The sequence below is a fragment of the Roseateles sp. Mitsp63 genome, assembly GCF_059491535.1.
The window spans coordinates 4463306-4520976 of record NZ_CP168509.1; the positions used below are offsets into that span (position 1 = coordinate 4463306).

The window sequence follows — 57671 nt, forward strand, 5'->3', positions numbered from 1 at the left end:
TGGAGGTGCGCAAGAATCTCTGCGAAAAATATTCAGAACTGAGGGCCAAGGCGCCCGCGAACCATGACACCACGACGCGAGGCCGCCTTCCAACGGCCATCAACCCAGCCGGGCAGCCGCCTCGAAGCAGCGCGCGCGGCGATCCGGGTCGTCGTCCTGCTCCGCCATCTCGGCCAGGCGCAGCCAACTGCGGCGACGCGCGGCGATCGACAGCTCGCGATCGTCGGCCGCCTGCTCCAGCATCAGCCGCGCCTTGCCCCACAACTGGCGCTCAGCCAGCGCATGGCCCAGCGCCAGCGCCATGGTGCCGTCGCGCGGGAAGCGTTGCACCGCGCCCTCCAGCCGCTGCAGCCATTCCGGGCCCAGGCCTGGCGTGCACAGCACCAGCGCCTCGGCCAGCGCCTGGCGCTCGTCGGCGCCCTGCTCCGCGATCGCTTCCCAGAACGGGCGCAGCCAGCCGCGGCCGTCCTCGGGCGCGCCCAGGGCCGCCGCGCACAGGGCCGCCCGCGCCGCCACGAACACGTCGCGCCGGTCCGACGCATCCAGCTGTTGCCAGATGCCGCGCAACTGGTCGATGTCGCGCGCGGTCTCCAGCGCCTCGCACGCCAGCGAGCGCAGCAGCCCCTGCGCCGCCGATTTCGAGAAGCCCTGATGCTTGGCCAGCAGCCGCGCGGTGCGCAGCGCCTCCAGCGGCTGACGGGCCAGCCGGCTGGCCTGCAGCTTCAGGCGCAGCGCCTGCGTGCGGCGCGCGACGCCCGGGGTCAACTCGCCGAGCAGCCCCAGCGCGCGCGGCGCATCGCGATCGTCGAGCGCCCATTCCGCGGCCAGCAGCCGCGCGCCCTCTTCCTGCACCCGCGCGCCGGCCGAGGTCGACGCCATCTGCAGCGCCTGGCGCAGGTGCTCGTCGCGGTTGCGGCGGTCCTGCAGCTTGTGGGCGCTCTGCGCGGCGACCAGATGGGCCAGCGCCATGAACGCGCCATCCTGGGCCAGGTCCGGCGTCTGCGCCTGGATGGTCAGCGCGCGCTGCGCCGCCTTCTGGGCGCGGCTGTAGCGCGCGCCGAAGTACTCGGCCCAGGCTTCGCGCAGCGCGACCTGGGCGCTGCGCTCGCGCTGGGCCATGCGCCACAGCCGCGCGCGCTTGGGCAGCGTCAGCAGCGCGTCCAGCGACTGCATCAGCGTCATCAGCGCGAAGCAGCCCGCCACCAGCAGCAGCAGGAACAGGTTGAGCGACAGGTCCATCCGCCAGCCGCGCCAGTAGAAGCTGGCGAGACCGTCGTTGTTGCCCAGCGTCAGCGCCGCGACGACCGCCGCGACGAACAGCAGCACCAGCCAGATCACCATGCGCATGGCGATCTCCTCAGCGGGCCACCGCGCTCAGCGCGGCGAGCGTGTCGTCGGGGCGCGGCACGCTCACCTGCCGGGCCTGGCCCTGCACCTGGCGCAGCAGCTCCACGGTCAGCGACAGCTTGCGCGAGCGCGCGTCGAAGTAGCGGTCCAGCATCGCCTGCGCCTCGCGCAGGTCGACCTGCGCGGTGTCGAACTGGCGGCTCAGCAGCGCCAGCCGCGCGTTGAGCAGGCGCAGCTTGAGGTTCTCGCGCAGGAAGAAGGCCTGCTCCGGCGCGATCAGCGCCGCTTCGGGATGATCGATGCGCGTGACGCGCAGCAGGCCGCGGGCCTCGCGCCAGACATCGCCGCTGAGCGTGTCCCAGCGCTCGCCGGCCTGGTCCCACAGGCGCTCCCACCAGCCGGGTTCGCCGTCGGAGGCCGCATGGGCGGGCGTCGACGGCGCCGCCTTGCGCGGGCCGGCCGTCTTCGCGGGGACGGTGGCGGGATGTGCGGCGGCGGCCTGTGGCGCGGCCGGCTGGTCCCGGCCGGGCTGGGCGACGGCCAGCAGCGGCAGGTCGTCGATCTGGCGCACGACCTCGTCCAGCTTGATCGTCAGCGTCGAGACATCCACCACGCTGACCGCCTTGATGCGCTCCAGGTCGCGCGTGACGGCGCGGCGCACGCCTTCGAGGCGCGGCTGCTTGTAGCGGGCCAGGCGCTCGTCGGCCTGGCGCAGCGCGGCCACCAGCGGCTCGGCGCTGCCGGTGATCGTGCCCTGCTGCATCGCCACCCGCAGCGAAGCCTCGACATCGCCGACGACGTTCTCGTCGCGCGAGCGGTTCATCGACTGCATCAGCGCCTCGAGCTGCTCGCGCTGCACGGCGACCTCGGCCAGCCGGGCATCCAGCAGCGCGACCTTGGCCGCGGTGTCGCGGCTCAGGTCCTGCGCCTGACGCGCCTGGTCGCGGGCGATGTTGGCCTCGCTCTGGCTGGAATCCTGGCGCCGGACCAGCTCCTGCTCGACCTGCTTGAGCCGCTGCTGGCTCTGCCAGGCCAGGCCAAGGGCCAGCAGGGCCACCAGGCCGACCCCGGCCACGACGGCCTGGGTCAAGGTGGCGCCGGAGTGCCGGGCGGGCTTGTGGGGCGACGGGACGTCGGCCGCTGGGGTGGTGGTCTCGCTCACGTCGGCGATTCTAGGGTGGACCCTGACAGCATCCGGAACCCGGCCGCGACGGCGGCCGCGTCGGGTCGCACCAAAACCACATGCCCGGCCCCGAGGGTTCGCGCCCGCGCCGCGATGCGTTCGTGGGTCGCCAGCGCGCGGACCCGCCCCCAATCGGCGGGAGGTCTGTCCGCGCGCGTCCCCTGTTCGAGCGAGTCGAGATGGCCGATGGCCTCCGAACTGCTGAACAGCCAGACGTGACGCTCCGGCGCCGCCAGCGCCTCGCGCAGCAGCGCGGCGGTCTCGGGCGACGGCACCGGGCAGGTCCGGCGGTAGACGCTGATCGCGCAGACCTCGGCCCCGGCCTCGCGCAACCGGTCGCCCAGCCATTCGCGTCCGCCGTCACCGCGCACCAGCAGCGCGCGGCGGCCGGTCCAGTCCTCGCCGGCGATGCGGACGAGCTCCGGCCACAGGTGTTCGGAATCCAGGCTGTCCGATGCCGCCGGCGGCTGCACGATGCGCGATGCCGGCACCCCATGGCTGATCAGCGCACGGGCGCTGCCGGGGCCGACCGTGGCCGCCCAGGTCCGGTCAGGCCAGCCCGGCAGCCGCGGCGGCGAATCGGCAGCCGCGCGCCCGCCAAAGAAATGCTCGACCGCATTGGGGCTGACGAACATCGCCAGGTCCGTGCCCGGCAACGCAGCCCAGGCGGCGGCGAGCGAAGCCGGATCGCCCGCCGGCGCGATGTCGATCAACGGGAGCGACACCGTCGGCACGCCGAGCGCCGCCATCCGCTTCGCCCAGTCGTCCGCCTGCGCGCGGGGACGGGTCAGCAGCAGTCTGGCCGGCAGGTCCGGGGCGGCGGTGGCCGCCATCAGACGTCCTTCAGGTACTCGGCGGCGCCTTGCTCCCGCAGCGCGCGCGCGGCGGCGATGCCCAGCGCCTCGGCCGCCGCCAGGTCGGCCACCGCCGCCTGCGCGCTCGAGCGCAGCAGCGCCCGGTCCGTCTCGACCGGATGCCCCAATGCGGCGGACAGCGTCAGCCGGCCGTCAGCCGCCCACGCCGCATGCGCGGCCAGCGGCATCGAGCAACTGCCGCCGAGCTCGCGTGATACCGCGCGCTCCGCGGCCACGGCCAGCCAGGTCGGACGGTGGGCGAGCGCCTCCAGATGCGCCGCGAGCGGCCCTTGCCCGGCACGGATCTCGATGCCCAGCGCGCCCTGCCCCGCGCAGGGGATCATCGCGTCGACCGCGAAGTACTGCCGGATGCGTCCCTCGAGCGCCAGGCGCTTCAGGCCCGCGGCGGCCAGCACGATCGCGTCGTACTGGCCCTCGTCGAGCTTGCGCAGCCGCGTGTCGAGGTTGCCCCGCACCGGCTCGATGCGCAGGTCCGGGCGCAGGTTCTTCAACTGCGTGACGCGGCGCAGGCTGGAAGTGCCGACGCAGGCGCCACGCGGCAACTCGTCCAGGCTGGCGTGCTTGGGCGACACCAGCGCATCGCGCGGGTCCTCGCGCTCCAGCACCGCGCCGAGGATGAAGCCCTCGGGCAGTTCCATCGGCACGTCCTTCAGCGAATGCACCGCGAGCTGCGCGCGGCCGTCCTCGAGCGCGGTCTCCAGCTCCTTGACGAACAGCCCCTTGCCGCCGACCTTGGACAGCGTGCGGTCCAGGATCTGGTCGCCGCGCGTCGTCATGCCGAGCAGCCGCACGGCCAGCCCGCGCGCGCGCAGCAGCGACTGCACGTGTTCGGCCTGCCACAGCGCGAGACGGCTCTCGCGCGTGGCGATCACGAATTCTTGGTTCATGGGGCGGGATGCTAGCCGAGCATGCGGGCCCCTTCGCCCGCGAAGGATCACCGCTTGCCGCGAAGCGTCGCTTGCGCGATCCCGGAGCATCGCGCGGCCCATGCGCCACGGCGAGGGGCGAGGCGCGCACGGAGAAACTGCTACAGTCAACCGGAGGTAACTCAGTTACATCACCCCTCCCTCTGGTCTCCGACGAACTCCTGACGACACCATGCCCGCCAGTACCGCCGCCCGAACCGCCCGTCCCGCCGCACGCCGTGCCACCAAGCCGGCCTCCAAGTCCGCCGCGAAGCCCTCCGCCCCCCGGTCGATCAAGACCATCAGGACGATCAAGGACAAGAACCAGCCGCTGATGGACGACATCCGCCTGCTGGGCCGCATCCTGGGCGAGGTGATCCGCGAGCAGGAGGGCCGCGAAGCCTACGAACTGGTGGAGCGCGTCCGGCAGCTGTCCGTGGCCTTCCGCCTCAAGCGCGACGCGCAGGCCGGCAAGCAGATGGACAAGCTGCTCAAGGGCCTGTCGGGCGAGCAGACCGTCAGCGTGATCCGCGCGTTCAGCTACTTCTCGCACCTGGCCAACATCGCGGAGGACCGCCATCACGTGCGCCGCCGCGAGGTCCACGAGCGCGAGGGCTCGCTGCAGCCCGGCTCGCTGGCCTACGCGCTGGAGCGGCTCTTCGACGCCGGCGTGCGGCCGGCCGAGGTCGCGCGCACGCTCGAGAACGGCTTCGTGTCGCCGGTGCTGACCGCGCATCCGACCGAGGTGCAGCGCAAGAGCATCCTGGACGCCGAGCGCTCGATCGCCGAGCTGGTCGGCGCGCGCGACCGCCTGCACACCGAGCGCGAGAAGGCCGCCAACGAGAACCTGATCCGCGCCCGCGTCACGCAGCTGTGGCAGACGCGCATGCTGCGCTACTCGAAGTTGACCGTCGCCGACGAGATCGAGAACGCGCTGAGCTACTACCACGCCACGTTCCTGCGCGAGATCCCCAAGCTCTACACCGAGCTCGAGGAGGCGCTGCCCGGCGAGCGGGTCGCGCCCTTCCTGCGCATGGGGCAATGGATTGGCGGCGACCGCGACGGCAATCCCAACGTCACCGCCGACACGATGCGGCTGGCGCTGCGCCGCCAGAGCGAGCTCGCGCTGCGTCACTACCTGACCGAGCTGCACGAGTTGGGCGCGGAGCTGTCGATCTCGCTGCGGCTGGCGGGCGTGACGCCGGACATGCAGGCGCTGGCCGAGCGCAGCCCGGACCGGAACGAGCACCGGATGGACGAGCCCTACCGGCGCGCGCTGACCGGCATGTACGCGCGGCTGGCGGCGACGCTGGAGACGCTGACCGGCACCGAGGCGCTGCGGCACGCGGTCGCGCCGCAGGACCCCTACCTCACGCCCGAGGAGCTGCTGGCCGACCTGCGCGTGATCCAGGAATCGCTCCAGCATCACCACGCGCACGCGCTGATCGCGCCGCGGCTCAAGCCGCTGATCCGCGCGGTGCAGGTCTTCGGCTTCCACCTGGCGACGCTGGACCTGCGCCAGAGCAGCGACCAGCATGAGCTGGTCATCGTCGAGCTGCTCAAGACCGCGCGCGTCTGCGAGGACTATTCGGCGCTGGACGAGAGGGAGCGCCGCGCGCTGCTGGTGGACCTGCTCAACCAGACGCGCCCGCTGCGCGTGCTGGGCGCCCAGTACAGCGAACGCGCCGTCGGCGAGCTCGCGATCTTCGAGACCGCGCGCGAGTCGCTCCAGCGCTTCGGCCGCGAGGCGCTGCGGCACTACATCATTTCGCACACCGAGGATGTCAGCGACCTGCTCGAGGTGCAGCTGCTGCTCAAGGAAGTCGGGCTGCTGCGCGGCACGCTCGATGGCGAGGCGGTCAGCGACCTGATCGTGGTGCCGCTGTTCGAGACCATCGCCGACCTGCGCAACGCGCCCGGCATCATGCGCGGCTTCTACGAGCTGCCGGGCATGGCCGCGCTGGTGCGCCGCTCCGGCGGCGAGCAGGACATCATGCTGGGCTACTCCGACTCCAACAAGGACGGCGGCGTGTTCACCAGCAGCTGGGAGCTGTACCGCGCGGAGATCGCGCTGGTGCAGCTGTTCGACGAGCTGCGCGCCCAGGGCCCGCTGACGCTGCGCCTGTTCCATGGCCGCGGCGGCACGGTGGGCCGCGGCGGCGGCCCGAGCTACCAGGCGATCCTGGCCCAGCCGCCGGGGACGGTGAATGGACAGATCCGCCTGACCGAGCAGGGCGAGGTCATCAACTCCAAGTACGCCAATCCGGAGATCGGCCGGCGCAACCTGGAGACGCTGGTGGCCGCGACGCTGGAGGCGACGCTGCTGCATCCGACCAAGCCCGCGCCGCAGTCCTTCATGGCCGCGGCCCAGGCGCTGTCCGACGCCAGCTTCGCCGCCTACCGCGGGCTGGTCTACGACACGCCCGGCTTCGCCGACTTCTTCTTCGCCGCGACGCCGATCCGCGAGATCGCCGAGCTCAACATCGGCTCGCGTCCGGCCTCGCGCAAGGCCACCCGGGCCATCGAGGACCTGCGCGCCATTCCCTGGGGCTTCAGTTGGGGCCAGTCGCGCATCACGCTGCCGGGCTGGTGCGGGTTCGGCTCGGGCGTCCAGGCCTTCCTCGGCAAAGGGAACGGCGATAAGGGCGATAAGGGCGATAAGGGCGATAAGGGCTATAGGGGCGATAGGGCCGACCGGGCCGGCCGCGACGAGAAGCTCGCGCTGCTCAAGCGCATGTTCAAGCAGTGGCCCTTCTTCCGCACGCTGCTGTCCAACCTCGACATGGTGCTGGCCAAGGCCGACCTGGACATCGCCCGGCGCTACCTGGAGCTGGTGGAGGACAAGCGGCTGGGCAAGAAGATCTTCGCCGCCATCGAGGCCGAGTTCGACCGCACCGAGGAGGCCCTCACGCTGATCACCGGCGAGGACGGCCGCCTGACCGCGAACCCGGCGCTGGCGCGCTCGATCGAGCACCGCTTCCCCTACATCGATCCGCTCAACCACCTGCAGGTCGAGCTGATGCGCCGCTACCGCGCCATCCCGGTGGAGAAGCGCGCCGAGGATCCGCGGCTGGAGCGGGTGCAGCGCGGCATCCACCTGTCCATCAACGGCATCGCCGCCGGCCTGCGCAACACCGGCTGACCCCAGCGGCAAGGCGCGCCGGCGCCGCGCCCGCTCAGCGCTGGCCGGCCAGCGCCTCCCGCACTGCGGCGACCTGCCGCCGCGAGACGGCCAGCCATTCGTTGACATGGGCGATGCGCACGGCCCAGCCCAGCTCGCCGGCCGTGTCGCCGTCGCCCTCGGCGTTGCCGTCGGTCGGCACGTGGCGCTCGAGCTCGCGGACCGCCGACTTGGCCACCAGCGCGTTGCGATGCACGCGCAGGAAGCGGTCGCCCAGCCGCTGCTCCAGATCGCTCAGCGAGCCGTCCATGACGTGACTCTGCGTCGCGGTCCTCAGCGTCAGGTACTTGAGCTCGGCCTTGAAGTACAGGACCTCGCCCAGCGGCACGCGCAGCAGCCGGCCGCGTTCGGTGATGTTGATGACCGGCGTCTCGGCGCCGGGCGCGGCGCCGGCCGGCTGGGCCTCGCCGGCCTCGCGCGCCTTGGCCGCCGAGCGCTCGTCCATCCGCTGCGCGGCCCGCGCCAGGCTGGCCTGCAGCCGCTCGCGCCGCACCGGCTTGGTCAGGTAGTCCAGCGCCTCCAGCTCGAAGGCCTGCAGCGCGTGCTGCGCGTGGGCGGTGACGAACACGATGGCCGGCGCGAACGGCCGTCCCCGCAGCGTCTGCGCCAGCCCCAGCCCATCCAGCCCCGGCATCTGCACGTCCAGCAGCACCAGGTCGCAGGCATGGTCCTTGAGCCAGCTCAGCGCCTGTTCGCCGCTGCCGGCCTCGGCCACGACCTCGGCGCGCGGCTCCTCGTTGGCCTCGACCAGGCCGCGCAGGCGCAGGCGCGCCAGCGGCTCGTCGTCGACGATCAAGACCTTCAGTGGGGGGTGCGTCAGCATGTCCTTCCTTCCCTCTTCCTCTTCCTCTGGCGACTCTCGCGGCGCCCTCAGCGCGGCATCACGATGCGCACGACGAAACGGCCTTCGCCCGGCCCGGCCTCGAGCCGGGCCGCCACGTCGTGCATCAGCCGCAGCCGCTGGCGCACGTTGCGCAGCGCCAGCCCGTGGCCCTGGCCGCGCGACGGCAGCCCGACCGAATTGACGATGCGGATCTCGATCTCGCCGCCGCGCGCGCGGGTGACGATGTCGATGTGGCCGCCCTGGTCGTTGGGCTCGACGCCGTGGCGCACCGCGTTCTCCACCAGCGGCTGCAGCAGCAGCGGCGGCACGCGCGCGTCGGCGGCGTGCGGGTCGAGCTGCCAGCTCACGCGCAGCCGGTCGCCGAAGCGCAGCTGCTCGATCGCGAGGTAGCGCCGCGCCAGCTCGACCTCCTGGTCCAGCCGCACGCCCTCGGCGCCGGGGCCTTCGTCCGCGAGCGCGACGCGGAACAGCTCGGCCAGGTCCTCCAGCACCTCCTCGGCGCGGTTGGGATCGACGCGCACCAGCGCGATCGCCGTGTTCAGCGTGTTGAACAGGAAATGCGGACGGATGCGCGACTGCAGCTCGACCAGCCGCGCGAGCGCGTCGGCCGGGGCCTGGGCGCGCTCGCGCAGCTTGAGCCAGCCCAGCAGCACGCCCGCGGCCACCGCGCCGGACAGCGTCGCCGCCACGCGTTGCACCGCGCCCAGCCGGCCGAGTTCGACGGCCTCCAGCAGCAGCGCGCCGCCATGCGCGCAGGCGGCGCCGAGCGCGATCGGCAGCGCCCACTGCGCCCACTCCGGCAGGCGCGCCAGCAGCCGCTTGGCGGCGCAGACGATCAGCAGCCAGGCCAGCACCGCGCTCAGCGACGCGACCGAGGCGGCGCCCATCGACCAGAGCCATTGACCCGGGGTCTCGCTGGCCATCGCCAGCCCAAGCGAGAACGCCAGCTGCACGCCCAGCACCGCGCGCAGCACCAGGCCGACATGGCAGACGTCGAAACGCCGCTGCGCGTCGATCAGGCGCGGGGGCTCGGCCGGCCGCGCATCGAGGCGGGTTTCCTCCCAGGCCGGCTGCGTCGGCAGCGGCCGGGTCTCCGCGGGCTGCGTGCTCATCGGCTGCGTGCTCATCGGTTCCAGCCACGTGGACGCGGCATCGCCAGGCGTGTCCTGCGTCCACCCGTCCGTTGCCCTGGTCGCCATCGGCTCCTCCCGTCCCCGCACTGTCCCGCCCCCTTGCCTTGCGTCCTCGACGCTCTGCCGCTCTGCCGCTCTACCACTCGCAGCCCGCCGGGCGCCCCGATGGCGCCCCTTTAGAATCGGCGGCTCATTCTCACCCAGGCGTCCAGCCGCGACCAATGCGGACACGCCCGGGGCGCCGCGAAGTCGTAACGCCTTGCAAGCCGATGTCCTCCACCCCCACTGATCTCCCGTCCGACGCCGGCCAGCCCGCCGACAACCAGCTCGCCAACAAGTCGCAGGCCTGGTCCGCCCTCTTCTCCGAGCCGATGAGCGAGCTGGTCAAGCGCTACACCGCCAGCGTCGGCTTCGACAAGCGGCTGTGGGCCGCGGACATCCAGGGCTCGCTGGCCCATGCCGACATGCTGGCGGCCCAGGGCATCATCGGCGCCGGCGACCTGGCCGCGATCCAGAACGGCATGGCGCAGATCCGCGAGGAGATCGCGTCCGGCCGCTTCGAATGGAAGCTGGACCTGGAGGACGTCCACCTGAACATCGAGGCCCGCCTGACCGAGCTCGCCGGCATCGCCGGCAAGCGGCTGCACACCGGCCGCAGCCGCAACGACCAGGTCGCCACCGACGTGCGGCTGTGGCTGCGCGGCGAGATCGACACGCTGGTGGGCCTGCTGGCCGAACTGCAGCGCGTGCTGGTCGAGCAGGCCGAGCGCCATGCCGACGTGATCCTGCCCGGCTTCACCCACCTGCAGGTGGCGCAGCCGGTGGCCTTCGGGCATCACCTGCTGGCCTACGTCGAGATGTTCGCGCGCGACGCGGAGCGCCTCGTCGACGCGCGCAAGCGCGTCAACCGCCTGCCGCTGGGCGCCGCCGCGCTGGCCGGCACCAGCTACCCGCTGGACCGCGAGCGCGTCGCGCGCACGCTGGGCATGGAGGGCGTCGCGCAGAACAGCCTGGACGCCGTCAGCGACCGCGACTTCGCGATCGAGTTCAGCGCCGCCGCCGCGCTGATCATGGTGCACATCTCGCGCCTGTCCGAGGAGCTGATCCTGTGGATGAGCCAGGCCTTCGGCTTCATCGCGCTGCCGGACCGCTTCTGCACCGGGTCGAGCATCATGCCGCAGAAGAAGAACCCGGACGTGCCCGAGCTGGCGCGCGGCAAGAGCGGCCGCGTGGTGGGCCACCTGATGGGCCTGATCACGCTGATGAAGGGCCAGCCGCTGGCCTACAACAAGGACAACCAGGAAGACAAGGAGCCGCTGTTCGACACCGTCGACACGCTCAGCGACACGCTGCGGATCTTCGCGGAGATGATGGCCGGCCTGACGGTCAAGCCCGAGGCGATGGAGCGTTCCGCGCTCAAGGGCTACGCGACGGCGACCGACCTGGCGGACTACCTGGTGAAGAAGGGCCTGGCCTTCCGCGATGCCCACGAGATCGTGGCCCACGCGGTGAAGACCGCGCAGGCGCAGGGCATCGACCTGTCGGCGCTGTCGCTGGACGCGCTGCGCCAGTTCGACGCCCGCATCGGCGAGGACGTCTACGAGGTGCTGTCGCTGAAGGGCTCGCTGAACGCGCGCAACATCCTGGGCGGCACGGCGCCGGCGCAGGTGCGCGCGCAGGTGGCGCGCCATCGCGCGCGGCTGGGCGCCGGGGGCAAGGCCTGATCATGAGCACGCTGGCCTGGACCGACGAGCTGGTGCTCAACCAGCCGGAGCTCGACCACACGCACGAGGAGTTCGTCGAGCTGCTGAACCGCTACGGCGAGGCGCTGGACCGCGGCGAGGACGCGCTGCCGGCGTTCAAGGCGCTGCTCGCGCACACCGAGGCGCACTTCGCGATGGAGGAGCGCTGGATGGCGGCCACGGGCTTCGAGCCGGAGAACTGCCACAGCAGCCAGCACGCGATGGTGCTGAACGTGATGCGCGAGGTGGTGCGCTATGCCGAGGACCTCGGCGACCGCGAGCCGCTGACCATCGTGCGCACCGAGCTGTCGCAGTGGTTCCCCGGGCATGCGGAGATGATGGACGCGGCGCTGGTCTACACGATGCAGCAGCGCGGCTTCGATCCGAAGACCGGCGAATGCCGCGATCCGGTCCGTGCTCCGGCCGAAGCCCAGGACGCGGTCTCGGCCTGCGGCTCGACGTCCTGCGGCCACTGAGCCGTCCCCGGCCCTGCTGACAGCGCCTGTCAGCCGGCGCCGCCACAATCCGCCGCATGGCCGAGCCGACGCCAGCGCTGCCCGATCGCCTGATCGCCCATCTGGACATGGACGCGTTCTACGCGTCCGTGGAGCTGCTGCGCTATCCGGAGCTCAAGGGCCTGCCGGTGGTGGTCGGCGGCCGCCGCGCCCACACGCCGCAGGAACTGCCGGACGGCACGCGGCAGTTCTTCAAGCTGGCGGACTACACCGGGCGCGGCGTCGTGACGACCTCGACCTACGCGGCGCGCGACCTCGGCGTGTTCTCCGCGATGGGGCTGATGAAGGCGGCGCTGCGCGCGCCGCAAGCCATCCTGCTGCCGGCCGACTTCGACTCGTATCGCCATTACTCGCGGCTGTTCAAGGCGGCGGTGCGCGAGATCGCGCCGGTGATCGAGGATCGCGGCATCGACGAGATCTACATCGACCTCACCGACGTGCCCGGCGCGCGCGATGCCGTCGGGCATGACCCGCTGGGCGGCGCGCGGGCGGTGGCGCGCGAGATCAAGAACTCGGTGCAGAGCGCGACCGGGCTGACCTGCTCGATCGGCGTCACGCCCAACAAGCTGCTGTCCAAGATCGCGTCGGAGCTCGACAAGCCCGACGGCCTGACCCTGATCACGATGGCCGACCTGCCCACGCGGATCTGGCCGCTGCCGGTGCGCCGCATCAACGGCATCGGCCCGAAGGCGGGCGCGAAGCTCGACGGCCTGGACATCCACACGATCGGCGAGCTGGCGGCCGCGCCGCAGGAACTGCTGCTGCAGCATTTCGGGCCCGGGTACAGCGCGTGGCTGCATCAGGCCGCGTGGGGACTCGACGACCGGCCGGTGGTGACGCACAGCGAGCCGGTGTCGATCAGCCGCGAGACCACCTTCGAGCGCGACCTGCATGCCAAGCGCGACCGGCCGGAGCTGTCGCGCATCTTCACGGCGCTGTGCGAGCAACTGGCCTCGGACCTGCAGCGCAAGGGCTATCTGGGCCGCACCATCGGCATCAAGCTGCGCTTCGAGGGATTCCGCACCGTGACGCGCGACCTGACGCTGGACGAGCCGGTGCAGGACGCGGCCTCGATCCGGCATGCGGCGGGGCTGTGCCTCAAGCGCGTGGACCTGAGCCAGCGGCTGCGGCTGCTGGGGGTGCGGGTCGGCAAGCTGAGCCGGCCGGGCGAGGTCGGGCCGCCCCGGCGCGGACGCGCCCCGGCGAAGGCCGATGACGGGTCGCCGGCGCGGCCGAAGCCGGAGAACCTGCCGCTGTTCAGCTGAGCGAGGGCGCCATCAAGCCGTCGCAGGCCAATGTCAGGCCAACGTCAGGCCGTGGGCAGCCGCCAGAGCCACAGGCCGACGGCCAGGCAGCAGACGGCCGGCAGCCAAGGCACGACCGGCATGGCCAGCGCGCTGATCACCGAGCTGAGGGTCATCATGATCCACGCGGCCTGCTTGGCGCGCAGCGGCACGGCGCGATGGGCGCGCCACTGGACGACCATCGGCCCGAAGCGCGGATGGTTGACCAGCCACGCCTCGCAGCGCGCCGAGCCGCGCGCGAAGCAGAACGCGGCGAGCAACACGAAGGGCGTGGTCGGCAGCAGCGGCAGGAAGATGCCGATCACGCCGAGCAGCAGGCTCAGCGCGCCGGCCACCAGCCACGGCAGGCGGCGCCACAGCGCGGCCTGCCCGGGCGGGCGCGCGCTGGTGGCGCCGCCGGCCGCCTCCAGAGGGGCCTCGAGGGACGGAGGTTCTCGCGGATCGGACATCGCGCCACTGTAGCCGCGCCGCGCGGCGGGCGGTGCGCCGGGCAGCCAACGCCTGGCCGCGGCAAGGACATCGCGGCGCTACAGTCGCCGCCATGAGCGATGCCTCCAGCGACTCCCCGCGCCTGCCCTCCATCGACGGCCTGCTGGCCTTCGAGGCCGCCGCCCGGCTGGGCAGCCTGGAGCGCGCCGCCGAGACGCTGCACGTCAGCGCGAGCGCCGTCGGCAAGCGCATCGCGACGCTGGAGGAGCGCCTGGGCCAGCCGCTGCTGACGCGCCAGCCGCTGCGGCTCACCGCCGCGGGCAAGGAGTACCTCGCCCAGGTCCGGACCGCGCTGTCGCTGCTGGCCGCCGTGCCGCTGCACCGGCGCGAGCATCAACGCGTGACGCGGCTGAGCATCAGCAGCCCGCCCACGTTCGCGCGCCAGGTGCTGGTCCCCGCGCTGCCCGGCTTCGAGGCCGCGCATCCGGACATCGAGCTCGAGCTGCTGCTGTCCACGCCCTACCTGGACCAGCCGGCGCCGCCGGCCGAGGTCGAGATCTTCGCCGGCGCCCTGCCGGCCGGCGGCGAGGTGCTGCTCGACGATGTCGTCACGCCGATGGCCGCGCCCTCGCTGCTCGCGCGGCTGCCGGCGATCCGCGCGCCGGCGGACCTCGCCCAGGCGCCGCTGCTGCGCACGCCGCTGCAGCCGTGGGCGCCGTGGCTGCGCGCCGCCGGGCTGGACTGGCCGGAGCCCGCGCAGGGCACGCGCTTCGTGGACCTGGGCCTGACGCTCGAGGCGGCGGCCTGCGGCCAGGGCATCGTGCTGGGCCGGCCCAGCCTCGCGGCGACCTGGCTGCGGGGCGGCAGCCTGAAGCGCCTGTTCGACCTGGCCGTGCCCGCCGCGATGCCCTATGGGCTGGTGCGCCACGGCGACGGCGACGCGGCGCGGGCGTTCTCGCGCTGGCTCGCGCGGCACTGCGACTCGTTGAGCGCCGGCGCGGGCCACGCCTGACCCCGGGAAGTCCCTGGGGCCGCCGGAAGCTTCTTCCGGCGCGGCCAGCCAAACTTTCCGCCCCGGCGCGAGGCGGCTGACCTAGCATCCGCCGCATGAGCGTCATCACCTGCATCGAAGACCTGCGCGTGCTCGCGCAAAAGCGCGTCCCGCGCATGTTCTACGACTACGCGGACTCCGGCTCCTGGACCGAGAGCACCTACCGCGCCAACGAGGCCGACTTCCAGTCGATCAAGCTGCGCCAGCGCGTGGCGGTCAACATGGAAGGCCGCAGCACCGCGGCGCGGATGATCGGCCGCCCGGTCGCGATGCCGGTGGCCATCGCGCCGACCGGGCTGACCGGCATGCAGCACGCCGATGGCGAGATCCTCGCCGCGCAGGCGGCCGAGGCCTTCGGCGTGCCCTTCACGCTGTCGACGATGAGCATCTGCTCGATCGAGGACGTGGCGGCCCACACGACGGCGCCGTTCTGGTTCCAGCTCTACGTGATGCGGGACCGCGGCTTCATCAACAGCCTCATCGACCGCGCCAAGGCGGCCAGGTGCGACGCGCTGGTGCTGACGCTGGACCTGCAGATCCTGGGGCAGCGGCACAAGGACCTGAAGAACGGGCTGTCGGCGCCGCCCAAGCTGACGCTGCCCAACCTGATCAACATGGCGAGCAAGCCGCGCTGGTGCCTGGGCATGCTGGGCACGCCGCGGCGGCAGTTCGGCAACATCGTCGGGCACGTGAAGGGCGTGGGGGACATAGGCTCGCTGTCGGAGTGGACGGCCAAGCAGTTCGACCCGCAGCTCAGCTGGGACGACGTGCAGTGGATCCGCGAGCGCTGGGGCGGCAAGCTGATCATCAAGGGGATCATCGACGAGGAGGATGCGAAGCTGGCCGCCGCCTCGGGCGCCGACGCGCTGATCGTCAGCAACCATGGGGGCCGGCAGCTGGATGGCGCGGAGTCGAGCATCCGGGCGCTGCCGCGCATCGTCGACGCGGTCGGCGAGCGCATCGAGGTGCACATGGATGGCGGGATCCGCTCGGGCCAGGACGTGCTCAAGGCCTGGGCGCTGGGCGCCAGGGGCACGTACATCGGGCGCGCGTTCCTCTATGGACTCGGCGCCATGGGAAGGCCCGGCGTGAGCCGGGCCTTGGAGATCATCCATCGCGAGTTGGACCTCACGATGGCGTTCTGCGGGCATCGCACGCTGGACGGCGTGGATGGCCAGGTGTTGCTGGCCGGGACGGCGCCTCAACGTTGAGAGCGGAGCGTCCCGGCGTTCCCGTGTCCCGGCTTACAGCACCTTCGCGCCGTCCGAGGTCAGCACGGTGATGGAATCGCCGCTGGACACGCCCATCAGCGAGATGCTCACGTCGGCATGGTCGAAATCGCCCCGGCCGTGGCTGTCGACCTCGATCGACACCTTGCCCTCGGCGTCGACGAGCTTATGCAGGAACTTCGCCTGGTGGCCGGTTGAAAAGCCGATCAGCAGCTGGGTCAGGTCGATGCGATCGTTCTGTGCGGACGTGTAGTCCTGGATGGTGTCCTCACCTACCTGGCCGGCGGTCCAGACAAATCTGTCGGCGCCCGCCCCGCCGACCAGCAGGTTGTGCCCGCCGGCGTTGGTGACCTGGTTGTCGCGGGCATCGCCGATCACCATCGTGCTCAGGTCGCCCTTATGAGCGATGCGCTGGCCGTCCAGCGTCACCACGTCGCCCTTGTCCAGCCGCACCATCAGCGTCTGCGCGCCGTTGGACTCGAGCCCGGTGCTCGACAGCGTCAGCGTGTTGGCGCTGCCATTGGCCATCCAGACCTGCTCGATTCCCTTCACCCCGCCTTGCAACTTTGAAAAGTCGAGGTTGGTGGCGCCGGACAGGTACAGCGTGTCGTAGCCGCCGAGACCGTCGATCGCGTTGAGGCCGGTCTCGCCCGAATAGGTCAGCACGGAGTCGCCCTCGCCGCCCTGCAGGGTCCGGATCGCCGGCGTGCTGTTGTCCTGGGCCAGATAGACGAGGAATTCGTTGTACATGGCCTGCTGGACGTAATCAGAGCCGTCCCCCCACCCGCCGTGCCAGGCCAGCTTCCACTCCTTTTCCGTGGAGAAGACCGGCGGCAGACTGCCGTCCGAGGCGACGCGCACGCCGTTCTCGAAGATGGCTTGCGCGGCATCGGTGTAGTTTTTCTCCGCCGAGCCAGGCGTCGTGTTACCAGCATGGGCCTCGAACACCAGATCGTTCGCTCGTCCCTTCAACAGGTGGGCCGGATCCACATTGTGCTGGAGCTGCGAGACGCCTGGGTTCGTCGCTCCAATCTCGAAGGCGACCCCGATGTCTGTGGGATAGGAGGCACTGAGCCGCCCGCCCCCCGTATCGCCGAGGTTGAAAAGCGAGCCGTGCCAATCCCCCTCGGATTGCACCTTCGCATAGATGACGGCGCTTTTCCACGTCGCCGCTGCAACGCCGCTGGCGTACATGTAGTCGTCGGCATAGTCGTTTCGATGCGCGTTGAAGCTGATGGCGATGGAGCCGTCCGCGCGCGTCACGGCCTGCCCGCCGTCGACGATCACGCCTTGCTGACGGGCGATTGGCTGGACCAAGTCCCGGCCATGGCCCGATTGGTCGTACCAGCAGGTGACATAGCCCTTGGCCTTGGCGTCGGATCCAACGAAGTCCATCAGCGCCTGTCGATCAAACTCGCCATCGGCATCGAAGCCGATGTCCTTCTCGGTGTTGTCGGAGGAGCGCCGCACCCGCACGGCAAAGGTGTCCGCACGCGGGTTCAGGTCACGCATACCGTAGGCCGCTTGCAGTTGGCTGATGTCGACCTCCTCGATGTTGCCGATGCCCGTGCGGTCGCCGATCCTTCCACCCTGTGGCATGCCGAGCCGCACCACCAGCTTGTCGTTCACCTCGCGATAGTGATCGCCCTTGATGGTGAAGCGGATCAGTTGGCTGTCTTCCCCCGCCGCGAACTCGACTCGCCTGTAGGCCTCGCCTGCGTAGTCGTCCTCGGCCGCGCCGTTGGAGACACCCTTGGCGGAGCTGTCGGTCGGATCGACGACGTAGCGCACGCTGCCGGCGGCGGTGAGGTCGCCGCTGCGATGGATCACGAAGGCCATTTCGCGCGTGCCATCGGTTCCCTCGATCACCTGGGCGTCCGAGATGGAGTACACCGTCCCCTCGACGGTGCTGCTGGCTTTCTGCTCGCTGACGTTGCCGGCCTTGTCCTCGGTCTTGACGCGGACGTTGACCTTCTCGCCGCCGTGGAAGACATGGGGCTGGCCGGACACCGCCAGTGCGCTCGACGTGTCCAGCACCCAGCGGCCGTTGCTGTCGGTCTGGGTGAGGTAGCTGACCTCGTAGCCGTTGTTCTCGTTGTTGTCGGTGTCGATGTCCACGATGACCGGCGTCAGCGCTTCCGCGTTCCCCGCCAGCGCGGGCTTCTGCAAGACGGCCGCCCCGATGGCGATGACGCTTTCCGGCGGACGCGTGTCCACCGTGATCTTCAGCGGACCGGAGATGGTGCCCTCCATGTCGGCGCGGAAGACGTGTTCGCTGTCGGCCAGAAGCTTGTTGTCCAGCGCCAGGCTCCAGCGCCTGTCGTGGCCCGCCGTCGCGGTGCCCACCTCCTCGCTCCCGTCCAGCTTCCCGTCGTCATTCGCATCGAGGAACACCTTCACCGTTTTCCCGGCGGGCGCGATGCCCTCGAGGTGCAGCGGTGCCTCCTTCGAGCCATTGTTGCGTGTGAACTGATCGCTGCCGCCGGAGCCGGTGTCGGAACCGGGCGCCAGGTAGATGGCCACATCGGACGCCTCATGCACGTACAGCGAGGTGCTCGCTTCTTTCCCCGTGACGTTGCCGGCAACATCGGTCGCCGCCACGCTCACGGTACGCCGGCCCGGCTCGACATCGGCGTCAGCCGTATAGGAGAGCGAGCGCAGCACCTGCGTCGCCTCGTCCTGCGTGAGCGGGAGGTTCGATTCGATCCGCAGCTCCGGATGCTCCCCACCGCTCAGCGTGAGCGTGATGGTCTTGCCCGCGATGAGGGACGGCGGCTGCAAGGTCCCGTCCTTGCCAAGGCGGAGCATCTGGCTTCGATCATCCGCATATTGCTTGCTGAAGATGCCGATCCATTCGCCGTGTCCGCCGGCGGCCTTGTCGAAAGCGCCGGCGACGTTGGAATCGAAACGCAGTGTCAACCGGCTCACGCCCGTCGCCTCGACGACCTGCGCCTTGGTGACGTCAACGATGGTGGCGGCCTCCTGCGCACCGGGAGTGACGAGCACGCTGCGATGGATGCCGGGGTCGTCGCCGTTCAGGTCGAGTTCTGGTGCTGTCTTGTCGATGATGCCCGTGAGCTCCGCCTCCGGGCTCGTATTGCCCGCCAAGCCGGTCTGGCGCACCAGCAGCTTGAACTTTGCCGTGCCGCCGACATCAACGACGTGCGTGGTTCCTCCCGTCAGCCAGGAAGGCTTCGAGGAGCCGCCAGCGATATCAACGATGCTGTACTCCCAGGTGGCGTCCGCCTCGATGCCCTCGACACGGATGGCGCCGTTCCTCGTGATCCGATCAGCACCGCTGATTCCCGAGTCCTCCAACAGCGTCAGCGTGGGTTTGGCGATCTGTGCTTCCTTGGTGAACCCGATCTCCTTGACTTGGCCGGCATTGCCGGCTTGGTCGACCTGCCGCACGAACAGGCGGTAGCTGCCATCGTCCAGCGCGCTGCCATCGAACCTGCGGCTGATATCGCCGTTTTGCCAATGCTGGTCGTCACCCAGGCGGTACTGCCAGGTGGCATAGGCCTCCAGGCCGGAGACGGCGAGGATCGCCTCCTTCGTGATCCCGTCGCTCTTCCCCGCGGTGTCGCCCGCCGCGGCGGTGTCGTTGACGAGCCGGACATCGAGCGCGCCCGGAGCGCTTTTGTCGATGCGGAACGCGAACTCATCGGAGACGCTCTCGTTGCGCGCCTTGTCGATCTGGCGCACCTGGACCGTGTGATCACCGTCCTTCAGGCCCGGGTCCGGAATGGTCGTTGTACTGAACGTGGTCCAGTTCTGGCCCTTGTCCAGGCTGTACTGCCAGGTGGCGCCCGGCTCCAGGCCATCGACACGGATGGCGCCGTTGCTGGTGAGCTCGTCGCTGCCGCTGGCTCCAGAGTCCTCCACGAGCGTCAGCGTGGGCTTGGCGATCTGGGAGTCCTTGTCGACTTGGATCTGCGCAGGCTCGCTGCGATGGCCGCTTTTGTCGACCTCCACGATCGAGAGACTGTTCGGGCCCTCGTTCAGCTCGCCGGCGGCGATTTCGCCGTTCTGTCCCTTGCGCCAGGTCTTTCCGCCGTCCAGGCTGTACTCCCAGTCCTTCGAGGAATCCAGTCCATCGACGCGGACCGTCCCTGAGCCATTCACGGCCTCGGCGCCGTTGCTTGGCGCTCCCACGACCCGCGGTGCAGGCGAAGGCGGCAGTTCAGGCAAGGCATCCGGCGGCGTGGTTCCAGGCGGCGTTTCCGGCGGGATGGTCGGTGGGGTACCCGGTGGCGTTCCAGGCGGCGTTTCCGGTGGGATGGTCGGCGGGGTACCCGGCGGCGTTACGGGGGGAGTCTCCGGCGGGATGTTCGGCGGGGTACCCGGTGGCGTTCCAGGCGGCGTTTCCGGCGGGATGGTCGGCGGGATGTTCGGCGGGGTACCCGGCGGCGTTACGGGAGGCGTTCCCGGTGGAATTTCCGGTGGGATGTTCGGCGGGGTACCCGGCGGCGTTACTGGCGGCGTCAGCGGCGGCGTTCCTGGCGGGGTCGCAGGCGTTTGTGACGGCACCGCTGGAGCATGGCTCCCGCTCGAGCCGCCCGCTGCCACGCCGGCCAGCGTGAGCGCGCCCAATCCAAGTCCAATCAGCCCCGCCTGAGAGAGACTGCCCGCGACGGCTGCCGTTGGCTGGGCAACATCGCCGGCCGCCGCCGCGATCTCTTGATCCGTCGGAGACGCCGCGCTGGCGCCGGCGGACTCCCCTGCGGCGGGTGTCTCCAGCTGGGGAGTCATTTCGTTGTTGGGTGTGGACCGCGGCGCCGCTTGATCCGTCGCCTCTTCGTCGGCTCGCCGCTTCCCGGCGTGAGCCACCCGGAATTCCTTGGCGTCTGGCGCGGAAGTCGGCTTCAGCGTCCGGGGCGCTGGCGTGGAGAGGGTGGAGGTCGTCATGCTCATGGCGCGTTCGTTCGAGAGTTGAAGGAGCGCGTAGTCTCTCGATCCGCCGTCATTCGAACCATGGCTCCAAGGCCATGGTTTCGCCGCACATGAGTAGCCTCAACGGGCGGGACACCCGCCCATTGGGGTGGTCCGCCATCCCCTGTTCGGGTTGATGCTCCTCTTTCGATGGGCATATCCCCCTGCAGTTGCACGGGCACAAAGCAAACGCCCCGCGCGAGGCGGGGCGTTCGTCACCGGGACCGGCTAGCCGGTCACAGCGCGTTCATCTCCTTGAGCAGCCGGTCGGCCTTGTCGACGACCTTCATCTGCCAGAGCATGTAGCGCGCATCCAGGCAGATGCTGCGGTTCATGTGATCGTTGAAGTCCCAGTCCGAGATCACCGCGTCCAGCGTGCCGTCGAACAGCAGACCGACCAGTTCCCCGTTGCCGTTGAGCACCGGCGAGCCCGAATTGCCGCCCGTCGTGTCCAGCGTCGCCAGGAAGTTCACCGGCACCGAGTCCAGCGCCTTCACGCCGTACTTGTCGAAGCGGCGCGCCTTGATGGCCGTCAACTGCTCGGCCGGCGCGTCGAACTCGCCGCTGCCGGTGTGCTTGGCCACGATGCCGCGCAGCGTCGTGAACGCGGTCCAGGTCGTGCCGTCCACGCCCGGCGTGCGTCCCTTCACCTGACCGAAGGCGACACGCAGCGTGCTGTTGGCGTCCGGATAGACCGGCTGGCCGCGGCTGGCCTTGAAGTCGATCTCGGCCTGCATGGCCGCCGAATAGGCCTGCTGCATGCGGCCCGCGAGTTCGCGGTCGCGGTCCTCGCGCGCCTGCTCGTCGGCATGCAGCGCCACGGCGGCCTTGACCAGCGTGTCGGCGCTCGCCTCGAAGGCGGCGGCATCGCGCGACAGCCACGCGCCGCGCTCGGCCTTGTCGGTCAGCGTCGTGCCCGCGTACAGCGCATCCACGCGCGCGGCGACCGCCGCGGCATCCATGCCGGCGCGCACGCCCAGCGCGTTCAGGAACGCGGCGTTCAGCTGATCGGCCGGCTGCGCCAGGTACTGCGTCAGGAAGTGGCTGACGACCTTCTTCTCGACGCCTTCGTCGAAGCGGCGGTCCACCGTCTCCAGCGCCTGCTTGCGGCGCAGCTGATCGCGATCCTGGAAGCCCGCCTTGCGCTCGGCATCGGGCTTGCGGCGCTCGAGCGCCTGCTCATACAGCTCGCCGGCGCTCTTGACCAGGCTCGGCGTCGCGTAGCTCAGCAGGAACTCGCGGCGCACGATGGCCTGGCGCTCGGCGATCAGGCGGTCCACCTCGGCCAGCGCCGGGCCGTAGGTCGCGCGGCGCTTGGCGTCGGCATCGACCCAGGCCTTCATCTCGCCGAAGGCCGCCTGCTTGCGCGCGAGGATGTCGCTGCCCGCGTAGCTGGCCATCTGGCCCTGGTAGTTCTTGTAGTAGTTGTTGACCCCGGCCACGGTGTTGGCCAGTTTGATCTCGGCGTCGCGGCGGCCGGCGGTCGCCTCCTTGATCAGGTCGAGCTGCTCGCCCATCGCCTTGACGCGATGCGGGAAGTCCCACGCGAAGGCGAAGTCGACCTCCTGCGGCAGGCGATGCCGGTTGGTGCGGCCCGGGTAGCCGGCCACGGCCACGAAGTCGCCCTCGCCGAGCGGCGAGCTCGCCAGCTTCAGGAACTGCGCGGGCTGGAAGGGCTTGTTGTCCGGGCCGAAGTCCGCCGGCTTGCCGTCCGGGCCGACATAGGCGCGGTAGAAGCTGTAGTCGCCGGTGTGGCGCGGCCACATCCAGTTGTCGGTGTCGCCGCCGAACAGGCCGACGCCCTCGGCCGGCGCGTGGACCAGGCGCACGTCGCGGATCTCCAGCTGCTTGGTCAGCTGGTACATCAGGCCGCCGTAGAACGCGCCCACCGAGCAGCGATGGCCGGCGTCCTTCTCGCAGGCCGCGACCAGCGCCTTCTCGTTGGCCTCGATCGCGTCGATGCGGGCCTTGCCCTGCAGCGCGGCGGTCTTCCTGTCGATCACCTGGCCGGTGACGTCGGTCAGCGCGACCGTGACGAGGATGCGGCTGCCCGGCGCGGCGGGCAGCTCGTCGGCCAGCGACGCGGCCAGGAAGCCGTGCTTCAGCAGGTCCTTCTGCGGCGTCGAGTTGTACTGGATGCTGCCGAAGGCGCAGTGGTGGTTCGTCACCACCAGCCCCTGCGGAGACACGAATGACGCGGTGCAGCCGCCCAGGCTGACCACCGCCCCCATCGGATAGCCCAGCGGCTGGGACAGGCGGGCGGGATCGAACTTCAGGCCCGCGGCCTTCATGTCCTTGGCCACCAGTGGCAGCTGTTGCGGCATCCACATGCCTTCATGCGCCTGGGCGCCGGCCGCGGCGCCCAACGCCAGCGCGGCCCACATCAGTCGTTTCATTCGCGGGACTCCTGTCCACCTTCTGAGAAGGGGCGAACCATACACGAGGCCGGATGGCCGCCCCCCGTGCCGGTGGACACCCTCTCCCGCCGCCACTCCGCGTTCTTGGGATGGGAAAACCCTGACTCGAAACTTACACTCCAGCCCATTCGTCCGACCCGATCCCGTTCAGGAGTGATGTCATGACCCTCAAGCAGCTCAGCCAGGTGAAGCGCTGGATGGTGATGCACAGCGGGCGTCATCCGGTGGAGCTGGCGGTCTGGAACCTGGTGCTGACGATCTGGATGCTGGGTTTCATGGGCGTGCCGGGCGCGCTGCTGACGCAGGCCTGGATCGCGCTGCCGCTGTGCCTGCTGGCCTGGCTGCTGCCGATGGTCTACACGGGCGGCCGCCGCCGTTTGCATGATGCGGGCCGCCTGCGCTGCGACTGGCTGACCGCCCTCTAAGCCGACCGCGCCGATCGCTGGACCGGCGGTGCCGGTGCCCCTTGAAGCGAATGCCGAGCGGGCGCAGGCGTTTGAGCGGAAAGGGGCACCGGCACTGCCGGTCCCTGCTCGGTCCACGCAGTACCGGTCCACGCAGGCCCGGTCCACGCAGGCCCGGTCCACGCAAGCCGCGCTTGACATCATCGTCACTTCTGACGATGATTCGCCGCATGAAGTATCCAGGCGGCAAGGGCAAGACGTTCCAGCACGTCATCAACCTGATGCCTCCGCACCGGGTGTACATCGAGACGCATGTTGGCGGTGGCGCGGTCCTGCGCCACAAGCTGCCGGCGGCGCGGTCGATCGCCATCGACGCTGACGAACGGGTCATTGCGCACTGGCGCGCGATGGCGCTTCCCGGTGTCGAGTTCGTTCACGGCCGGGCGGAGGATTTTCTCGCGCGGCATGCGTTCGAGGGTGATGAGCTGGTCTACGTGGATCCGCCCTATCACCCCGAGACGCGGCGCCAGACGCGCATCTACCGGCACGAGTACGACGCCTCCGATCACGAGGCGCTGCTGGCGCTGCTCGCGGCGCTGCCGTGCCGGGTGATCGTGTCGGGCTACGCGCACCCCGCTTATGACGCGCTCCTTCGGGGGTGGCGCACGGTGGAGTTCCGCGCGAAGACGCACACCGACGTGCGCACGGAGACCCTGTGGTTCAACTTCGAGCCGCCCGAGATCCTTCACGACAGCCGGCATCGCGGGGCCAATTTCCGCGAGCGCCAGACCAACAAGCGGCGTCTTGAACGCCTGCAAGAGCGTGTCCATGCCATGGATCCGGTCGAACGCGCCACGTTCGCCCAATGGCTGAACACCACTTATCCAGCCGCCCAGAGAAGCGGCGTTTCCGCAGTCCCATGACCCAGATCGTTGCCATCGTTTCCCGCCACGGCTCCCTTCAACGAGAACTTCCTGATCCTGACCACCTGCTCCTCTCCGGCGTGCGCTGGGGCGCCATCGAGGAGTTTCCGACGCCCGCCTACTGGACGCAGCAGGCGCTGAAACACCGGCTCGAGGCGCCGGCCGTCATGGCCTCGGGGCGCTCGCTGGCCGAGGAGGTCGGCGCGTCGCTGCTGGGCGGCCCCGGCATTCCGGCGGCCGTGGGGCTGGCGGCGTTCGCGCGGGTGCGCGAGCGCGGCGCCTTCGTGCAACCCGGCGTGTCCGAAGCGACGCTGACCGATTGGCTGAGCGAGCCGCTCGACGTCCAGGGCAAGCTGCTGAGTTTCCGCTTCGCGGCGCAGAAGGCGCGGCATCTGGCGGTGGTGATGCCGGCGCTGCTGTCCGCGCCGGACTTCGAGGCCGGACCGGACGTGCGCAACTGGCTGATGGAGCTGCCGGGGGTCGGACCGAAGACCGCGTCGGCGATCGTGCGCGGCTGGTCGGCCTGCGAGGAGGTCGCGCTGCTGGACACGCACCTGCTACGCGTGGGCCAGGTGATCGGGCTGTTCTCGCGCAAGCTGACGGTCGAGCGCCATTACCTCGAGGCCGAGGCGCGCCTGCTCAAGCTGTGCGCGGCGATGGACGTCCGGCCCTCGGAGCTGGAGGCGGTCGTGGCGGCGGAGATGAGCCGCTCGCCGGAGACGGCGCGCTTCCTCGTGGACCACCTGAAGGCGACGGAGCCGGCGGCGAGAACCGCGGCCACGGCCAGGCCGCGCGCGATGCGCGAGCCCGAGCAGATCGCGCTGGTCTTCACCGCCTGAGCGCGCCGGCCAGGCGGTCAGGCGGTCAGGCGGGCACGCGATCAGGCGGTCAGGCGGTCAGGCGGAATCCCGCGACGACCTGCGACAGCCGCGCGGCCTGTTCCTTCAGCGCCTCCGCGGCGGCGGCGGACTCCTCGACCAGCGCCGCGTTCTGCTGGGTCATGCCGTCCAGTTGCGACACCGCGGCATTGACCTCGGTCAGGCTCTGCGTCTGGCCGCCGCTGGCGGCGGCGATGTCGCGGATCAGTTGATTGACCTGATTCACCGCGTCGACCACCTGGCCCATCGTCGTGCCGGCGTCGCCGACGGCGCGGGACCCCGTTTCCACCTGCTCGACGGACTCGGCGATCAGCGCCTTGATCTCGCGCGCGGCCTGCGCGCTGCGCTGCGCGAGTCCGCGCACCTCGGCGGCCACGACGGCGAAGCCGCGGCCCTGTTCGCCGGCGCGGGCGGCCTCGACCGCCGCGTTGAGGGCGAGGATGTTGGTCTGGAACGCGATGCCGTCGATCACGCCGATGATGTCCGCGATGCGCCGCGACGAGTGCTGGATCGCCGACATCGTCTCGACCACGCGGCCGACCATGTCGCCGCCCCGCGTCGCCACGCCGGCCGCGTCCTGGGCGATGCGGCTGGCTTCACCGGCACTGCTGGCGCTCTGGCGCGCGGCGTCGGTGAGCTGATGCATCGCGGCCGAGGTCTGCTCCAGGTTCGAGGCCGCCTGCTCGGTGCGGGCCGAGAGGTCGCTGCTGCCGGTCGCCACCTCGCGGCTGGCTTCGGCGATCTGGTCGGCGCTCGTGCGGACCGTGGAGACCGACGCATGCAGCGCGTCCCGCATCCGGCCCAGGGCCCGCAGCAGGTCGCCCAGTTCATCGCGCCGCGAGGCCGCGGCCAGGTCGCGCAGGTCGCCGCCGGCGATGCGGTCGGCCACCGCCGACGCCGCGCGCAGGGGCTGCGTCAGCGAGCGCGTCAGCAGCCATCCGACGACCGCGCCCAGCGCCATCGCGGCGGCGACCAGCGTCCAGATCGCGCCCAGCACCACGCGGTAGTCCTCGCGCGCCTGCGCATGCGCCTGCTTCGCGCCGTCGCCGTTGATCTCGACCAGCTCGGCCAGGCGCTGGGTCACGAGCCGGAAGGACGCCCGGGAGTCGCCGCGCAGCAGCGCCGTGGCGTTTTCCCGCTGTCCTTCCGTCAGCAGGCGGACATAGCGCTCCTGCACGGCGCGGTAGACCTGGACCTGGCGCACCAGTTCGTCAAAGACCGGGCGCTCGCGCTCGCTGATGCCGAGCTTGTCGTAGGCGGCCAGATGCTCCGGCAGCAGCTTCCATTGCGCGGGCAGGCGGGCGCTCTCTTCGGCGACCGCCTTGGCATCGCCTCCCACCAGCATCTGCAGCTCCGCGCGGCGCATCTGGTTCATCGACTCGCCCATGGCGCCCAGCAGGCGGGTGCTGGGCAGCCAGTTGGCGGCCAGATCCTCGACCCGATCCTCCACCTGCGCCACGCGGGTCGCCGAGAAGGCCCCCATCGCCAGCATCAGCAGCACCAGCAGCGCGAAGCCCATTCCGAGCCGCACGCCGACCTTCAAGTCGGACAGCATCCGCATGACAACCTCCCTGGCGCCGATTCGATCCGGCGTTGATCCGGGAAGCTAGCACCAGTCCGTCAGGATTCCCAGCCCCTCGACAAGGGGCGCGTGCTCACGGGAAGGGGCCGGCGCCGGCCGCGGCTTCCTCTTCATCGTCGCGGCTTTCCGGCGACGGCGCCCTGCCGGGCGGCAGCCAGTAGCGCCGGCGCCGCGACCGTTCGCAGCCTGAGAACACCGGCTCCGCGCGATCGCTGCGCCATCGCCACGCGCCGCACCGGACGGTGTTCAGCAGGATCACGCCCGCCTCGGCGTATCGCGCCACGATGTCGGGTTTCGGATGGCCGAAGCGATTGAGGTAGCCGGACTGCACCACGGCGACGCGCGGGGCCACCGCGTTCACGAACGATGACGAGGACGAGGTCCGGCTGCCGTGATGCGGCACGACCAGCACTTCGGACGCCAGTCCGCCGCCCTCGCCGCCCTCGCCGGCCTCCCGCACCAGCCGCGCCTCCTGCGGCGATTCGATGTCGCCGGTGAGCAGCACGCGCCGCCCGGCCGCTTCGACGCTCAGCACGCAGGATCGCGCGTTGGGCGTCCTCAACCTTGATGAGGCCGGCGCGTCCACCACGCCGGCATCGATCGGCCACAGCACCTCGAAGCGCACGCCCTCCCACTCCCAGCGCTGCCCGCGCCGGCACGCCTCCCCGCCCGGCACGGCGCCGAGCCGCCGCGCCACCGGCATGGCCCGCAGCAGACTCATCGTGCCGCCGGCGTGGTCCTGGTCCTCATGGCTGACCATCAGCAGGTCCAGCCGCCGCTCCCCGAGGCCCCGCAGCAGCGGCAGCAGCACGCGCTGGGCCGCGTCGGAACCCGGCCCCCAGCGCGGTCCGGCGTCGAAGACCATCGTGTGCCGATGCGTCCGCACGAGGGCCGCGCCGCCCTGCCCGACATCGGGCAGCCACAGCTCGACATGGCCCGGCGCCGGACGCTCGACGGCCGGCCACAGCATCGGCACGCAGAGCGCGAGCCCGCCCAGCCGCGGGCGCCAGGGCCACGGCATCGCCAGCGCCACGCCGCCCAGCAGCCCGAGCGCCTGCGCCCACCCCGGCGCCCACGGCAGATGCCAGACGGCGAGCGGCAGTCCGCGCATCGCCTCGAGCAGCGCGTTCAGCAGCGCGACGAGCCAAGCGCCCAGCGTCCACAGCGGCGCGAAGCCCGCGCCGAGCATCGCCAGCGGCGTGATCACGTAGGACACGAGCGGGATGGCGACGGCATTGGCGATCAGGCCCACGATCGAGAGCTGCTGGAACAGCAGCAGCGTCAGCGGCGCGAGGCCGAGCGTCACCAGCCATTGCGTGCGCCAGGCCGCGCGCAGGGCGCCGCGCCAGCCGGATCCGGATTGAAGATCAGCCGCCATCAGCAGCGCGACCGCGCAGAAGGACAGCCAGAAGCCCGCCTGCGTCAAGGCCCAGGGATCGGCGGCGCAGACGGCCGCGGCGGCGGCGCACAGGCTCGTCGGCCATGGCCAGCGCGCGCCCGCCTGGCGCAGCAGCGCGAGGATCGTCAGCAACCCGGCGGTGCGCTGCGCCGGCACGCCCCAGCCGGAGAACACGGCGTAGAGCACGGCCGCCGCCACGCCCATCCACATCGCCGCGCGCGGCGCGGGCCAGCGCAGGCACAGACGCGGGCTGCGGCGCCAGACCCAGCCGGCGGCCGCGCCGGCGAGCCACGCGAACATCGTCACGTGCAGTCCGCTGACGCTCAGCAGATGGGAGACGCCGGTGTCGCGGTACAGCGACCAGTCCGAGGCGCTCACTGAATCTGGGCAACGTAGTCCCACTCCGTGGAAATAGTTGCCCGCAAATCCTGAACGACGGCGAAGTGCACGCTGCCAGACCGCCGTAAGCGACAACGGAGAGTTGCCCGCAAGCGCCTAGATGTTCGATTCCATCGGACCAAGCGGTCGATGACTTACCCAGTTGAGCCACGAACGAGACCCGGGAGCTGCGCGGGCCAATTCGAGTGGCCAGAGCCAATATCGGCTCAACGCCGACTGAAACCAAATGTATCCCGCCCTACGCACGCCGCTCAACCTGGGCAAATAGTTCCCAGCCCGCAGCTCACCTGGGCAATGAAGTTCCCCGCTACCCGAATGGCACCCGGCGCCAGGGCCGGGTAACCGAGAAATCAGCCTTCAAGAAGTGCTTGGGAGGGGCGAAATGTGCACGTCCAGAATCGCCTCGCAAACTGAGCTCCCATGAGCCATGTGCAGCGAAGGGACGAGCTCCTCGCTCAACGCCCAATCGATGAATCGCTCCCATCCGTGTCGAAACGGATTGCCCTCTAGGGCAATGCCGGCGGCGACCGTCAACGGAAGGCAGGCCTGCTGTAAGGCGTCGAAGAATTGCTCCCACTCTTCTTCTGCAGGTTGCCCGCATCTGCGCGCTGAACTGAACGGGACGTTGAACGTCGTTGGTCCGTCCAAGGAACAAACCGCCGCAACCGCATCCTGCAACTCCCGCCACTGCCGGTCGGCCCAGGCAATCGCAAGCACATTGACCTGTTGGGGCTCTCCAGATGTGCGCAGATGGGAGAGTCTTCTTCTGTCCCTTGCACGAAGCTTTTCGCCGAGGGTTCCTGTCATTACGTTCCTAAGTCTGCCGTTCCTTTGGCAGTTGTGAAACGTATAGACATCGGCTCTATACAAGGCTCACCGTCCCAGATTCGGGCCGATGTGAGGCGCAGGCGGAGGCTGGCGGACGGCACGGCGCACTCAACGGCGACGGCGTGCGAGGTAGATAAAAACAGGGGGAGAAGTCAGGCGTCCAAAGCGGAGCCCCGCGGCAGCTCCTTCGGGAGCACGCTTGAAAACAAGTCCACGTTGAGGTCGAGTGCAACCGAGCACTGCATCAAGAACGCAGTGCTGAAGGTGCCTCGATGCAGCTTGCCCTTCAACGACGCTTCGGTCTCCTCCAAGCCAAGCGCACGAAGGCGCTGCGCCAAGCCGGCGAGGCTCAGCCCGGCGCGTTTGAGCTCCGCCTTGACCAGCCGCGAGGCCGCATCGTTCCAATCGAAATCGTTCAACACTCCCCCCTAAATCAGGGATAGGCGGATTCAAGAACAGAACTAAAGTTCCATAAATAGAACTTTCGTTCCGTAAATGAAACTGTCGCGCCACTGCGGGCGACTCGTTGCGAGTACTGTACTCCCGAGCCCGGCCGCAGCTACCTACTTCCGGTCCTGCTCTTGCTTTGCTTCCTGCGGCTATGCAGTTCGACGTAGCTCATGTCCAGCGCATCGAGCTTCAGCACTCGCAGCAAGCGGAGCGCGAACGCGAAAGAGAAGCCTCCTCGCTGCACTCGCTGTGCGAGGCTCTTCGGCGTCACTTGGTCATACCCAAGCCCATTTAAATCTTCGCTCAGCTTTTCGTAGCTGACGCGCCGCCGCTTTATCTCCACCTCTATCAACGTTCGGGCCTCGATGTCCCATTCGTCGGGTGGCTTTCGCGAGGTGCGCTCGCTCGGTTCGACTTTTGGCTCCATGCGAGAAGCCTAAATTCTCGCGCCCGCGCCACAGTCCTCCAAATCACCCTCAAAGTCTGCCAATTGGAGGCCATTACCTCCAAGCCACCCAGTATTTCATCCAACGGGACTCGCTCTCGTCCGTTTGGCAGATTCGTATAAGTGCCGCTGCTTCACGGGGTCACGCCGCGACATCTTCGCGCGGGGAACCAAAGGAACAAGTGATGAACAGGACCAAATCCGGCAAGCAACCATCGAAGGCCGGCCCCAGGAAATGGACGGAAGCCACCCTCAAGAAGCGCAAAGAGGCGGGTTTCGGCCGCGGACATGGAGCGGATTACATGCCTGCAATCCGAGTCCAAGACTTCTCGTCGCGCGGCGTGCAAAGCCGTATCCCGAGCGAGAAGCTCGGGCGCACTGTCCATCTTCATTCCACCATCGAACGCGCATTCTTCATTACCGCTGAGCAGGACCCGACTGTGGAGGAACTCGAAGAACAGCGGCCGATGGACCGCTCTGTGACGTTAGGCGCGGCAGCCTTGTTAGGCATCCGCCATCCCACCTACCCGGGTGGCCGGGTTCCGGTGGAGATGACCCTCGACGCCCTGGTGACGCGGCGGGTCGACGGCAAGACGACGCGAATCGCCTACGACATCAAAGAAGAGCGAGCGCTGTCGGACCCGCGGGTCATCGAGAAGCTCTCCCTGCACAAGGCCTATTGCGCTCACGTAGGCGTTGCACATCGCATCTTCACTGAGAAGTCCATTGACCCGCGCGTTATTCGGAACATCGACTGGATGCGAGGCGCGTCGCCGGCGCCAGGGGAAGTACTTCCGGTGGTCGACCTATTCGACCGCTACTCGCCACGAATGGAAGCCGAGGTGAATTCGGCCAACTTCGAGGGGATGACCGTTCGAGCCTACTGCGCGGATTTTGATTCCCGACAGAGTCTCCCGAGGGGTTGCGGTCTGCGGCTGTTCCGCTCGCTCGCCTGGGAACGCCGTGTTCCTATTGACCTGACCTTCTCACCTGTCGAGCTGCAACTGCTGGGCGAGGCCAACGGCCCGCGTTCGTCGGAGGGCCCCGGGAAGTGAATTTCTACGCAGTCAACGATGACGTCCGCAAGGGCGACAACACCTACGTCATCATCTCAATGCAGAAGGCTGGGGTCCTGCGCAGCGAAAGTACCTTCGTTGCACTACAAAGAGATATCAAGAACCCGTTGCCTGTAATTTGGACACGCTCAGAGATTACAGAGTGGGAGAACACGAAGCAGATTTTGCGTGTTGGCGCGTCGAAAATTGAGCGCCCGCATACAGAGGGACAGGCAGACATCGCACGTAGAGACGTTCGATGGAACCGAATCTTCGACATACGCGACGACGTCCGACTCTACGAGAAGTCGACTCGCAACAAGTTTCTAACGGAGCACGCCACATCCATCGGGACGAACAAGGAGACGCTTCTTGACGACCTTCGCCGATACTGGCTTAACGGCCAACACAAGGATGCCCTCCTCGGCGACTTTTGGCGTTGCGGACAACTCACCGAAGGGAACTCCTTCAGCGTCGACATCGAACATGAGGACGGTGTAGAGCAGGTCCGACGCCGAAACGCGGATGAAACGTTGCCGAGGAAACCGAAGAAGCCTCGAGGGCGTCCGCCCTCGGATGGCAACTACAGCATCATGAACATCACCCGTGCATTGCACGAACAGATAGTTCAACTTGGACGCAAGTACTACCTTCGCGACAAAAAGTACACGTTGCGGGGCTTCGCAAAGTTCTACCTCAGAAGGTTCTTCGTTGCTCGGGACGAGAACGGAAAGATGCGCCGCGATGACAAGGGAGCGGCTCTTCTTCAGCCCTTAGGAATGCGCCCAACGGCAGACCAGATTCGCAAGGTCGTTCGACATGCTTTGAGCCACGCGGAGCTCATCTCTGGACGTGAAAGCAAAGCTCACTTCAAGAACAACCATCGCGCAAAGCTCGGTGGCAGATGGGCCTTCAGTATCACGGCTGGACGGGTCTACGAGATTGACGCGACCATCTTCGACTTGTGGCTGGTATCGAAGTTCAGCCGGCGGACGATTATTGGAAAGGCAACGCTCTATCTGGTTGTCGACCGAGACAACGGGCTCGTCGTTGGACTGTCGCTCTCCTTGGAGTCCCCGCAGTGGGAAGGAGCGTGCCAAGCGATTGTGAGCATCTCTCAGGACTGGGAAGCGCTTTGCAAACGTCTGGACGTTCCATACAACGCTGCGGCCTGGGTTGCACAAGGGTACTTCCCCAGCTGCTTTGTCTATGACCGAGGTGACGGTCAGGTCACGATGGCCGGGACTCTAAGCGAGAAACTTCCAATTGAAACCTGGAACCTTCCTGGCTTCATGAGCAGTCTGAAGGGAACGGTTGAATTTGGGATTAGCGCGACTCAAGCTCCCATTCGCGAAATGGCACCAGGCGGTTCGCTGCCGAGTCAGGCGAAAAAGCGGCGAGCAAAGAAGTACGAGAAGGACGCAGAGTACGACCTGGACCATCTCCTGGCGTCGGTGGTGGCAACCGTACAGAGTCACAACGTCACCGCTCGGACGTCCAAAGAGATTTATCCGCAGGACGTCGCTCGAGGACACCTACTCAGCCCGGCCGAGCGCTGGCAATACAGCATGGAGAACGAGGGTGGGATGGGCCGGCGCTACACGCATGACTTCATCAAGAAGGCGCTCGAACCCACAGGCACTGCGCAAGTGACCCAGAAGGGCGTGAAGTTCAAAGGTCTTCTTTACGAGTTCGATGAAATCAGGTCTCTGGGGTGGGCCACGACTGCGTCGGTAGAGGGCCAATCCCCCGTCACCGTCTCTTACTCGCCTCTGTGGGTCGACGAAATCACCATCAATGACCCGAAGCGACCTTCGGTCACCTACAAGGGCCGGCTCGTCGCACGGCACAAGGCGCACTTCTCGAACTACTCGTTCGCGGAGTACGAGCGCTTCAAGACCCTTGCTCGCCGATTGAGTCGGCAGGGTCAGCACCTCGAGCTTGCGCACCAGATTGCGCTGGATGAGGACCTCGAGGCGATTGCGAAGAGTGCGGCAGCGGAGAAGAAGAAGGAAACCGGAGGAAAGAAGTCCTCAACAACGAAGACCGGGGGAATTGAGTTGCGTCAGAAGGAGAAGCAGGAACGTCGCTCACAAATCTATGGCGGCGTCACAGCGACGGAGTCCGACGGGCCGGTCGAGAAGTCCGGACCGACGACTGAGCCCCCGATGGCTGCAGCGACCAAGGACGTTCCCGAAGCACCGAAGGTCGACCGAATGAAGTCGCCGGAGCGTGTGCTACCTGGCAACGACAACTACTTTGAACTCCAAGACGAACTTGGAATCTGATTGAACGAGTTACGAGATGAAGAACGAATTGAACATTGATGGCGTCAACGGATACTGCGACTTTCCGTTCGTCGAAGCAATCTATCGGAAAAGCGAGATTCCCGAACAACGCGGAAACATCCTCATCGAGGCGCTTCCCGCTATCCCCGACGATGCCACGCTGCGCCGCCAGCTGCATGTCCTCCCGCCCTTCAACGAGCAGGAGCGACGGCTTCCTGACCACATTCGTGGTCAGTTGGTCCGGCGTGTGCGCGACATCTTCATTGCCACTCCGCGGGTGGTCGAGTTGGCGCGCTCCATGATGTCGATGGTGCATGCTGGCTATGAGCGACGTCGCCCTAACACTCAGGAGTCCATCAGCTCGCTCCGGGCCCTCTACCAAGCTCAGATGACCGGTGATTTCGTGTCGGTTAAGCAGACCGCCGAAATCGCAAAGTTCTCGATGACCCTCACAGGGCCCTCGGGACAAGGGAAAAGCACCGCAATTGGCCATATCCGAGGCCTCTTGCCACCGGTCATTTACCACCCGCAGCCCGGCATCTGGCAGCTCCCGTTCCTCGTTGTCGAGATGTCGACCGACGGACGCGATGTGCACCAGCTCGCCACGGAGATTGCGTCGGAAATGGACAAGCTTCTCCCAGACGCCGGCTATGCGGAACTGATGAAGCGAACGACCACGACCAATGCCAACTACCGGCTCGGCGCAGTGTTGCGGACCGCGCGTGAGCACGGCCTTGGGATGCTCATCGTCGATGAGGGTCAGAGCCAAGCCGTTTCGTCGGGGCGCGACGGCGGAACCCAAGCTACCGCCAAGGAGACCACGGTCGCCAAGGCCCTCACCACGGCTTCTAACACCAGCGGAGTTCCGACCATGATTGCCGGTACGCCTGAACTGAAGACCAAGCGGGAAGCTCGGTTCACCACCGGTCGCCGCGGGTCGGGAAGCGGCTCGGCGGCATGGGGCAACCTGACTCGGACTCGAACCAACAACGGTGGCGACTTCGAAACGCTGTTGAAGGTTCTGTTCAAGTATCAGTGGGTGCGGAACCCCATCAGCTACTCCGATGAGTTCGCCGACCTCTACTTTGACCTCACGCAAGGTGTCCCCGACATCATGGTGAAGCTCTGGGAGGCCGTTCAGATTGAAGCCATCTCCTACAAGCAGGAAGCAATCTCGGCCGAGCTGCTCCGTGTGGTGCTCGGCAAGTACTTCGCGATGAGCGAGAACGGCCTGCTCTATCTGAAGCATCGGAGCAAACTCCCGAAGGATGTTCGGTTCGTCACCGACCTCGCCGAGAGTGACCAGACGATGGAACAGCGCGTTTACGATGAAACGGGCATGCCGATGGTCCTCGCCCCGTTGGGCGTGCATCCCTATCAGGACGGACATCAGCTGCAGTCGAGCAGCCACTTCGCAGGGACTGGTGCGACAGCCGAAAGCAGTCAGGCCAAGGACGCTGCTGCACCCGAGGCCAAAGCCACCAAGGTAAAGAGGCCGGCTAAGCAAAAGGTCATTCCCTCTCCGCTTCCGGCCGTTCTCGACCCTTCTGTTGCGGCCTCGGCCGACATCCGGGGCACGACTGACCCGAAGGCATTGGGGCTGGTCACCGCTGCTGAATTCGCTTTGTGAGATATCTGCTTCAGCGCCCGCGGCCAGATGAACTTCTGGGCAGCGTTTGGATTCGCACCGCCCGAGTGGGCGGTGTTTCTTTGAAGACAACCGCTCGACTACTCGTGGGTCAGCTCGGCTGGACCCCGTCGCTTTTAGGATACGGCCACTTGTGCGCGATGGCCGGCTTCTTGAGGCTCCCGCCGCAAGAAGTTCTGTGGCGGCACACCGTCTTTCCCTATCTGACCGCCCACTTCGGCGGCCCAACCTTCGACCAAGCCGTCTCAAATGCTTACGCGACAGGGAGGACGGCGGTTGGGACCGCTTCTGTCATCCAAGCCGCGTCCACCTTCGTGCCTCTACGTCGATTCTGTAGGACCTGTGCCGAAGCCGACGTAGCCCGATGGGGCACAAGCCACTGGAGAAGGTCTCACCATCTCCCCGGCGTTCTCTACTGCCTTGAGCACGGAGAAGCGCTCCGTGAGACCACGCTACCGAGCGCCAACTCCTGCTACGACACGTCACTGCCCCATGAGGCGAAGGGACACCCAGCCGTCCGGGGGCCGAGAACCTTCTTCGATGCCCACCTTGGCCGCATCTCCTCAGCGGTTCTGAACCGCACTCCCGGACCAGCTAAGGTGCTTCCATCGAGCCACTATCGAGACGCCTTAGTCGAAGGCGGCCTTCTTGCGCCCGGCCGCGATGTAGAGCGAGGTCGTCTGTCGAGCTGGGCCCTTGCGCTGCTGCCACGCGCCCCGTCTGCCCTCGGGCTACACGGCAGCGACGGCAGCCTCGCCTGGATGGCTCGAATGCTCACTCTGAAGCCATCGCATCCACCGGGAACGTATAAACATGTGCTGTTCGCCACAGCCTTGGAGGCCTATAAAGCGGGCGGCCAGCCCATCGACCTCACGTTCGTCTCTAACGGTCCTGCGGCGGCGTCCAAGGTAGCGATTGATGCGAAGTACGCAAGAGCTGTCCGCGCTGTGGTCCGACGGTATCTGGCGCTTGGCGAGCGAGTCCGCATCTGCGATGCGTTGACGGAGGCAGGCTGCTGGTCCGCGTATCGGCACAACCGCGAGGCGTTTCCTCGCGTGCATGCGGCGGTTGAGGCGTTGAAATCATCCGACGCGTGCATGCGTCCGCTCTGGGGCAAAGGCAGAACGACCTGAAGCCTCGCCGTGGGCTGAGCATGGCTAAATCTGCGGAGCTGTACATCCTCACAAGGATGTACAGAAATGAAGTGGATTACAGCTTTCTCTAGAACCCCCATGAGGCAGTTGGTGGCGCACGTCAGCGACGCAGCCGGGAACATGTCCGTGACTGCGATACGCGACGTCGACTACCGCATTGATGCACAGAGGTATGGCTCGCCCCGTCACCTCCAGGTCAACCCTTCCCACTTCGCTCGCACAACTTGCAACGAGTACCGAAAGGGCCCACTGGCTGGGCTAGCTGCGGCAAACCAGGGTATCTTCGAAGGAACGGTGAACGGCCTGCGCCTACTCATTCCGGCCCAGACTCTGGTGCGTGCATTATTCGGTTCGCATGCGCGAGTGCGGACATGGCTTATGCACCCGAACGGGCTCAACATCGGCGCTCTGCAAGTTGAGAAGCTTCAGGGCCGAAAGGCATTCACGCCCAAGGCCACCTTCGCCTGGCTGACCTCCCATCCCGACACCCAAGCCTCGTGGGCAAGCGTCTTCGCCAACGCGCTGAGCGGCCGACTCGACCTAACGCCGCCGGACGAGACCTGTAACTTCAGCGTCTGGGGTTTCAACGTCGAAGGGACGTTCCACGTCACTCACCTGGTTCTGATGGAAGTTCAGCACGCCGAGTCGACGCGACCCATCCGTCCCAAAAACGGCATCAAGACCGGGAACTACTTCGACGCACGCGTGTCGCGCATCACCTCGAACGGCAGACTGACAGACGACCAATGGCGGCTCATCTGCGGCGACCTGCGTGAGGCATTTCCGCCCATTGGAGGCAAGCCGGCATACACACTCCGACAACGCTTCGAGATGCTCCTGTTCAAGCGGGGTAGCCAGCTCCGATGGAACGCTCTGAACTGGCCCGCGGCGGCGCTGGCATCGGCGCAGCGCTTTTCGAAGAAACTCAATAAAACCGACCTGTGGGACAGATTGCTGGAAAGACTCATTGCGGTTGCGGAAGACCATGCACCGGTGCGGCTGCCTGGCGGCCTTGAGGACCAAGGCCTTGGTCACCGCGCCTCGGCCAACGATGGACCCGGCCCACAGACTGCTGCGGCCTAGCCATTCCCTCGAACGCTCAGCCGTGGGCCGCTCGCGGCGCGGACGCCGTCTGAGAAACGTAGAACGGCGCTAAAGAAGCGGAAGGCTGGTTCAGCACGACTCCCGTTCTGGGACACCTTGAGAATAGACATGGAGGTTCTTCCGGGTCTGATTTGGCGTGCACTTTCGGAGCATCAGACTGATGGGTGGTGGTGTTCCAATAGATTTGTCAAGGTCACCTTAGGGTGTTCTATCGAGGGTGGCCCCGTGGCCGCCGCTCGGCACTCCGCCAGAGGATGGGTGGCTTGCTTCTGAATAGCGCAGTGTTCTAATCCAACGCATCCTCGCACCCTCCACTCCATAGATGGGGCTCCAATGGCAAAGAACCTGAAACAAGTCCTGGACCAAATCGACCGCCTTCAGCGCCAAGCCGACCTGCTGAGGGCGAAGGAAGTCGAAGAGGTGGTTGCGAAAATCAAGGTAGCAATTGACCACTACGGAATCACGCCAAAGCAACTGTTTGGGAGGACTTCAGTAAAGTCCTCGAGCAAGGCCGCGACACCCAAGGCAGGAACAGCCAAACGAGCCGCGAAATACCGCGGTGAGAATGGCGAGAGCTGGGGCGGCATGGGTAAGCGCCCGCGCTGGTTCTCGGAGGCACTAGCTTCTGGGAAGACGCCGGAATCGATGCTGTTGGCGGGAGGTCAAACATCCGCCTCCACTGCCGGAGGTTCACGCAGGAATTCCACGGCCGCCGGCAACGCCTCAGTCCAGCCAGAGCAGTCAAAGGCGCCGAAGAGGTTGGCTCGCGTGGGTGCACCGAAGTATCACGACGGCGCCGGCAGAACCTGGACGGGCAAAGGGAAGCGGCCGGCATGGTTCGTTCAAGCGCTCGCCGAGGGAAAATCGGCTGAAGACTTGGCCATTTCAAGAACCTGACTCACTTGGCCGCAGATGTATCTCGGTGACTCCAACCAGCGGTCGCAGGCGTACGACCGCACAGCTACTCGACCGCGTCGGGAGAGCGCGTTCTAGACGCCAGCGAAAGGCCAGCGACCACCTAACCGGCAATTCCGTGGAGCTGCCGATGGCGCGCGAGGAACTCCTTCAGGCCGGGGGATTCCGAGAAAATTCCGTACCGAAGTCTCTTCTCCCTATGCGCCCCAAAGCGCACAAGGTCGAGACTCGCGGCTTTGGGGCCGAAGACCATCTTCCCGTTGTTTGAGAAGCCGATTAGCCCCCTATCGAACAGCTTATCAAGGCTTGGAGTGAGCAGAAGTCCGTTGTCGACCGACCACCGCTCAGCTGTGCTTTCGCACTTCTCCCATGGCCAGATGTGTGACGCAATGAGTAGCTGAGCGGAGCCAACTTCTTCCACCGCGCAGACCCTCCATCTCTCGACCAATTGCCGTTTAAACCAGCTTTGCCCGATTCTTTGTTTCACTAGCGCTAGGCGTTCCGAGTCCTCCAGCCCGAGCTTCTCGATGCGCTCAATGGCACGCTCATCCTCGCTCCACGGTGCGGCATCTCCTGCACCGGCGTCCAATGGAATGTCTGGCCTAAGGTCCGGCAATTCCTCGTATGCGCGCCCGCCTGACATGGCTGCGGCGACAAACGAACAGAACTGATGGACCACCGCTCTAAGCCTTTGATGGGATGTGGCCGGCGTCCAAGAATCCACGAGAACTGTCGCCTCGTAGCCGAGTACCGAAATGTTCCTAGAGTCGAGGCCCCGCTCCCAGGTCTCGTTTCCTACGACGGCTCCTCGACGCAGGGCACGTCCCTCGAAGGAGAAGTACTTCTGCTGCAGGAGCCGCTCGTACTCCAGTCGAAAGTCCTCATAGACGAACACCCGAAAGCGCAGGCGGTCGGGCCCAATGCCTGGCGTCGAGGTTATGCCGATGAATCGGACTTGCTCCGTCGGACTTAGGACTCTGAGCCAAGGCAACTTCTCCGCTCCGTTCCGATTGACGTGCGGCTCGGTCATCCGGTCAGCGTTGGGAAAGATTTCTCGCAGGCCTGTGACCGTGGCGTCAAGCGCGGCATAGAAGTCGAGCGACCGGGTCCAGTGCTCCGGCATAGCGAGAGAACGTTCGCTTTGCATTTTGGCAATGTAGTGCTGCTGGTTGAGCGGCCGAGGAGAATCCTAGGGCTTCAAGGCCGCGGACACTTCACGGTTTCTCTTCGTCAGGGTGTCGAGCAACGCTGTCTGGGTTAGGGCACGGTCGAGCATCACGCGGCGCCACAGGCTCTCCGAGTGCTTCGCGAAACCGTTATGGACCTTGCTGAGCTTAGTACGCAGCTCGTTCACGGCCTCCGGGGACGAGGCAGCCGCCTTTCCGTACCAACAAAGAGCCAAGTCGTACTTGTTCTCCTCCGAAGAGAACTTGACTCTGAAGAACACGGGCCAAACTTCGTTGATGGCGAACTGCTGGCAGTCCGTTGGGCAGATGTCAATCCTAGTCCGGTAGGGGTCGAAGTTCGTACTGGGAAGCTCGGTCACCTGCGCCTGTATCGCATTGAGCAGCGAGGCCATCCCCTTCGTTTCGCGGAGTAAGCGGACGGTTGCGCGATTCTGGAGGTGGAAGAGTGCAACCGCTTGGTCAACCTGGGGATTCGTAAGCCATTCCTTCTCCACTCTCCGCGACGTCAGACCAATAAGCTGACCCACTGCATGCGGATAGTCGCGATGAAGTTCGGACGCCAGTTTTGTTGAGCGCTTTGCTTCAGGCGTGTCCCAGTCGTCCGTCTGTCTTCCGCAATAGCTTTCAACCAAGCGAGCAGCTGCGTTCCCGCGAGTGACGTGCATCCGAGCACGCTGCGCGGAGGCCTTCAGCCACTCATAGTTGATGTGCAGCCACGAGTCAGCTAGTGGCCGTTCGCTCGATTCATCGCCATCGAACGAGCGGTCGAGAGCCAAGTAGGCGACCCTGTACTTGGACAGCACAGGATTGGCAAGCAAAGCGCTCTCGATGCTCTCTTTATATCGATGCAACTGGTCCGCCCAGTGATGACCACCAGACTTGTTCTCGATAGCAACGATGAATCGATTCTGTACGTCGATGACAAACAGGTCGACGCGATTCTTCGCTTCTATGCCGAGCTCGCGTGCGCAGAACGCTGCTCCAAAGCTGGTTGTCCTCAAGCGCATTGGCGTCCAATACGCGAAGAACTTCTTCGTTCGCCCCTGCTCTAGCTTGCAGCTCTCATCCTGCGCAGCGAGAGAGGCGGCAATGAGAAGGTCACGAAGAATCTCATCTGCCTGCCCGTGGCCCTCCTTCGCATCGAAGAGCCAAGCGAGGATGTCGGAGTGCTGATTCTCGATGAGCGAGATGACATCCAAGACTTCATCGCCAGTTCTCTGGAGCTCGCATAACTCGACGAGCCGAAGGTCTGTCATAAGGTCATCGAGCGTTCGGTCCTGGCGTGATGTGGCCATGCTTTCTCCGGAATGGGCTACGCCCGGGTTCGTTGAACTCGCGCCGTGGTGGCAATGCCTTCACGCCTCATCGTCGTCATCGCCATCTTCCGTAGAACTCTCGTCTTCGGCCTCATCCTCCTGGCCTGCAGCAGCTTCGGTCAAAACCGCGTCCCGCATCTTGACGACCATCTCACTTAGCGCTGCGATGCCGTCTCGGTACTGGCCCTTCTCCAGCAACTGGCGCTTCGCCTCCAGCCGAATGACTTTGCAGTCCGCAGGCGGAAGCCATCCCTCCGGAATTGACTCCGTCGCCACTAGGCACTGGCTCGTGTCGGATTCGTTCAGGATGGCATCGAGCATCCGGCCTAGGCTCTCAGGGTCTTGGCCAGACTGTTGAGGTGTATCAACGATAAATGGGAATGAACTACCGACTCCGAACTGCTTGTGCGTAGCAATCAAGGATAGATGTGTTGCAAGCACCGCGCGTGGCGCATAGCTGCCGCTGGCGCTTGGAGGACGCGCTCCAATGGTCATGCGAGTTCCAAGCTCGGCCATGTGAATGTCAAGCTTAGACGCATACAACACCACACCTTCCTTGAAGAAGGCTTTGACGTTCTTCTCGCGTCCCGCGTCTGTCAGCTTCGCGAGCGCGTCATCAAGCTCCTTCTTCTCATCGGCGAGCGAATCTACCTTCGCGGCCACTTCATGACGGGTGGCATCGTATGCGGCTTGCAGCGTCAGGCGACTCTTGGCTGCGACAACGTCCGCGACTACCTGCCCTCCCTTCCGCTCGTTCATCATTCCTTTTAGCTTACGCAGTCGAGATGAAACGTCGTTAAGCTTTTCTTGCAGCGATTGTTCTTTGCCTCGCGCTGCCTCAATCTGCTGCTTCAGCTTCACAACGACCTCGTGCATCTCCTGCGCATCTGCAGCGAGCGCCTTCTTGGCCTGGAATGAGGTAGTGTGGACGTGTGAACAGGTGGGGCACACCAGGGGAGCTTCGTCCTTGTACTCGGACAGATACGCCAAGTCTTCGACTAGTTCGCCTTCGGCTTTCATCGCTAGGTGCAGCTCTGCGGAGCGCTGCTGGCGCTCCTCAGCTACCGCCACAAGAGCGCGACGGACATCGTCCTGAGCGGCTTTAAGTCCGTGAGCCTCCGAACTGAGCTCTTGGAGTTGCTTGGCGAATGCGACCTCATCCACTACCGTGGACTCCGCCGGAAGCATCGACACCACTCGTTGATAGGCGGCGTGCTGTAGCTTCCCTTCAATCTTGGCGTTACGAAGGTGGAAGGCGACCTCGTCGCGCTTCAACTTGCTTCTCACATAGGCGGCCGGTTTTAGCCCGCTGAATGAGTGAAACACCGGATTCTGCCAACTCGGGAACTGCCCCAGATTGGAGAAGGTGTTCCACTTCAATCCCCAGCTTCCATCTTGGTCAATGTAGAACGGGAGCAACGCGTAGCTCGGACCAGCAAGGTCAAAGCCTCCATCGTCCTTGCGCTGGAGCTTCAGTGGGAAGTCGAACAGCTCCGCGAAGTACTCGTTCCATCTCGATGCAGATGCAGTTGCGAATAGAAGTTGGCCGTTCTCAGAGAATGCGGCACGACTTCGATTCTGTCGAACGAAGGTCCTTACCTTCGAGCCCACCGTCACTTTTAGCGCAGCGACGACATTCGCGTCGAACTGCGCCGCAACTCGTTTCGGCGGCTCGCAACCAAGTGCCCAGACCAAGTGCTTTATCGCGCGGGACTTACCCGTGCCATTGCTACCTGCTAGAAGGTTCTTGCATGGATTGAAGCGCAGCAACCTCGCGCTCGCGTCTCTTTCGGACAGCATCCAAAGCTCGTTGAACACGACCGCTTGGTTCATTTTTGAGCCTCAGGTTGCGAACCAGTCGGAGCAGCTGAAAGGTGTTGAATTGGTCTTGCATTGTTCAAAATCATTGCCATGATGCAGAAGAGATAGCCGTCCTTGTATAGCGATGAGTCCTTTGGCGCGCGCTTCCTCAGGTCCGAGAGCCAAGCCGGAAGGCGCTCCTTCAGGGGCCCTTGGACCTTGTACTTGTCATGGAGTGCGAATAGCTCGGCGAGCGCGTTGACGGTGGGCCACACAGGCCCGGCCCGATTGGTGATTTCCGAGCAAGCCAGACTCATCTCTTGCTCCATCTCAGCCACCATCTCGTAGTCGGCAGCCTCCGCGTTCAATCGCGTTACTACCTTCTCGATAAGGTCTTGCGTCGTGACTTGGCCATCATTCGCGGCGGCAAAGTAGCCATCGACCTCATGGCGAGTAACCGCCCGCTGTAGCAGCGCTTCAAAATCTTTTGCGTAGCGTCCCGTCCCCATCTTTTGTCGGACGTCCGCAGCGATGAGGCAAACGGCTTGAAACGGGGCCTTCACCTTCGGCGAAATCTTCAGCATCTCGCAGAGAACGGCCAGCTCGCCAACGACGAACTGCACCCCGTCCTCGACGGGGCAATTGGTCACTTCAAGCAGGACGTTCTCGAGCGGTATCGACTCGTCGCTAGGGATATCAAGCTGCTTACGCAACGCCTTCTCGACCTTTGCCTTCGCATCTACCGGTAGCTCGGAAAGAAGTACTCGAGTGACAGTCTCAGATGCCCCTGCGTCACCGACGTCGACATAAAAGGGCGCATTTGAGGCGAACACCAAGTCCGTCGACGACACAGTCGAGAAGCGGCGTCGGTGGAAGTAAAGCTTCGCCAACACCGACAGCTCTGTCACCTTGGTCTTACTTTTGGTCTTTGTCTTCGACTTTGCGCTTGTCTCTTTTGACGTCAAGGCAGTACTGGAGCCCACCACGGCTTCCGCGGTCGTTGCAGTCATCGGCGGAACTGAAGTGGTCCCGCCAGCGCCATCCGGCACCGAGAGCAACCCATGCAACGTCCAGTGGTGAGACGACTCATTCTTTTTGACTTGGGTAAACTTAACCCGAGTCGGAGCCGTCGACGAATTCAGCAGAGCGATATCCTGCTGCCACTCAAGAACCACCGCGTAGTCCGCGCCGGTCGCATGCGCTCGTAGGGTCTCGAGGACCGCTTGCCATATTTGGAAGCTGAATCCTCGCATTGCGTGCAGCCCACCTGTTTCGTCACCAGAGTAGTCCCGGAACAGGGACTTCACATCTTCGAGACTGGGCGCGGAACTGACTTTGGTCATCACGGCAGCTTATCTCAGCTTGTAACAGGGAGCCCCCCCCCTCCAAGGGCGGAGTTGAGGAAACGCCACGCGCTGGGCGGCTCTCGCACGCCAGGCGGCCGACTTGACGGTGGTGCCGAAACGTCAATGAAGGAAGCCAGCATGCGATGCGGCTGGGCTTCATCTGAGCTTTGTGAGCGGGCGCCGATGGGGGATGCTCAACTTGGTCAACGTCGGCAGAACTGGTGCACCTTATCCTGAGCGGGCAGCGAGCACAGTGTGCGGCCGGTGCTGTCCCCTGACACGCCTGCGGAGGATGGCAACGAGCAATCTGCCGGACCAAATACACTGCGTTAGACACAACGACGCCGTAGCGTCACCAACGAGATTCCAACAATGAGCACCGTAGATACTTCGAAGCTGTCCTACTCCGAACTTCTAGCGCTATCAAAGGAGCTCGAGCGGCAAATCGAATCCAAACGAGATGAGGAAATCAAGGTACTCGCTGACGGATACATAAAGAAAATCGAGGCTGCCGGCTTCACCATCGCTGAAGCCATTGGGGCCCTGCAGCCCTACGTTGGCCGCAGCGACACGCGGCGCAAGCAGTCGGGTGCAGCGGTTTTGTTCCGCGACCCAGCCGACCCTGAGAACACTTGGAGCGGCCGGGGTCGTGCGGCAAAGTGGTTGGCCGAATATGAGGCCCAAGGTCGCAGCCGAGAAGAGTTCCGCGTCTGACCAACAGCCACACAGGGGCACCGGGTGGACGACTGGCAGGCAGATGTCGAAGCCGAACCGCTGGCTGGTGGTGGATTCGCGCCGGTCATTTTGCTCGTTCCACCAACTAGCGTTGGCCCGCCTGTTCGGCGCGTTCTCGGCGGCTGCTTCCCTTCCGAGGAGCACGCAAAGTGGGCGGCCATTGATGCGTTCGCTGCCGAATCACGAGGTGAGCCCAGTACCGACGACTAGCATCTCAGACTACGAAAATACAAACATCTCCTCCGTGCTGCTATCGCAGCCTTAGCCGGCGAAGCTGGGCACTGAAGCACGTTCAGACGCGAGCCCTGAGTCTTGTGGCGTAGTGGAACTAAGAGAGATGCGGTCCCTCATCTAAAGTGCGCGAACGTTCTAGGTCGGTTCAACTGAAAATGAGAGTGTGTGCATCCTGCTTTGACGACCGAGACATCCGTCAGTTCATCCGCGACGGCGAGGACCGCCGCGGATGCGAGTTCTGCGGTCTGCACGACTCTCCAACGAAGCGAATCGAAGACGTAGCTCGCCACATGGAGCACTGCTTGCTCCAACACTACGGGCGAGCGGTCGACCAGCTTCCTTACGATGGCGGATACATCGGGAACCACTGGGACTCCTCGGAACTGCTTTTTGAGAAGGTGGGGCTTCATCTCCCCCGAGACCACAAGGACAGGCTACGCTGGGAGCTTCGCGGAGCGCTGCCCGATGAGCCCTGGTGCGACTTCGAATGGACACGGCTGGGCCATGACCAAGCGCTGCAGTCGAGCTGGGAAGAATTCTGCGAGACCGTGAAACACCGCCGTCGCTTCTTTTTCGAGGCGACGGGAACGGACGGCCCGGATTCGTACACGCCGGCAACGCTTCTTTCAATCATTGCGAACACCTGTGAAAGAGGTGGCCTCATCAAGGACGTGCCCGAAGGACGTCGCTTCTGGCGCGCTCGCACTGACATCGCGAAGAACCAAGATGCACCGGCGCAAGACTTTGGACCGCCACCGCGCAGGTTTGCGAATCAGACTAATCGGATGAATCCTGCTGGCATTCCGATGCTCTATCTCGCCTCCACACTTCAAACTGCTTTGAGCGAAGCCCGCGCGTTTGACGCTCGCGTTGGACAGTGGGTGTCATCGCGTCCACTGCGCATGCTGGACCTGCGTCGCTTGCCTGAGGTACCAGGCGTCTTCTCAAATGCCTCTCGCGAAGGGCGGCTAGCCTTGAGATTCTTGAGGAGCTTCAGTGAGGACATCATGCAGCCGGTCGCCCGGGACGAACGTCCCCACGTGGACTACCTGCCGTCGCAAGTCGTCACTGAGTTCATGCGAGATTTTAAGTTTGACGACGGCCCAATCGACGGCATCGCCTATGGAAGCACTGTTCACAGAGGCGGCTGGAACCTGGCTCTCTTCGCCGAACCTCGACATCTCGGACTCAAGTCGGACGAAGATGACGACCACTACTACAAGGACGATGAGCCCTGGCTAAGGTTCGTCAAGAGCGTACGCGGACGTCGACAAGCTGAGGCCGAGCTTGATGCTCGACCTCCACCAGTCTGACACCTGGCCGCAAGAAGATGTTGCCGCATCAAGGCGAGCGGCCGCACCGCATCGGTCCAAATGCTGCCCTGCGCGCCCTATCGAGGACCGAAGCTCAACGGGAGCAAGCGCGCAAAGTCAAGCCCTCAAGCGGCTGAACCCAGCAACTTTTTCCCCTGCTTAATTGCAGTTCTCAATGCAGCCTGCAAACTTTCCACGGCAGCCCCACGTTCGCTGTCCCCTGCGGTAAGAACCCAGGTCCCTGCTCTCACCAGTTCTTCAAGGCATCCGGCATGTCGCTTAGCGCTTGAACCTCGCCCCCCAACACTTTTCAAGTACTCGGCCACGCGGGTAGGCCCTTCGATGGTTACGCCCGTCCTGGCCCCATCCTCCTCCTTAGCGGCCTCGGCGAGCTGCTTTAGACAACGGACCCATTCCGTGGCAACCGCCATCTGTTCGTCACCTTGCGCCCCTCCTGCCAACATCGCGTGGGCAACAACGAACAATTTATGTGGAGCCTGGTCAACCCAACGGTCGATGATAGGAACCGCAACGTCTGACGGCGGCGCTTTCTCATATCGCGCTTCTGCAGCAATCGTTGTAATGCGACCGCACTTCCATTTTTTTCCCGCGACCGATAGTTGAATATGCCTAAGCTCGGCAACGTTCACAGGCCACCATTTTGAAATCTCTTGCGCTCGATAATAAGCGATGCAATCCAAGTATGAATCCTTATCACCAGCCCTCAGCTTAAATTGAACAAGAACGAAGGATGCAAACTCAGTCTTCCGTTCACCTTTGCGAGGAACAAAGTCAATTGCTGGGTCAATCAAAAGAGCAAGCGCCCGAGTCGTCTTTCCATTCTCTTCCAACTCCCTCTTCGCCTGCTCCAATTGATTGATATTTTTGGAGAATCGTTGCAGACGCTCACCGTGCCGATATGGGACACGCGACCGCATTTCTGAAGTCGGGGTTTGCCACCAATCCACCAGCTGACTCAACCACTCAGACGATTCATCAATATCCTCATCTGAGGCGTTGAAGTGCTCCTTCATCCTCGGATACGACGTCGGCAGGTCCTTTATTTGGTCAGAGTCCTCTAGGTCAAGGTGTACTATCAGCGGACCCGGGTCCGAGCGCATTGCCGCCGCAGCGAGCTTGGCACGCTCATAGACTTGGTTGTAATCTTTCCCCTGAACCACAGCAGGAGCGCCCCCGCAAACTTCAGCATATGGCCAAAGGCGACCATTAAGTGAGTCCTCCTCGAAGCGCACTTCAATTCCCGTCCTGGGGAGGGGAATGCTTGTCGTGGTTACCTCAGGCACCCAAGGCAGTCCTGAGACTTTTACTAAGCTCATAGCCTGCATATGTGATTGCGCGGACGTCGACCCCCCAGACAACATGAGCACACGATGCAACGGCTTCCCTGGAGTCACTTCAATGTGGTCGAAGTGCTTTCTCGACACGTGTTTGTGGCCATGCATCACTATCGCAAAATCTTGTTGCGCAATGAAGGTTCGCAAGCGCTCCAAATTGGTGACATCAGAGAACTGTTTAACTTCTTCGGTGTGGTCGGGCGCCCTCAAGTGATGGTGCATCACCAAAATCCTCAGCTGACCAATTCCGCCATACTCACTATCGAGCTGCCGCCCCAACAGCCTTAGCACCTCAAACTGATTGTCAGATATTCGAGCCATATCGTAATAGCGCAACTTATCCAACTCATCCTTGAATTTCTTCTGAACGTCTGGAACATCGCTGAGCAAAGCTGGAATGCCATCCCAGTGTTTACGTAAGTCATCAGTGAGAGCAGACGTTTGCGACCAGTTGCATGAATTCATGGCAACTATGGCCCAGCGCCCGTCCTCGCCAACGAGCACGTGCTTTCTTAGACTGGCCACCTCCTTCTTATCGACCCCGTCGAGCCAGGGCGTGATGCAGCCAGCCTCACGCCAAGTCTCAACGAATCGCTCGTACCGCTTTTTCGTGGTCGGCTTGGTACCTCGTTCGATGTCGTGGTTCCCAGGCACGGCCACAATTCGGCCCGGCTCAATTCCGAAAGGTGCAAGATGCTGAAGCAGCGCCGCAAGCAAGACCGAGTCTCCTCCCGAGGGGCCGCGCGCTAACGCGTCGCCGCTGAAGACGACTGCATCCAGGGCTAGTTTTTGGTCCGCGAGATGCTCCGCGAGCCTCGCCAAAGCCCGTTCGTAGAGCTCCTCGCGCGTCGGGCCGTCCCAATCCAAGGCTCCGATGGTGACCTTCCCGAGGTCGTCCCAAGGGAAGTCCGTACCCGAAACGCTCAAGTGGGTGTCTGTGATGTGCAGCAGGCGTGCAGACGCCGCGTTTTCCTTCGGAAGGCTCATCTTGTTCGTGTCCTAGAATGCTCCCCAATCTTCCCCTCCACCGCTCCTTTGGCCGCTCGGCCAGCTGATGGATAGAAGCCCTTGAACTTGACCCGCAGCCAAGTCCACCCATCCGAAGGCGAAGCGCTTCGCCTGGACGTGTATCAGAACTTTACGGCCATTTCGGACCGTTCGGACTCACCAGGAATGGGTGGGTTGGACTTCGTATTGCTCGGACTTTTCGGTGAGGTGGGAAGCCTCCTTAGCGCGCTCAAGAAAAAGAAGCGAGACAAGGACGCGTACGCCACTTACGAGGACTCTGTTCTCGAAGAAATTGGTGATGCGCTTTGGTACCTGGCGAACGCGGCGGGTCGCGGCAGGCTGTCGCTTGCTGAGCTAGGCCGGAGGGCCGTTCAAGGTCATGACTATTCAGCCACGAGCGCGAAGAGCATTCAGTGCTTCGTGGACCTTCAGCCCTCACACTTCTCACCTGAGCTTCAAGAGGCCCCGCTGGAAGCATGTCTCATCCAGCTTGCCGCCAAGACAGGCGCGTTGTTAGATAGCTTTGCCGCTGGGAAGTTTGAGCAGAATCTTGACCGATTCGCGGCTGACCTAATAGATGTCTTCCGTTCGCTCATCCAAGCGGCGAACTTAGCTCACGTGCCGCTTGACCTGGCCGCACGGCAGAATATCGCCAAATCAGAGGGGCGCTGGCCTCGAGAGAAGATTTGGGCGCCTGCTTTCGACGCGAACTTCCCGCAGAACGAACGCTTCCCAAGACAGATGTCGTTCCGTTTCGATGAAATTATCGAGAGCGACGGTCGTACTAGAGTGCGACTAAGCCGAGATGGTGTCATCGTCGGTGACAAGCTGACCGACAATCGCTGGAGGGAAGATGACTACCGCTTCCATGACATCTTCCATCTTGCTCATGCAGCCATACTAGGCTGGTCACCAACGCTGCGGTCAATGCTTCGCGCCAAGCGGAAGTCCAACCAATTGGTTGACGAAAACGAAGACGGCGCGCGCGCGAACTTAATCGAAGAAGGCATTGCGAGCTGGGTATTCAATCATGCCGAGCGCGCCAAGTTCTTCCGCTCCACGACTTCTCTTGACTTCAGTATCCTGAAGACAATTAAAGACTTTGTGCAGGGCTACGAAGTGCAGACCCTTCCCGCCTGGCAGTGGGAACTAGCGATTCTTGAAGGCTTTAAAGCGTTCAGGCTGCTCAAAGAGCATCGCCGAGGCATCGTCGACCTCGACCTCGACGCCCATACACTCACGTTTAGGCAAGTTCATAGCGACGATTGAGTAGGCGGCGGGAGCCGGACCCTCACAACGCTAGCGACACGTCGAGCTTCCACTTCGGTGGGAACACCGGCCTTGGCATCTCTCCCGTAGGCGTGTACTTCTGCTTGATTCGCGCTCTTCCAGTGAGCTCGCTGAGCTCCGGATGTGCAACGCGTGCGTACTTATCGACCTCGCAAAAAAGATTTTGACAGTCGATAAGATGCAGTTTTCGCCCCCAAAGTCCGCCGAAACGTAATCCGCGTTCAGAAAATTCGGCAGTTTGGCGCTCCGTCACCCAACGAATTGCATCCGCAGGGGAGTATTCACCCAAGTCGGAAAAGCACTTTTTGATTCCATTAAGGGCTCCCGGACCTGGCTGAACGAAGTCGTCCTCGTTAAAGTCAAAAATCGTGGAGTAGTTTAAGTCAATCGCGTACTGATAGGCCAAGAACGGACCAATACTTGGGATTCCAAGGAGTAATTCATAGCACTCTTGCATGGATTTTGCAGTCAAAATTTTACCTGCAAGACCACTTGAAAAAATCCAACTCAGCAAGTCCAGATGGGTTCGATGCTTGTAGCTCCCCTCCTGTAGGCGCGGGGCATTAGGCATTATGTATGCGGCAGAATATATGCGAGCACCACTCGAGATGGCTCGTGAGAGCACCGCGTCAAACTTTGGCACGTCGAATCCAGTCAGCTTAAGTTCACCAAACTCAGACGACAAAAGTTCCCAAGTCTCAATCTTGTTGAAGAGCTTGAACAGGATTGTTCTGAACAAGACATCCTCTTGGGACCAAGCTCCGCTGTAGATGACATGCGAGATGAGGAACTGGCTCACCCTATCAGCAGCTCGGTAGGCGTTAGTGAACTTGTAGACCCGAAGGATGGGGTCTTCGGTCCAAGGTCCGTGCGCTCCGCTAAACCTCTTGAGATAAAGCGCTTGGCGGGCCGCAGCAAACTTCCAGTAGGTGGCGTAGGCCTTCGAAGGCGTGGGCGGCGTGCGCTTAACGAGGAGCGCCGACCTAGCGGTTAACAATGCCTCAGACGGAGGCGAAAGCGACTCAGACAGAACAGCCAAAAACGGTCTCCGCAGCACAATGTCCAAGCGAATTTTGGCATGCTGGACGAGGTAGGAAGTCCATGAATTCCCGCCCTGGGCTCTCTCCCGCAGCAGCCAACGGCCGACCGTCATGGCTGGTTGTTGACACAACGCTGCCTCAGGCGACGCAGAGGATGTTCCACTGGGTAAAGCACCTCACCACACCCTACTCCATCAACGTTCCTGCCAGGCTAAACCGTGGAGACCGCAGCAGTCCTTGAATGGCAGTCGCTCACGACGCCAGAACGGCCCCGAACGCAGAGGGCCTCCACTCCCACACTTCATGCCTCGCTGACATGGGGTCGACTGGGCCGAGTTGACCGACTGAGCGCGGCGCTGGTGCTGGTACCAAGCCCGCACTTGGACGACTTCGCGCTGCTGCTCAGCAACTCAAGCAAGACACTCGTCGTCTACCTAGACCTTGCGACGCCAGATGTCTTGGCCACGGTTCAACGCTGGAAGGAGTCTGGATTTATCGAGCTGTGTGTGGAGGATGTAACTGAGACATCCCGCGGGAGAGTTCGGCTACACGTCGACCATGCCGCCGCGATTGGTCTCGAACGCTGGTATCGCTGCCACCCACCGCGCGCTCCTCGACCATGGCCCAACCGCGCACAGGAGCTGGCGGAGACACTTTCCAACACTGCGTCCTGGGACTGGTGCGGGCTTACCGTGGCGAAACGCTGACGACCTCCACTTTTTGGGTGATGGTCTCCGCCAGGAACCAACTGCTAGCGTCGCGACACTGAAGCTTCCGCGCTTTCGACGTGTTGAACCTCCCGGTCAGTCAAGAGCCCATCCTCTACCACTCCGACTCGGATGGCAGCGTCATTGTTGACCTGGCTCCAGGCGTCCTCGCTGTCGTGCTAGCACGGCGCGGCCGCAATGTCCGCGCAGCGTCTGCGGCCGAAAATCAGCTCCTGGGCAAATCAACCGAACGGCAGCGCGACGGCTTCCTCACAGGACGCCATGCAGCGCACTTGGCCTGTGAGCGCCTTGGAATAGCCTGCGAGCTCATCGGCCGCGGCTCCCAAGGCGAACCCCTCTTCCCGACCTCGCTGCGAGGCAGCATCAGCCACTCTCGTACGGTTGCAGTGGCAGTGGCCTCCCTCGCGACTGCTGCTCAAGCTGTCGGAGTGGATGTCGACGACGAGCGAAACCTCCCTGCCAATGCGATGGCTGACATCAGCTGGAAAAGCGAAATCTCAAGGCTGCAGGCTTTTTTGAGCCTGCCGAACCTGCAGGCTGCGGAGCGATTAGCGTTCTCGGCCAAGGAGGCGGTCTTCAAGTGTCAGTTCCCTCTGACCAAAAACCGTCGCCTTGGCTTCAAGCAGGTCAGCCTCTGGCCTGCAGAGTCGGGGAGAGGCTTGGAGGTCCGGCCTCATAGCACTCCGAAGGTTACAGCGGAAGTTCTCCGGAGGATTGCGGTTACCACGCTGACCTGCCAAGGGCACAGCGTGGCCATTGCCCTTGCGAGAGAGTGATGTTGGATTTTCCAACAAACCATGCTAATCTCCGTTGGAAATCCGCACAGGAGAATTTCGTGGCCACGAAGATGAGTCCCCAGGAGTTCGAACAGCTGCGCCCGAGACTTCAGGCTCGATTGAGCGAAGCGCTCGAGGAGGAGCAGGCGGACGACCTGGCCATCCCCGACCTCAAAGGCAATCCCATGTGGGATACACCAGAGGTGGACTCGAAGTCGGTCGCCAAACTTTCTCCGCTCGTCAAGGAAATCACAGGTGGCTCGTTGCGCCCTGAGTGGATTCAGAAGGGCGGCTATGGAAGCATTTCCGACGCGGTGACCGACATCATTGCAAAGATTCACCAGCACCGGGTTGGCGTCGCGGATGTCCCAGCTTCTTCGCCAATCGAAGTGAGTGAGGAGGTCGTGGCCCACTGAGCAGGAGCGACCAACATGAATGAACAAGATGCAATCGCTGCGCGGCTGAAGGAAGCTCGCGAATATTTGGGGCTGTCTCAGCAAGAAGTTTCGGACCAGACCGGAATTCCTCGCTCTGCCGTCTCTCTCATCGAGAGCGGCAAGCGCCGCGTGGCCTCGCAAGAACTGGCAGCGCTGGCAAAGCTGTACTCCCGTCCTGTGGGCCACTTCACTGGCGAGCAAGTTCAGGATTTCCCAGAGGACGTCAACATGCTGGCGCGGCAAGCCTCAACGCTCTCTGAAAAGGACCGTTCCGAATTGATGCGCTTTACCGAGTTCCTCATCCAACGGTCTCAGCAAGGCGATGGCGAAAAATAAGCGCGACGCCATCCTCTCTGGCGTGGCCAAGGCGGCCGAGCTGCACAAGCAGTTCGACCTGAAAGCCAGACTTCGGGACGGGAGTGGTCCCATCGATGTTCTCTCGACCATTCGGGACGTAGGAGTCATGGTGCTCTTCCGCCCGCTTGAAGGGCTGCTTGGCGCCTACGTACCAACGCCGTCCGCAGCCGGAATGCTGGTGACGACCCAGCGAGACCACCACGTGCAGCGCTTCACTGCAGCACATGAGCTTGGCCACCACGTCTGCAACCACTCTGCCCTCAGTCTTGATGTCAATGTCGGCTTCGTCGCGCGCGGCGAAAAGGATGGCTATGACGCGCAAGAGGTTGAGGCGGATGCGTTCGCCGCAGAATTTTTGCTACCCAAGTGGCTGATAACCGCACACGCCAGGCGCCAACATTGGAATCTCGCTGACCTGTCACAGCCAGATGTGGTCTACCAGCTGTCGCTGCGACTCGCCGCGAGCTATTCGGCGACCTGCTGGGCGCTCGTGGCAGCTGATTACGTGCCGCTAAAGGTAGCTCAGCAACTGGCCAAGATGCCCCCGAAGCTTTCGAAGCAGCGAGCCATGCCCGACGTCCAGCCTGACAACTGGTATGGCGACGTCTGGGTCATGTCCGAGCGCGACGCGGGGGTGCAAATCGTTGGAGGCCCGGACGACTACCTCGTCTTCAACTTGGAAGAGCATGCTGCCGGCGGGTACGAGTGGGGATTTGAAGCGCTGAACGAAGCGCCTTTGGATGTGCGTCGCGACCAGCGCAAACAAGAAGCCCCGCTGGTCTATGGTGCTCCGGTCACCCGACGCGTCGTACTGCAGGGCAACGCCATCTCGAAGACTGTGGTGCGCCTCGACGAGAGACGCCCATGGGAAGCGGACGAGAACGCACTCAAGTCGCTTGAGCTCAGGCTCGCGCTACTCGGCAAAGAGCCAGTCGGGATGGTGCGTCCAGAAAGACTGATTTCTGCATGAGCGAGGTGGGCGGCATCACGGTCGAGCACGACCTCCGTGGAACGTGGGAGGGCATCAGGGACCAAGGTTCCCGCCCGACCTGCCTAGCCTGCACCACGTCAGACGCGCACGCACACGCTCACGGCCTCTCACACGCGCTGTCGGCGGAGTACCTTTTTTCACGCGCTCTGCAGGAGATGCCCCCCAGCAATGGAGGTCTGTCCTTCGAGGCTGTGAACAGGGCCTTGCGGCAACATGGACAGCCACACGAATCCCACTGGCCTTACGGGGTTCCCGCCGCCGCGCTGAGTGGCTCTGTGGGTCAACTCTGGCGCGGAAGCTGTCACGACCCAAGTTCCGTCGAATCTGAGTTGGTCAGCGGTGTGCCGGTGGTCCTAGGCCTGATGCTCAGCGACGGCTTCTACCGAGTGCAGACGTCTCCGCACATTGTTTTGGACGGTCCATCCAACAACTCTGGACACGCAGTCATCGCAGTCGGGCTGGGAAGGTCTCCGGAGTCGGCATTCTTTGACCTAGTGCTTATCCGCAACAGCTGGGGAATACGCTGGGGAGACAAGGGCCATGCATGGCTCCCCTACTCTTACATGAAGACCAAGTTGATGGAATTCCGGACGGTGAAGCCGTCCCCGTAAGGAGGAGGAACGAGCATGCATCCCATTTCGAAGCAATCGCGCGCGGAAGCTTGGCTGGCTGCAGCCGCCCTGCTGCAGGGTGAGCCCGATGAGAAGGCCTACAACGTCATTCTTGAGGTGATTGACCCATGCAGGGAAGAGCCGCACGACAAAGCCATCGAGAAGATGGTCGACCAGTTCTTGCGAGCGCATCAAGCTCAGCCCATCATTACGGTCGCGGACACCATCTTCCCCGCCGCCGAGTACAAGACCCACGGCTTCGTCGGCGTCCTCAAGTATCCGGACTCCATCTATCCGCATATCCAGCCCCTGCGGGCGAACAATTGGGGAACGTATGCGCTGCGTATGACGCGGCGCCTTGCTGTGGAAGGTCCTCCACTCAACCCACTCGAGTTACTAGTGAACAAGCTCAAGCGCGAGTTGTCGAACCCAGCCCCCAAGCGCGCCGTCTATGAGCTCGACGTGTCGCTGGAACCGATGGAACTCAGCCTCTACGACCCCGAGCGGGACCACAAAATTCCACGAGGCGGTCAGTGCTTGAGCCATATCAGCTTCAAGCTCGGACCGAACAGGGAGCTGTATCTGACGGCGATGTATCGCTACCAGTTCTTCGTGCAGAAGGCTCTCGGCAATCTGCTGGGTCTGGCAAGGCTTCAGTCCGCCATCGCCCGAGAGGTCGGGGTTTCGGTAGGTCCGCTGGTCTGCCATGCAACGATGGCGACTCTTGAACAGGGCAAGGGCGAAGGCGGCACGATAGCGTGGGTCAAGAAGGACAACGCGAGGCTACTCAGTGCGTGCGAGGCCCTCGTGGCCAAAGCGGCAGCTTCACTCGGGGCGGACAGCAGCGACGTAGTACCAGCCTGACCTTTTTCTGCCCTGGGCTGCCACCAACAATTGACAACCGAAACGCATGTCGCATCTCTACCTCGAGTCCCAGTTTCAGAAAATCGTTGGCGCCTACGGCCACATCTTCTCCAACATTACGCCGGGCTTCGAGGACTACCTGGACTTCGGACGCAGCCGTCAGTGGTCCTTTCTGACCACTGACTTTAGGCACGTGAGCTACGGGCGCTGCCTGGAACTCCACCAACGGTCCGAGGCCATCCACGCCTCAAACGACAGCCCTGAAGCGAAGGCCCGCGCCCTGTCTGCAGCATCACGCGAGCTCAGGACCGGTTTCAGCCTCGGTATCTGTCCTTGGACAGACAACCTTCTGCTTGAGTCGTTTGACTCCAAGAAGGATGAGCTGACGATAGTGGTCGGGCACGACTGGTACCCGGTGGGCGCCGGTGTACTGGCCGAGTCTGGCCTGTACGTGCAAGGACTGCATCACACGCCCAAGTACCAGCACTGGTGCCCCGCCGGCTTTTTCGACCCACAACACCCGTCCGTCACACTGTTCCTGAACCTCTATCCGGACTACCGCAGCCCTTTGGCCGCCAAGACCGGAAAGGTCCCTACGGGTGGCCTCACCTATTTGCAGTGCGTCGCGGGATTCCAGGAACTCCTGAAGAGCTTGAACAAGGAGTACAGGCGCGTCCAGATTGTGTCCTGGGGTGCTTATGCGTGGAATGAGTTCGCGCCGTATGTGACCAATCTCGGCAGCGTGAAGAATCTCAAGGCGCAGATGGCGGCAAGCGCGGGCAAGCCTCTGAAACTCTTTGGGCGCGACTACCTTCCGATGGCTCACCCCTCGTTCGCGTCGAATCACAACCGCGTCCATCTCACAGAAGGTTTCCGTGCGCTGGGCTTGGGCAAGCCCGGATTCGCTAGCTCGCAACGCTGAAGCTCACAAGGTCGCATCTCCCTTCCCTCACGCAACGCAGTTCCATCCGACCACGCCAGGAGCGCCATGTCCCGGGTCCCCCTGTCCTTCGAGCTCTTTCGAGAGCTGGACGAGCATCTAGAGTTTCGACAGGTCGGCGACCTCTGGCACGTCAAGTGGCCTGAGATTGACCTCAGCATCTGCCATTCTGGCGAAGCCGAGTGGCCTGACTTCGAGGACTTGTCGCGGCACACTCCCCAGCTCCGGCTGCACGACTTCACGGGCTTCGTGCTTGGCAACTACGGAGAGTTTTTCGTCGGGAACCTGCTTCGCCACGACGAGTTCAGATTTGGCTCAGTGGAGGTCACGTTTGGGCAGCCTACGCCACTGGCCGCGTATATCTTCGACAAGTACCACGAGAGCAAGTACTTTGGCGACTGGTCGGAGATGTATTCCTGCCGCATCTTGGGCGCGCATCCAGACGACATGGAATTGGTTCTGCTGTCCGCATTCGCCAAATACGAGGACAGGCACGGCTTGCTTCCCCGCCCCAACGACATCTCGGATGCCACATGGGACGAACCGGACGCTCCGGCCAACGATGGCGTCGTCTTTACCGCCAACGTCCCAGCAGACATAGAGCCTCTGCGTTGCATGTACTACGCAAAGACAAACTCCGAGCACGCTGCCGCTTGCATTCAGTTTTATCGCGTCATCGAGTACTACGCCTTCCTCTCGCTATCCAGGACATTGAGCGTCCTGCGACGAGATAGCTCGCTATCGGACCGAGAATTCCTGCTGCAGTCAGCACAACTTCTAACGA

Annotated in this window: 45 protein-coding genes and 1 pseudogene (1 of these 46 cut by a window edge); 27 read left to right on the forward strand and 19 right to left on the reverse strand. The window is 64.7% G+C overall.

Going from position 1 to position 57671, the window contains the following annotated elements:
• Nucleotides 1–99: 99 nt before the first annotated feature.
• The 4 genes from ACEN96_RS19325 to hemC are packed head-to-tail and all read right to left on the reverse strand — an operon-like array spanning nt 100 to nt 4292.
• Complete coding sequence (locus ACEN96_RS19325) at nt 100–1347, reverse strand: heme biosynthesis HemY N-terminal domain-containing protein (RefSeq protein ID WP_495584694.1); 1248 nt, start codon at nt 1345–1347, stop codon at nt 100–102.
• A 10-nt stretch (nt 1348–1357) separates the two neighbouring features.
• Entirely contained in the window at nt 1358–2509 is a 1152-nt protein-coding gene (locus ACEN96_RS19330; RefSeq protein ID WP_495584695.1) for a uroporphyrinogen-III C-methyltransferase, read from the reverse strand.
• Nucleotides 2506–3363, reverse strand: coding sequence for a uroporphyrinogen-III synthase (locus ACEN96_RS19335; RefSeq protein WP_495584696.1), 858 nt, complete (start codon nt 3361–3363; stop codon nt 2506–2508). The genes ACEN96_RS19330 and ACEN96_RS19335 overlap by 4 nt, the downstream gene beginning before the upstream one ends.
• Nucleotides 3363–4292, reverse strand: a complete 930-nt coding sequence (hemC, locus tag ACEN96_RS19340) for a hydroxymethylbilane synthase (protein WP_495584697.1) — start codon at nt 4290–4292, stop codon at nt 3363–3365. The genes ACEN96_RS19335 and hemC overlap by 1 nt, the downstream gene beginning before the upstream one ends.
• A gap of 211 nt (nt 4293–4503) precedes the next feature.
• Here hemC and ppc point away from each other — a divergent pair, with 211 nt between their 5' ends.
• The gene (ppc, locus tag ACEN96_RS19345) at nt 4504–7452 is read left to right on the forward strand and encodes a phosphoenolpyruvate carboxylase (RefSeq protein ID WP_495584698.1); all 2949 of its coding nucleotides are present in this window, start codon (nt 4504–4506) and stop codon (nt 7450–7452) included.
• A 34-nt stretch (nt 7453–7486) separates the two neighbouring features.
• Here the strand turns inward: ppc and ACEN96_RS19350 are convergent, their stop codons facing one another.
• Both ACEN96_RS19350 and ACEN96_RS19355 read right to left on the reverse strand, forming a co-directional pair.
• On the reverse strand, nt 7487–8314 hold the full coding sequence (locus tag ACEN96_RS19350) for a LytR/AlgR family response regulator transcription factor (protein ID WP_495584699.1): 828 nt from the start codon (nt 8312–8314) through the stop codon (nt 7487–7489).
• Between the two features lie 47 nt (nt 8315–8361).
• Nucleotides 8362–9534, reverse strand: coding sequence for a sensor histidine kinase (locus tag ACEN96_RS19355; protein ID WP_495584700.1), 1173 nt, complete (start codon nt 9532–9534; stop codon nt 8362–8364).
• Between the two features lie 203 nt (nt 9535–9737).
• Between ACEN96_RS19355 and argH the strand changes: the two genes are divergently transcribed.
• Genes argH through dinB form a run of 3 tightly spaced genes read left to right on the forward strand, consistent with a single transcriptional unit; the run spans nt 9738 to nt 12990 of the window.
• Entirely contained in the window at nt 9738–11192 is a 1455-nt protein-coding gene (gene argH / locus ACEN96_RS19360; protein WP_495584701.1) for an argininosuccinate lyase, read from the forward strand.
• A gap of 2 nt (nt 11193–11194) precedes the next feature.
• Nucleotides 11195–11686, forward strand: coding sequence for a hemerythrin domain-containing protein (locus tag ACEN96_RS19365; protein WP_495584702.1), 492 nt, complete (start codon nt 11195–11197; stop codon nt 11684–11686).
• A gap of 56 nt (nt 11687–11742) precedes the next feature.
• Nucleotides 11743–12990 (forward strand): DNA polymerase IV, encoded by a 1248-nt coding sequence (dinB, locus tag ACEN96_RS19370; protein WP_495584703.1) that lies wholly within the window; start codon nt 11743–11745, stop codon nt 12988–12990.
• A gap of 44 nt (nt 12991–13034) precedes the next feature.
• On the opposite strand, the gene ACEN96_RS19375 is transcribed toward dinB, so the two are convergent.
• The gene (locus ACEN96_RS19375; protein ID WP_495584704.1) at nt 13035–13478 is read right to left on the reverse strand and encodes a YbaN family protein; all 444 of its coding nucleotides are present in this window, start codon (nt 13476–13478) and stop codon (nt 13035–13037) included.
• A 92-nt stretch (nt 13479–13570) separates the two neighbouring features.
• Here ACEN96_RS19375 and ACEN96_RS19380 point away from each other — a divergent pair, with 92 nt between their 5' ends.
• Both ACEN96_RS19380 and ACEN96_RS19385 read left to right on the forward strand, forming a co-directional pair.
• A complete protein-coding gene (locus ACEN96_RS19380; protein ID WP_495584705.1) occupies nt 13571–14470 on the forward strand; it encodes a LysR family transcriptional regulator in 900 nt (299 codons plus the stop codon).
• A gap of 95 nt (nt 14471–14565) precedes the next feature.
• The gene (locus ACEN96_RS19385; protein WP_495584706.1) at nt 14566–15720 is read left to right on the forward strand and encodes an alpha-hydroxy acid oxidase; all 1155 of its coding nucleotides are present in this window, start codon (nt 14566–14568) and stop codon (nt 15718–15720) included.
• A 33-nt stretch (nt 15721–15753) separates the two neighbouring features.
• Here ACEN96_RS19385 and ACEN96_RS19390 read toward each other — a convergent pair whose 3' ends face one another.
• Together ACEN96_RS19390 and ACEN96_RS19395 are read right to left on the reverse strand one after the other, a co-directional pair.
• Entirely contained in the window at nt 15754–20652 is a 4899-nt protein-coding gene (locus ACEN96_RS19390) for an Ig-like domain-containing protein (RefSeq protein ID WP_495584707.1), read from the reverse strand.
• 254 nt (nt 20653–20906) lie between these two features.
• A complete protein-coding gene (locus ACEN96_RS19395) occupies nt 20907–23066 on the reverse strand; it encodes a S46 family peptidase (RefSeq protein ID WP_495584708.1) in 2160 nt (719 codons plus the stop codon).
• A 182-nt stretch (nt 23067–23248) separates the two neighbouring features.
• Between ACEN96_RS19395 and ACEN96_RS19400 the strand changes: the two genes are divergently transcribed.
• The 3 genes from ACEN96_RS19400 (at nt 23249) to ACEN96_RS19410 (ending at nt 25253) form a co-directional block, all read left to right on the forward strand.
• Complete coding sequence (locus ACEN96_RS19400; RefSeq protein WP_495584709.1) at nt 23249–23512, forward strand: hypothetical protein; 264 nt, start codon at nt 23249–23251, stop codon at nt 23510–23512.
• Between the two features lie 209 nt (nt 23513–23721).
• Nucleotides 23722–24414 (forward strand): DNA adenine methylase, encoded by a 693-nt coding sequence (locus tag ACEN96_RS19405; protein ID WP_495584710.1) that lies wholly within the window; start codon nt 23722–23724, stop codon nt 24412–24414.
• The gene (locus ACEN96_RS19410) at nt 24411–25253 is read left to right on the forward strand and encodes an 8-oxoguanine DNA glycosylase (protein WP_495584711.1); all 843 of its coding nucleotides are present in this window, start codon (nt 24411–24413) and stop codon (nt 25251–25253) included. The genes ACEN96_RS19405 and ACEN96_RS19410 overlap by 4 nt, the downstream gene beginning before the upstream one ends.
• 49 nt (nt 25254–25302) lie before the next feature.
• Here ACEN96_RS19410 and ACEN96_RS19415 read toward each other — a convergent pair whose 3' ends face one another.
• From ACEN96_RS19415 to ACEN96_RS19430, 4 genes are all read right to left on the reverse strand, one after another.
• Nucleotides 25303–26853 carry a methyl-accepting chemotaxis protein gene (locus tag ACEN96_RS19415; protein WP_495584712.1) on the reverse strand — a complete coding sequence of 517 codons (1551 nt, stop codon included), beginning with the start codon at nt 26851–26853 and terminating at the stop codon, nt 25303–25305.
• Nucleotides 26854–26947: 94 nt separating this feature from the next.
• Nucleotides 26948–28651 (reverse strand): DNA internalization-related competence protein ComEC/Rec2, encoded by a 1704-nt coding sequence (locus tag ACEN96_RS19420; protein ID WP_495584713.1) that lies wholly within the window; start codon nt 28649–28651, stop codon nt 26948–26950.
• 1001 nt (nt 28652–29652) lie between these two features.
• Nucleotides 29653–29919 carry a DUF6471 domain-containing protein gene (locus tag ACEN96_RS19425; RefSeq protein ID WP_495584714.1) on the reverse strand — a complete coding sequence of 89 codons (267 nt, stop codon included), beginning with the start codon at nt 29917–29919 and terminating at the stop codon, nt 29653–29655.
• A 140-nt stretch (nt 29920–30059) separates the two neighbouring features.
• On the reverse strand, nt 30060–30377 hold the full coding sequence (locus ACEN96_RS19430) for a DUF6471 domain-containing protein (RefSeq protein WP_495584715.1): 318 nt from the start codon (nt 30375–30377) through the stop codon (nt 30060–30062).
• A 203-nt stretch (nt 30378–30580) separates the two neighbouring features.
• On the opposite strand from ACEN96_RS19430, the gene ACEN96_RS19435 reads away from it, so the two are divergent.
• From ACEN96_RS19435 to ACEN96_RS19465, 7 genes and pseudogenes are all read left to right on the forward strand, one after another.
• Nucleotides 30581–31450, forward strand: coding sequence for a TnsA endonuclease N-terminal domain-containing protein (locus ACEN96_RS19435; protein ID WP_495584716.1), 870 nt, complete (start codon nt 30581–30583; stop codon nt 31448–31450).
• Nucleotides 31447–33738 carry a TnsB C-terminal domain-containing protein gene (locus tag ACEN96_RS19440; protein ID WP_495584717.1) on the forward strand — a complete coding sequence of 764 codons (2292 nt, stop codon included), beginning with the start codon at nt 31447–31449 and terminating at the stop codon, nt 33736–33738. Before ACEN96_RS19435 ends, ACEN96_RS19440 begins: the two co-directional genes overlap by 4 nt.
• 16 nt (nt 33739–33754) lie before the next feature.
• The gene (locus tag ACEN96_RS19445) at nt 33755–35368 is read left to right on the forward strand and encodes an AAA family ATPase (RefSeq protein ID WP_495584718.1); all 1614 of its coding nucleotides are present in this window, start codon (nt 33755–33757) and stop codon (nt 35366–35368) included.
• Nucleotides 35365–35814: pseudogene (locus ACEN96_RS19450) on the forward strand (TniQ family protein); the annotation flags it as partial. The gene ACEN96_RS19445 and the pseudogene ACEN96_RS19450, both read left to right, overlap by 4 nt.
• A gap of 342 nt (nt 35815–36156) precedes the next feature.
• Complete coding sequence (locus ACEN96_RS19455; protein ID WP_495588696.1) at nt 36157–36519, forward strand: hypothetical protein; 363 nt, start codon at nt 36157–36159, stop codon at nt 36517–36519.
• 315 nt (nt 36520–36834) lie between these two features.
• Nucleotides 36835–37623 carry a hypothetical protein gene (locus tag ACEN96_RS19460; RefSeq protein ID WP_495584719.1) on the forward strand — a complete coding sequence of 263 codons (789 nt, stop codon included), beginning with the start codon at nt 36835–36837 and terminating at the stop codon, nt 37621–37623.
• Nucleotides 37624–37977: 354 nt separating this feature from the next.
• Entirely contained in the window at nt 37978–38541 is a 564-nt protein-coding gene (locus tag ACEN96_RS19465; RefSeq protein ID WP_495584720.1) for an H-NS family nucleoid-associated regulatory protein, read from the forward strand.
• 121 nt (nt 38542–38662) lie between these two features.
• On the opposite strand, the gene ACEN96_RS19470 is transcribed toward ACEN96_RS19465, so the two are convergent.
• From ACEN96_RS19470 to ACEN96_RS19485, 4 genes are all read right to left on the reverse strand, one after another.
• Complete coding sequence (locus ACEN96_RS19470; protein WP_495584721.1) at nt 38663–39682, reverse strand: HNH endonuclease; 1020 nt, start codon at nt 39680–39682, stop codon at nt 38663–38665.
• A gap of 66 nt (nt 39683–39748) precedes the next feature.
• The gene (locus ACEN96_RS19475; protein ID WP_495584722.1) at nt 39749–41041 is read right to left on the reverse strand and encodes a PDDEXK-like family protein; all 1293 of its coding nucleotides are present in this window, start codon (nt 41039–41041) and stop codon (nt 39749–39751) included.
• 60 nt (nt 41042–41101) lie between these two features.
• Nucleotides 41102–42895 (reverse strand): hypothetical protein, encoded by a 1794-nt coding sequence (locus ACEN96_RS19480; RefSeq protein ID WP_495584723.1) that lies wholly within the window; start codon nt 42893–42895, stop codon nt 41102–41104.
• Nucleotides 42892–44205, reverse strand: coding sequence for a dsDNA nuclease domain-containing protein (locus tag ACEN96_RS19485; RefSeq protein ID WP_495584724.1), 1314 nt, complete (start codon nt 44203–44205; stop codon nt 42892–42894). Before ACEN96_RS19485 ends, ACEN96_RS19480 begins: the two co-directional genes overlap by 4 nt.
• 375 nt (nt 44206–44580) lie before the next feature.
• On the opposite strand from ACEN96_RS19485, the gene ACEN96_RS19490 reads away from it, so the two are divergent.
• Both ACEN96_RS19490 and ACEN96_RS19495 read left to right on the forward strand, forming a co-directional pair.
• Complete coding sequence (locus ACEN96_RS19490) at nt 44581–44922, forward strand: H-NS histone family protein (protein ID WP_495584725.1); 342 nt, start codon at nt 44581–44583, stop codon at nt 44920–44922.
• A gap of 410 nt (nt 44923–45332) precedes the next feature.
• Nucleotides 45333–46490, forward strand: a complete 1158-nt coding sequence (locus tag ACEN96_RS19495; protein ID WP_495584726.1) for a HEPN-associated N-terminal domain-containing protein — start codon at nt 45333–45335, stop codon at nt 46488–46490.
• A 125-nt stretch (nt 46491–46615) separates the two neighbouring features.
• On the opposite strand, the gene ACEN96_RS19500 is transcribed toward ACEN96_RS19495, so the two are convergent.
• Nucleotides 46616–48832: a metallophosphoesterase family protein gene (locus ACEN96_RS19500; protein ID WP_495584727.1), complete on the reverse strand. Its 2217-nt coding sequence runs from the start codon at nt 48830–48832 to the stop codon at nt 46616–46618.
• Between the two features lie 81 nt (nt 48833–48913).
• Between ACEN96_RS19500 and ACEN96_RS19505 the strand changes: the two genes are divergently transcribed.
• A complete protein-coding gene (locus ACEN96_RS19505; protein WP_495584728.1) occupies nt 48914–50122 on the forward strand; it encodes a nucleoside triphosphate pyrophosphohydrolase family protein in 1209 nt (402 codons plus the stop codon).
• Between the two features lie 22 nt (nt 50123–50144).
• Here ACEN96_RS19505 and ACEN96_RS19510 read toward each other — a convergent pair whose 3' ends face one another.
• Nucleotides 50145–51296 carry a nucleotide kinase domain-containing protein gene (locus ACEN96_RS19510; RefSeq protein ID WP_495584729.1) on the reverse strand — a complete coding sequence of 384 codons (1152 nt, stop codon included), beginning with the start codon at nt 51294–51296 and terminating at the stop codon, nt 50145–50147.
• Nucleotides 51297–51970: 674 nt separating this feature from the next.
• Here ACEN96_RS19510 and ACEN96_RS19515 point away from each other — a divergent pair.
• The 8 genes from ACEN96_RS19515 to ACEN96_RS19550 all read left to right on the forward strand — a co-directional run.
• Complete coding sequence (locus tag ACEN96_RS19515; protein ID WP_495584730.1) at nt 51971–52687, forward strand: 4'-phosphopantetheinyl transferase family protein; 717 nt, start codon at nt 51971–51973, stop codon at nt 52685–52687.
• Nucleotides 52688–52746: 59 nt separating this feature from the next.
• Nucleotides 52747–53103: a hypothetical protein gene (locus tag ACEN96_RS19520; protein ID WP_495584731.1), complete on the forward strand. Its 357-nt coding sequence runs from the start codon at nt 52747–52749 to the stop codon at nt 53101–53103.
• 15 nt (nt 53104–53118) lie between these two features.
• Nucleotides 53119–53460 carry a helix-turn-helix domain-containing protein gene (locus ACEN96_RS19525; protein ID WP_495584732.1) on the forward strand — a complete coding sequence of 114 codons (342 nt, stop codon included), beginning with the start codon at nt 53119–53121 and terminating at the stop codon, nt 53458–53460.
• Nucleotides 53447–54451: an ImmA/IrrE family metallo-endopeptidase gene (locus ACEN96_RS19530; RefSeq protein ID WP_495584733.1), complete on the forward strand. Its 1005-nt coding sequence runs from the start codon at nt 53447–53449 to the stop codon at nt 54449–54451. Before ACEN96_RS19525 ends, ACEN96_RS19530 begins: the two co-directional genes overlap by 14 nt.
• Complete coding sequence (locus ACEN96_RS19535; RefSeq protein ID WP_495584734.1) at nt 54448–55083, forward strand: C1 family peptidase; 636 nt, start codon at nt 54448–54450, stop codon at nt 55081–55083. The genes ACEN96_RS19530 and ACEN96_RS19535 overlap by 4 nt, the downstream gene beginning before the upstream one ends.
• Before the next feature lie 15 nt (nt 55084–55098).
• Entirely contained in the window at nt 55099–55947 is an 849-nt protein-coding gene (locus tag ACEN96_RS19540) for a hypothetical protein (protein WP_495584735.1), read from the forward strand.
• Nucleotides 55948–55993: 46 nt separating this feature from the next.
• Entirely contained in the window at nt 55994–56869 is an 876-nt protein-coding gene (locus tag ACEN96_RS19545; protein ID WP_495584736.1) for a hypothetical protein, read from the forward strand.
• A 66-nt stretch (nt 56870–56935) separates the two neighbouring features.
• Nucleotides 56936–57671, forward strand: the 5' portion of a protein-coding gene (locus ACEN96_RS19550) for a hypothetical protein (protein WP_495584737.1). 299 nt of this gene lie beyond the right edge of the window; 736 of the gene's 1035 nt are visible here — the first part of the coding sequence; its start codon is at nt 56936–56938; its stop codon lies beyond the right edge, outside the window.

Excerpts from the sequence above, each read along its gene's own strand:
- ACEN96_RS19325 (WP_495584694.1), bottom strand. The coding sequence starts at position 1,347 with ATGCGCATGGTGATCTGGCTGGTGCTGCTGTTCGTCGCGGCGGTCGTC.
- ACEN96_RS19335 (WP_495584696.1), bottom strand. The coding sequence starts at position 3,363 with ATGGCGGCCACCGCCGCCCCGGACCTGCCGGCCAGACTGCTGCTGACC.
- hemC (WP_495584697.1), bottom strand. The coding sequence starts at position 4,292 with ATGAACCAAGAATTCGTGATCGCCACGCGCGAGAGCCGTCTCGCGCTG.
- ppc (WP_495584698.1), top strand. The coding sequence starts at position 4,504 with ATGCCCGCCAGTACCGCCGCCCGAACCGCCCGTCCCGCCGCACGCCGT.
- ACEN96_RS19350 (WP_495584699.1), bottom strand. The coding sequence starts at position 8,314 with ATGCTGACGCACCCCCCACTGAAGGTCTTGATCGTCGACGACGAGCCG.
- ACEN96_RS19355 (WP_495584700.1), bottom strand. The coding sequence starts at position 9,534 with ATGGCGACCAGGGCAACGGACGGGTGGACGCAGGACACGCCTGGCGAT.
- argH (WP_495584701.1), top strand. The coding sequence starts at position 9,738 with ATGTCCTCCACCCCCACTGATCTCCCGTCCGACGCCGGCCAGCCCGCC.
- ACEN96_RS19365 (WP_495584702.1), top strand. The coding sequence starts at position 11,195 with ATGAGCACGCTGGCCTGGACCGACGAGCTGGTGCTCAACCAGCCGGAG.
- dinB (WP_495584703.1), top strand. The coding sequence starts at position 11,743 with ATGGCCGAGCCGACGCCAGCGCTGCCCGATCGCCTGATCGCCCATCTG.
- ACEN96_RS19375 (WP_495584704.1), bottom strand. The coding sequence starts at position 13,478 with ATGTCCGATCCGCGAGAACCTCCGTCCCTCGAGGCCCCTCTGGAGGCG.
- ACEN96_RS19380 (WP_495584705.1), top strand. The coding sequence starts at position 13,571 with ATGAGCGATGCCTCCAGCGACTCCCCGCGCCTGCCCTCCATCGACGGC.
- ACEN96_RS19385 (WP_495584706.1), top strand. The coding sequence starts at position 14,566 with ATGAGCGTCATCACCTGCATCGAAGACCTGCGCGTGCTCGCGCAAAAG.
- ACEN96_RS19390 (WP_495584707.1), bottom strand. The coding sequence starts at position 20,652 with ATGAGCATGACGACCTCCACCCTCTCCACGCCAGCGCCCCGGACGCTG.
- ACEN96_RS19395 (WP_495584708.1), bottom strand. The coding sequence starts at position 23,066 with ATGAAACGACTGATGTGGGCCGCGCTGGCGTTGGGCGCCGCGGCCGGC.
- ACEN96_RS19400 (WP_495584709.1), top strand. The coding sequence starts at position 23,249 with ATGACCCTCAAGCAGCTCAGCCAGGTGAAGCGCTGGATGGTGATGCAC.
- ACEN96_RS19405 (WP_495584710.1), top strand. The coding sequence starts at position 23,722 with ATGAAGTATCCAGGCGGCAAGGGCAAGACGTTCCAGCACGTCATCAAC.
- ACEN96_RS19410 (WP_495584711.1), top strand. The coding sequence starts at position 24,411 with ATGACCCAGATCGTTGCCATCGTTTCCCGCCACGGCTCCCTTCAACGA.
- ACEN96_RS19415 (WP_495584712.1), bottom strand. The coding sequence starts at position 26,853 with ATGCGGATGCTGTCCGACTTGAAGGTCGGCGTGCGGCTCGGAATGGGC.
- ACEN96_RS19430 (WP_495584715.1), bottom strand. The coding sequence starts at position 30,377 with ATGGAGCCAAAAGTCGAACCGAGCGAGCGCACCTCGCGAAAGCCACCC.
- ACEN96_RS19435 (WP_495584716.1), top strand. The coding sequence starts at position 30,581 with ATGAACAGGACCAAATCCGGCAAGCAACCATCGAAGGCCGGCCCCAGG.
- ACEN96_RS19445 (WP_495584718.1), top strand. The coding sequence starts at position 33,755 with ATGAAGAACGAATTGAACATTGATGGCGTCAACGGATACTGCGACTTT.
- ACEN96_RS19455 (WP_495588696.1), top strand. The coding sequence starts at position 36,157 with ATGCTCACTCTGAAGCCATCGCATCCACCGGGAACGTATAAACATGTG.
- ACEN96_RS19465 (WP_495584720.1), top strand. The coding sequence starts at position 37,978 with ATGGCAAAGAACCTGAAACAAGTCCTGGACCAAATCGACCGCCTTCAG.
- ACEN96_RS19470 (WP_495584721.1), bottom strand. The coding sequence starts at position 39,682 with ATGCCGGAGCACTGGACCCGGTCGCTCGACTTCTATGCCGCGCTTGAC.
- ACEN96_RS19475 (WP_495584722.1), bottom strand. The coding sequence starts at position 41,041 with ATGGCCACATCACGCCAGGACCGAACGCTCGATGACCTTATGACAGAC.
- ACEN96_RS19480 (WP_495584723.1), bottom strand. The coding sequence starts at position 42,895 with ATGAACCAAGCGGTCGTGTTCAACGAGCTTTGGATGCTGTCCGAAAGA.
- ACEN96_RS19485 (WP_495584724.1), bottom strand. The coding sequence starts at position 44,205 with ATGACCAAAGTCAGTTCCGCGCCCAGTCTCGAAGATGTGAAGTCCCTG.
- ACEN96_RS19490 (WP_495584725.1), top strand. The coding sequence starts at position 44,581 with ATGAGCACCGTAGATACTTCGAAGCTGTCCTACTCCGAACTTCTAGCG.
- ACEN96_RS19495 (WP_495584726.1), top strand. The coding sequence starts at position 45,333 with ATGAGAGTGTGTGCATCCTGCTTTGACGACCGAGACATCCGTCAGTTC.
- ACEN96_RS19500 (WP_495584727.1), bottom strand. The coding sequence starts at position 48,832 with ATGAGCCTTCCGAAGGAAAACGCGGCGTCTGCACGCCTGCTGCACATC.
- ACEN96_RS19510 (WP_495584729.1), bottom strand. The coding sequence starts at position 51,296 with ATGACGGTCGGCCGTTGGCTGCTGCGGGAGAGAGCCCAGGGCGGGAAT.
- ACEN96_RS19525 (WP_495584732.1), top strand. The coding sequence starts at position 53,119 with ATGAATGAACAAGATGCAATCGCTGCGCGGCTGAAGGAAGCTCGCGAA.
- ACEN96_RS19530 (WP_495584733.1), top strand. The coding sequence starts at position 53,447 with ATGGCGAAAAATAAGCGCGACGCCATCCTCTCTGGCGTGGCCAAGGCG.
- ACEN96_RS19535 (WP_495584734.1), top strand. The coding sequence starts at position 54,448 with ATGAGCGAGGTGGGCGGCATCACGGTCGAGCACGACCTCCGTGGAACG.
- ACEN96_RS19540 (WP_495584735.1), top strand. The coding sequence starts at position 55,099 with ATGCATCCCATTTCGAAGCAATCGCGCGCGGAAGCTTGGCTGGCTGCA.
- ACEN96_RS19545 (WP_495584736.1), top strand. The coding sequence starts at position 55,994 with ATGTCGCATCTCTACCTCGAGTCCCAGTTTCAGAAAATCGTTGGCGCC.